Annotated in this window: 39 protein-coding genes; 22 read left to right on the top strand and 17 right to left on the bottom strand. The window is 67.4% G+C overall.

The annotated features are described in order from the left end of the window. A partial coding sequence (locus tag AC2FNJ_RS14445) for an MFS transporter (RefSeq protein WP_496765177.1) occupies positions 1-596 on the bottom strand: 596 nt, incomplete at its 3' end. 139 nt (positions 597-735) lie between these two features. On the opposite strand from AC2FNJ_RS14445, the gene AC2FNJ_RS14440 reads away from it, so the two are divergent. From AC2FNJ_RS14440 to yaaA, 3 genes are all read left to right on the top strand, one after another. Further along, complete coding sequence (locus tag AC2FNJ_RS14440; RefSeq protein WP_496765175.1) at positions 736-1,023, top strand: YggT family protein; 288 nt, start codon at positions 736-738, stop codon at positions 1,021-1,023. Between the two features lie 108 nt (positions 1,024-1,131). Next, positions 1,132-3,171: a DNA helicase RecQ gene (gene recQ, locus AC2FNJ_RS14435; protein ID WP_496765173.1), complete on the top strand. Its 2,040-nt coding sequence runs from the start codon at positions 1,132-1,134 to the stop codon at positions 3,169-3,171. 32 nt (positions 3,172-3,203) lie between these two features. Continuing rightward, a complete protein-coding gene (gene yaaA, locus AC2FNJ_RS14430; protein WP_496765171.1) occupies positions 3,204-3,998 on the top strand; it encodes a peroxide stress protein YaaA in 795 nt (264 codons plus the stop codon). Positions 3,999-4,050: 52 nt separating this feature from the next. On the opposite strand, the gene AC2FNJ_RS14425 is transcribed toward yaaA, so the two are convergent. After that, the gene (locus tag AC2FNJ_RS14425; protein WP_496765169.1) at positions 4,051-6,276 is read right to left on the bottom strand and encodes a response regulator; all 2,226 of its coding nucleotides are present in this window, start codon (positions 6,274-6,276) and stop codon (positions 4,051-4,053) included. Positions 6,277-6,415: 139 nt separating this feature from the next. Between AC2FNJ_RS14425 and AC2FNJ_RS14420 the strand changes: the two genes are divergently transcribed. The 3 genes from AC2FNJ_RS14420 to pbpC are packed head-to-tail and all read left to right on the top strand — an operon-like array spanning position 6,416 to position 14,431. Continuing rightward, positions 6,416-11,842 (top strand): alpha-2-macroglobulin family protein, encoded by a 5,427-nt coding sequence (locus AC2FNJ_RS14420; protein ID WP_496765167.1) that lies wholly within the window; start codon positions 6,416-6,418, stop codon positions 11,840-11,842. Continuing rightward, on the top strand, positions 11,839-12,402 hold the full coding sequence (locus tag AC2FNJ_RS14415) for a putative glycolipid-binding domain-containing protein (protein WP_496765165.1): 564 nt from the start codon (positions 11,839-11,841) through the stop codon (positions 12,400-12,402). The genes AC2FNJ_RS14420 and AC2FNJ_RS14415 overlap by 4 nt, the downstream gene beginning before the upstream one ends. Next, complete coding sequence (gene pbpC, locus AC2FNJ_RS14410) at positions 12,395-14,431, top strand: penicillin-binding protein 1C (RefSeq protein ID WP_496765164.1); 2,037 nt, start codon at positions 12,395-12,397, stop codon at positions 14,429-14,431. The genes AC2FNJ_RS14415 and pbpC overlap by 8 nt, the downstream gene beginning before the upstream one ends. A 48-nt stretch (positions 14,432-14,479) precedes the next feature. Here the strand turns inward: pbpC and AC2FNJ_RS14405 are convergent, their stop codons facing one another. From AC2FNJ_RS14405 to AC2FNJ_RS14390, 4 genes are read right to left on the bottom strand one after another with little or no spacing between them, the layout of a single operon-like run. Further along, positions 14,480-16,522, bottom strand: a complete 2,043-nt coding sequence (locus tag AC2FNJ_RS14405; protein ID WP_496765162.1) for a hypothetical protein — start codon at positions 16,520-16,522, stop codon at positions 14,480-14,482. Then, complete coding sequence (locus tag AC2FNJ_RS14400; protein ID WP_496765160.1) at positions 16,519-19,281, bottom strand: DUF4159 domain-containing protein; 2,763 nt, start codon at positions 19,279-19,281, stop codon at positions 16,519-16,521. Before AC2FNJ_RS14400 ends, AC2FNJ_RS14405 begins: the two co-directional genes overlap by 4 nt. Further along, complete coding sequence (locus tag AC2FNJ_RS14395) at positions 19,278-20,153, bottom strand: DUF58 domain-containing protein (protein ID WP_496765159.1); 876 nt, start codon at positions 20,151-20,153, stop codon at positions 19,278-19,280. Before AC2FNJ_RS14395 ends, AC2FNJ_RS14400 begins: the two co-directional genes overlap by 4 nt. Then, positions 20,150-21,157 carry an AAA family ATPase gene (locus tag AC2FNJ_RS14390; RefSeq protein ID WP_496765157.1) on the bottom strand — a complete coding sequence of 336 codons (1,008 nt, stop codon included), beginning with the start codon at positions 21,155-21,157 and terminating at the stop codon, positions 20,150-20,152. Before AC2FNJ_RS14390 ends, AC2FNJ_RS14395 begins: the two co-directional genes overlap by 4 nt. A gap of 64 nt (positions 21,158-21,221) precedes the next feature. Between AC2FNJ_RS14390 and AC2FNJ_RS14385 the strand changes: the two genes are divergently transcribed. Together AC2FNJ_RS14385 and AC2FNJ_RS14380 are read left to right on the top strand one after the other, a co-directional pair. Continuing rightward, entirely contained in the window at positions 21,222-21,803 is a 582-nt protein-coding gene (locus AC2FNJ_RS14385; RefSeq protein WP_496765156.1) for a DUF1285 domain-containing protein, read from the top strand. Between the two features lie 294 nt (positions 21,804-22,097). After that, entirely contained in the window at positions 22,098-22,328 is a 231-nt protein-coding gene (locus AC2FNJ_RS14380) for a DUF2798 domain-containing protein (RefSeq protein WP_496765155.1), read from the top strand. A gap of 45 nt (positions 22,329-22,373) precedes the next feature. On the opposite strand, the gene polA is transcribed toward AC2FNJ_RS14380, so the two are convergent. Both polA and AC2FNJ_RS14370 read right to left on the bottom strand, forming a co-directional pair. After that, positions 22,374-25,172: a DNA polymerase I gene (polA, locus tag AC2FNJ_RS14375; protein WP_496765154.1), complete on the bottom strand. Its 2,799-nt coding sequence runs from the start codon at positions 25,170-25,172 to the stop codon at positions 22,374-22,376. A gap of 117 nt (positions 25,173-25,289) precedes the next feature. Next, the gene (locus AC2FNJ_RS14370; protein WP_496765152.1) at positions 25,290-25,469 is read right to left on the bottom strand and encodes a zinc-finger domain-containing protein; all 180 of its coding nucleotides are present in this window, start codon (positions 25,467-25,469) and stop codon (positions 25,290-25,292) included. Positions 25,470-25,558: 89 nt separating this feature from the next. Between AC2FNJ_RS14370 and AC2FNJ_RS14365 the strand changes: the two genes are divergently transcribed. Beyond that, positions 25,559-26,551, top strand: coding sequence for an ABC transporter ATP-binding protein (locus AC2FNJ_RS14365; protein ID WP_496765151.1), 993 nt, complete (start codon positions 25,559-25,561; stop codon positions 26,549-26,551). Here AC2FNJ_RS14365 and AC2FNJ_RS14360 read toward each other — a convergent pair. Then, on the bottom strand, positions 26,541-27,011 hold the full coding sequence (locus tag AC2FNJ_RS14360) for a DUF1203 domain-containing protein (protein ID WP_496765149.1): 471 nt from the start codon (positions 27,009-27,011) through the stop codon (positions 26,541-26,543). The genes AC2FNJ_RS14365 and AC2FNJ_RS14360 overlap by 11 nt on opposite strands. 312 nt (positions 27,012-27,323) lie before the next feature. Here AC2FNJ_RS14360 and AC2FNJ_RS14355 point away from each other — a divergent pair, with 312 nt between their 5' ends. The 5 genes from AC2FNJ_RS14355 to AC2FNJ_RS14335 all read left to right on the top strand — a co-directional run bounded on the left by AC2FNJ_RS14355 (position 27,324) and on the right by AC2FNJ_RS14335 (position 33,031). Beyond that, positions 27,324-27,740 carry a VOC family protein gene (locus AC2FNJ_RS14355; RefSeq protein WP_496765148.1) on the top strand — a complete coding sequence of 139 codons (417 nt, stop codon included), beginning with the start codon at positions 27,324-27,326 and terminating at the stop codon, positions 27,738-27,740. A 117-nt stretch (positions 27,741-27,857) separates the two neighbouring features. After that, positions 27,858-30,752, top strand: a complete 2,895-nt coding sequence (locus tag AC2FNJ_RS14350; protein ID WP_496765146.1) for an error-prone DNA polymerase — start codon at positions 27,858-27,860, stop codon at positions 30,750-30,752. 303 nt (positions 30,753-31,055) lie between these two features. Then, on the top strand, positions 31,056-31,445 hold the full coding sequence (locus AC2FNJ_RS14345; RefSeq protein WP_496765145.1) for a cupin domain-containing protein: 390 nt from the start codon (positions 31,056-31,058) through the stop codon (positions 31,443-31,445). A gap of 90 nt (positions 31,446-31,535) precedes the next feature. Further along, positions 31,536-32,531: a DUF2332 domain-containing protein gene (locus AC2FNJ_RS14340; RefSeq protein WP_496765144.1), complete on the top strand. Its 996-nt coding sequence runs from the start codon at positions 31,536-31,538 to the stop codon at positions 32,529-32,531. Positions 32,532-32,611: 80 nt separating this feature from the next. Continuing rightward, entirely contained in the window at positions 32,612-33,031 is a 420-nt protein-coding gene (locus tag AC2FNJ_RS14335; protein WP_496765143.1) for a YybH family protein, read from the top strand. Positions 33,032-33,071: 40 nt separating this feature from the next. Here the strand turns inward: AC2FNJ_RS14335 and AC2FNJ_RS14330 are convergent, their stop codons facing one another. Beyond that, on the bottom strand, positions 33,072-33,719 hold the full coding sequence (locus tag AC2FNJ_RS14330) for a MarC family protein (protein WP_496765142.1): 648 nt from the start codon (positions 33,717-33,719) through the stop codon (positions 33,072-33,074). 400 nt (positions 33,720-34,119) lie between these two features. Between AC2FNJ_RS14330 and gpmI the strand changes: the two genes are divergently transcribed. The 3 genes from gpmI to AC2FNJ_RS14315 are packed head-to-tail and all read left to right on the top strand — an operon-like array spanning position 34,120 to position 38,108. Beyond that, the gene (gene gpmI / locus AC2FNJ_RS14325) at positions 34,120-35,637 is read left to right on the top strand and encodes a 2,3-bisphosphoglycerate-independent phosphoglycerate mutase (RefSeq protein ID WP_496765140.1); all 1,518 of its coding nucleotides are present in this window, start codon (positions 34,120-34,122) and stop codon (positions 35,635-35,637) included. Continuing rightward, the gene (locus tag AC2FNJ_RS14320) at positions 35,634-36,767 is read left to right on the top strand and encodes a murein hydrolase activator EnvC family protein (RefSeq protein ID WP_496765139.1); all 1,134 of its coding nucleotides are present in this window, start codon (positions 35,634-35,636) and stop codon (positions 36,765-36,767) included. The genes gpmI and AC2FNJ_RS14320 overlap by 4 nt, the downstream gene beginning before the upstream one ends. A 6-nt stretch (positions 36,768-36,773) precedes the next feature. Beyond that, the gene (locus AC2FNJ_RS14315) at positions 36,774-38,108 is read left to right on the top strand and encodes a S41 family peptidase (RefSeq protein ID WP_496765138.1); all 1,335 of its coding nucleotides are present in this window, start codon (positions 36,774-36,776) and stop codon (positions 38,106-38,108) included. Between the two features lie 68 nt (positions 38,109-38,176). Here AC2FNJ_RS14315 and AC2FNJ_RS14310 read toward each other — a convergent pair whose 3' ends face one another. The 3 genes from AC2FNJ_RS14310 to AC2FNJ_RS14300 form a co-directional block, all read right to left on the bottom strand. Beyond that, positions 38,177-39,703 (bottom strand): MFS transporter, encoded by a 1,527-nt coding sequence (locus AC2FNJ_RS14310; RefSeq protein WP_496765137.1) that lies wholly within the window; start codon positions 39,701-39,703, stop codon positions 38,177-38,179. Positions 39,704-39,808: 105 nt separating this feature from the next. Continuing rightward, entirely contained in the window at positions 39,809-40,183 is a 375-nt protein-coding gene (locus tag AC2FNJ_RS14305) for a hypothetical protein (protein ID WP_496765136.1), read from the bottom strand. Between the two features lie 13 nt (positions 40,184-40,196). Continuing rightward, entirely contained in the window at positions 40,197-40,958 is a 762-nt protein-coding gene (locus tag AC2FNJ_RS14300) for a DUF6478 family protein (RefSeq protein WP_496765135.1), read from the bottom strand. Positions 40,959-41,216: 258 nt separating this feature from the next. On the opposite strand from AC2FNJ_RS14300, the gene AC2FNJ_RS14295 reads away from it, so the two are divergent. The 4 genes from AC2FNJ_RS14295 to AC2FNJ_RS14280 are packed head-to-tail and all read left to right on the top strand — an operon-like array spanning position 41,217 to position 47,478. Beyond that, the gene (locus AC2FNJ_RS14295) at positions 41,217-44,324 is read left to right on the top strand and encodes an ABC transporter transmembrane domain-containing protein (protein ID WP_496765134.1); all 3,108 of its coding nucleotides are present in this window, start codon (positions 41,217-41,219) and stop codon (positions 44,322-44,324) included. Then, positions 44,314-45,213, top strand: coding sequence for a CPBP family intramembrane glutamic endopeptidase (locus AC2FNJ_RS14290; RefSeq protein WP_496765133.1), 900 nt, complete (start codon positions 44,314-44,316; stop codon positions 45,211-45,213). Before AC2FNJ_RS14295 ends, AC2FNJ_RS14290 begins: the two co-directional genes overlap by 11 nt. Positions 45,214-45,271: 58 nt before the next feature. Beyond that, positions 45,272-46,207 carry an acetyl-CoA carboxylase, carboxyltransferase subunit beta gene (accD, locus tag AC2FNJ_RS14285; protein ID WP_496765132.1) on the top strand — a complete coding sequence of 312 codons (936 nt, stop codon included), beginning with the start codon at positions 45,272-45,274 and terminating at the stop codon, positions 46,205-46,207. Further along, positions 46,204-47,478 carry a bifunctional folylpolyglutamate synthase/dihydrofolate synthase gene (locus AC2FNJ_RS14280; protein WP_496765131.1) on the top strand — a complete coding sequence of 425 codons (1,275 nt, stop codon included), beginning with the start codon at positions 46,204-46,206 and terminating at the stop codon, positions 47,476-47,478. Before accD ends, AC2FNJ_RS14280 begins: the two co-directional genes overlap by 4 nt. Positions 47,479-47,540: 62 nt before the next feature. Here the strand turns inward: AC2FNJ_RS14280 and zapE are convergent, their stop codons facing one another. Next, the gene (zapE, locus tag AC2FNJ_RS14275; RefSeq protein ID WP_496765130.1) at positions 47,541-48,599 is read right to left on the bottom strand and encodes a cell division protein ZapE; all 1,059 of its coding nucleotides are present in this window, start codon (positions 48,597-48,599) and stop codon (positions 47,541-47,543) included. Between the two features lie 148 nt (positions 48,600-48,747). Between zapE and AC2FNJ_RS14270 the strand changes: the two genes are divergently transcribed. After that, the gene (locus AC2FNJ_RS14270; RefSeq protein WP_496765129.1) at positions 48,748-49,989 is read left to right on the top strand and encodes an MFS transporter; all 1,242 of its coding nucleotides are present in this window, start codon (positions 48,748-48,750) and stop codon (positions 49,987-49,989) included. Here the strand turns inward: AC2FNJ_RS14270 and AC2FNJ_RS14265 are convergent, their stop codons facing one another. From AC2FNJ_RS14265 to AC2FNJ_RS14255, 3 genes are all read right to left on the bottom strand, one after another. After that, a complete protein-coding gene (locus tag AC2FNJ_RS14265) occupies positions 49,990-50,898 on the bottom strand; it encodes an ornithine cyclodeaminase family protein (protein WP_496765128.1) in 909 nt (302 codons plus the stop codon). Beyond that, on the bottom strand, positions 50,895-51,515 hold the full coding sequence (locus tag AC2FNJ_RS14260; protein WP_496765127.1) for an HAD-IA family hydrolase: 621 nt from the start codon (positions 51,513-51,515) through the stop codon (positions 50,895-50,897). Before AC2FNJ_RS14260 ends, AC2FNJ_RS14265 begins: the two co-directional genes overlap by 4 nt. 91 nt (positions 51,516-51,606) lie before the next feature. After that, a partial coding sequence (locus AC2FNJ_RS14255) for a DUF188 domain-containing protein (protein WP_496765126.1) occupies positions 51,607-51,856 on the bottom strand: 250 nt, incomplete at its 5' end.

Raw genomic sequence — 51,856 nt, 5'->3', positions numbered from 1 at the left:
GCCGCGTCAAGGCCGAACACCGGATCCATCCCGATCAGCGTCTTGCCGTTGGGCTGTTCGACGAACAGCGCCAGCATGATCGCCAGCGACACCAGCCCGCCGACGTAGCCAAAGGCAAAGCCCGAACCGGAAATCGCGCCCACTTCGCGCTCGTCGCCCAGATCGGGCAGCTGCGAATTGATGAAGATCAGCGCATATTCCGCCCCAACGAAGCCGAGGCCAAAGGCCGACAGCATCAGCCACATGTTCGACCCGTCCGGCATCGTGTACCACAGCGCCGCCGAGCCGACGGCGTACATGACCGAGAAACCGAAGATCCAGGGAATGCGCCGGCCCGACACATCGGCCAGCGCACCCAGCAGCGGCGCACCGAAGGCGATGATCAGCCCGGTGATGGTCAGACAGCGCGCCCAGACGCTCTGCGCCTGTGCGGCGGCGGCCTGGGTATCCAGCCCGGCATTGGCATAGTATTCGGCGGCCACTCCGGCGAAATACGGGCCAAAGACGAAAGTCACCAAAAGCGTGTGATAGGGCTGACTGGCCCAGTCGAAGAACCACCAGCCCCAGATACGCCTGCGCTTGGAAATCACTGCCATGCCCGCCTCTCGGTCTTGTTGCCCTCATATGACGGGCCTTTGCGCCCTTGCGCAAGCGTTCAGTTGGGACGGAAACAAGCAGGGTTGCTCTTTGCGCCGGCGCTGCTTAGGTCTGAGCAAGTCTGAACACGGAGTGCCCATGCTGTCGCTGATCCAAATCGTGCTGCTGATCCTTGACGTGGTCTGGTTCTTCATCCTGGCCCATGTGATCATGAGCTGGCTGATCAACTTCCAGGTGCTGAACCTGCAACAGCAGTTCGTGGCGCAGATCTGGTATGGGCTGAACCGGATACTCGAACCGCTCTACGGCCCCGTGCGCCGGATCATCCCGCCGATGGGCGGCATCGACCTCGCGCCGCTGGTGGTCCTGATCGGCGTCTATGCCCTTCGGATCATCATCCTCAACAACGTGGCCTATTTCTACTGACCGGTGGGCGGCCGAAATCGGCACCGGCCTCTTGTTCACGGATTCTTAGTGTGTGACACTGCCCTCTGAGAGCAGACACACAACACTTCGAACAGGGCCGCCCCGCACATGCTCGACTCCGCGCCGCTGCTGCGAGATGTCTTTGGATTCGACGCCTTCCGCCCCGGACAGGAGGAAATCGTCGATGCCGTGACCGCGGGCGAGAACGTCCTGGCGATCATGCCCACGGGCGGCGGCAAATCCCTGTGTTATCAACTGCCTGCGCTGCAGCGCGACGGGGTGACGGTGGTGATCTCGCCCCTGATCGCCCTGATGCGCGATCAGGTCCGCGCGCTGCAGGAGGCCGGGGTCGAGGCGGGCGCGCTGACCTCGGGCAACACGCCCGAGGAAACCGACGCCGTGTGGGAGGCGCTCGAGGCCGGCCGGCTGAAACTGCTCTACATGGCGCCCGAGCGCCTGGGCGCGGGATCGGCGCTGGGCATGTTGCGGCGGATCGGCGTCGGCCTGATCGCCGTGGACGAGGCGCATTGCGTCAGCCAATGGGGTCACGATTTCCGCCCCGACTATCTGCGGATCGGGGAATTGCGCCGCGCGCTGGGCGTGCCGCTGGCCGCCTTCACTGCCACCGCCGATGCCGAAACCCGGGCCGAGATCGTCGAAAAGTTGTTCGACGGCACGCCGCCGCGCACGTTCCTGCGGGGGTTCGACCGGCCCAACATCCATCTCGCCTTTGCCGCCAAGGACAGCCCGCGCAAGCAGATCCTCGAATTCGCCGACGCTCGGCGCGGCCAGTCGGGCATCGTCTATTGCGGCACCCGCAGCAAGACCGAGGTGCTGGCCCAGGCCCTGCGCGAACAGGGCCACAGCGCCTGCCACTATCACGGCGGCATGGAGGCCGAGGACCGCCGCATCGTCGAAACCCGCTTCGCGCGTGAGGACGGGCTGATCGTGGTCGCCACCGTGGCCTTCGGCATGGGCATCGACAAGCCCGACATCCGCTGGGTCGCCCATGCCGACCTGCCCAAATCCATCGAGGCCTACTATCAGGAAATCGGCCGCGCCGGGCGCGACGGTGCCCCGGCCGAAACCCTGACGCTCTACGGCCCCGACGACATCCGGCTGCGCCGCACCCAGATCGACGAGGGTCTGGCCCCGCCCGAACGCCGCGCCGCCGATCACGCGCGGCTCAACGCGCTGCTCGGGCTGGCCGAGGCGCTGGACTGCCGCCGCAAGACCCTGCTCGGCTATTTCGGCGAAGACGCCGACGCCTGCGGCAAATGCGACCTGTGCGACACCCCGGCCGAGGTGTTCGACGGCACCACGCCCGTGCGCATGGCGCTGTCGGCGATCCTGCGGACCGAGGAATGGTTCGGCGCCGGGCACCTGATCGACATTCTGACCGGCTCCGAGACCGACAAGATCCGCGCCCGGCGCCACGATGGCCTGCCGACCTTCGGCGTCGGCAAGGACTGGTCCAAGACCCAGTGGCAGGCGATCTTCCGGCAGATGATGGGCCATGACCTGATCCGCCCCGATCCCGACCGCCATGGCGCGCTGCGGATGACCGAGGCGGCGAAACCGATCCTCAAGGGCGACGCCACGATCCGCCTGCGCAAGGACACGATCCGCAAGGCGGCGCGCCGTCCCGCCGTCCGCATGATGGTGTCCGAGGAGGACGCGCCGCTCCTGTCCGCGCTCAAGGCCCGACGCCGCGCCCTGGCCGAAGCGGCCCGCGTTCCCGCCTATGTCATCTTTCCCGACCGGACCCTGATCGAGATGGCGGAAAAACGCCCCGCCTCGCTGGACGACATGGCCCGGATCGGCGGCGTCGGCGCGAAGAAGCTGGAGCGCTACGGCGCCACGTTCCTCGAAGTGATCGCGGGCGAGGCGGCGGCCCTGCACCCGGCGCGGCGCAAACTGGCCGGGCGCGCGACCGGCGATGTCTATGACCAACTTCTGGCCGTGCAGGCCGAACTGACCCGTGGACCCGAGGGCATCGACAAGCCGCTGACCTGCTCGGCCTCGCAGCTGGCGCGGGTGGCGCAACTGCGCCCGGACGATACGCGCGCGCTCGAACAGGTGCTGGGCGGCCGGCGGGCCGAACGGTTCGGCGCCGCATTTCTGGACGTGCTGCGCAGGGCGGGCTAGATGTCGCGCCAAGGCAGGACAAGGGGGCGGGCATGCTGGTGGTGATCTCTCCGGCCAAGCGGCTGGACTGGGCAGAACGCGATGTGGCGGCGACCGAGCCCGCCTTTCAGGCCGACGCCGTCCGGCTGGCGAGAACCGCGCGCAACCTGACGCTGGCGGATCTGAAAAAGCTCATGCACCTCAGCGACGATCTGGCCCGGCTGAACCGGGACCGGTTCCGCGATTTTTCCGACGCCCCGGACGATGCCGTGACGCGCCCCGCCGCCCTGGCCTTTGCCGGCGACACCTATCTGGGTCTCGAAGCGGCGTCGCTGGACGCCGACGAGATGGACTGGGCGCAGCGGCATCTTCGGATTCTCTCGGGCCTTTACGGCATCCTGCGCCCGCTCGACGCGATACAACCCTATCGGCTGGAAATGGGCAGCCGGCTCAGGACGCGGCGCGGCAAGACCCTGTACGACTACTGGCGCGACGGGATCAGCAAGGCGCTGAACGCGCAGGCCGAGGCGGTCGGAACCGGCATCCTCGTCAACTGCGCCAGCCAGGAGTACTTCGGCGCGGTCGATCCCGCCGCGCTCCGGCTGCGCGTGGTCACGCCGGTGTTCATGGAGGACAAGGGCGACACGCCCCGGATCGTCAGCTTTTTCGCCAAGCGCGCCCGCGGCGCGATGGCGCGCTACATCATCCAGCGCCGCCTGACTGATCCCCAGGGCCTGTGCGATTTCGACGTTGGCGGTTATGCCTACCGGCCTGACCTGTCCGAGCCGGACAGGCCGGTTTTCGTGCGTCCCTACGGGGCCGCGCCCGCCGGCGGCGACGGGCCGTAGGCGACAGGCGCGGCACCCGATCTCGTCAGGTCGTGGCCGAAACCGGACCGGTTCAGGGTGGCGGGCATGCCGGTGGCCCGACCGGACGGGCGTCCGGCGGCTGGTATTCCGCGATCCTGGCATGCAGCAGCGCCTTTTGCAGGGGTTTGGTCATGTAGTGGTCCAGCCCCGCCGCCAATATGCCGTCGCAATCGCCGGTCATCGCGTGGGCGGTCAGCGCCACGATGGGAACATGCCGGCCGGTGCCGGCCTCGATCCGGCGGATCGCACCGGTTGCCTCCTTGCCGTCCATCTTCGGCATCGAGATGTCCATGAAGATCAGGTCGGGCACGAACTCGGAATAGACGGCCACCGCCTCGATCCCGTTGCCGGCGAACCGCAACTCGATATCCAGATCCTTCAACATCTTGCTCAGAACCAGTTGGTTGGTCCGGTTGTCCTCGGCGGCAAGGATGCGCATGGCGCGCGCGGCGGTCCGGCTCTGCGTCGCCGCGGGCGCCGGCCGCTCGGCGGCATCCGGACCCGCAGTCGCCGCGCCGCGCTCAAACAGCGAGGCGCCCAGGGCATTGAGCCGCGCAAAGAGCTCGGCCCGCGGAATCGGTTTCTGCATCACGCCCTGGATCAGGTGGCGGTCCGCATCCGCGTGCAGCGCGCCGGGATTCGAGGTCAGCATGACGATCGGCACTGCGTCCCATCCCCCGTCGCGCACCGCGCGGGCAAAGGCCAGCCCGCCGAGATCCGGCAAGTCGTGATCGCAAAGCACCAGATCCACGCTGCCGTCCAGGCGATCCAGCGCCTCGCCCGCTGACCGGCAGGCGGTGACTTGCGCGCCCAGCCGGCCCAGCTGCTTTTCCAGTATGGCCCGGTTGACCGCCAGATCGTCCACGACCATGACGTGATGCAGGCGATCCTCCAGGCTGGGCGGTACCGGCTGCGGGCCTTCGGCCGTCGGCAGGTCGATGCGAAATCCGAAGCACGATCCGCGCCCTTCCTCGCTTTCGACCCAGATCGCGCCGCCCATCATCTCGATCAGCCGCCGCGAGATCGCCAGCCCCAACCCGGTGCCCTCGAACTGGCGGTTGCGCTCGTCCTCGACCTGATTGAACTCGCCGAAGATGTGATCGATCTTCTCGCGCGCGATGCCGATGCCGGTATCCTCGATCGCGACGTGAATGCCGCATCGCTGCCGCTCGGGTTCCGGCACGCCCGTGATCCGGATCAGGACATGCCCCGCGGCCGTGAACTTGACGGCATTGCCGACGAGGTTGGTCAGAACCTGTCGGACCCGGCCGGGATCGCCGACGAACAGGGTGGGCAGGAACAGGTCGTAGTCCACCAGCAGACGCAGCCCCTTGTCGCGCACCGTCGGCTGCAGCAGCATGGCGATTTCGTGGATGCAGCGTTCCAGATCGAAGACCTCGGAATGCAGCACCAGCTTGTCGGCCTCGATCTTGGAATAGTCCAGCACGTCGTTGATGATGACCAACAGCGCCTCGCCCGAATTGCGGATGGTGTTGACATAGACCTGCTGCTCCTCGTCCAGCGCGGTTTCCGTCAGCAGCTCGGACATGCCGACGATGCCGTTCATCGGCGTCCGGATCTCGTGGCTCATGTTGGCCAGAAAGGCGGATTTCGCGCGGTTGGCCGCCTCGGCCCGTTCCCGCGCGGCCCGCAGCTCGGCCTCGTGGCGCACGGTCGAGGTGATGTTCAGCGCCAGGCTCACGATGTCGCCGCCGCGCCCGTGCTGGTCGATCAGCTTGATGTACTGCCGGTTCCAGAGCCGGATGACGATGGGGGCGGGATTGGCCGACAGCCAGCGGTCGCGCATCATCGCGCGCCACGCCTCGGCCGGCTCGCTGCCGATGTCCACGATGCCCTCATCCGTCAGGATTTCGAGGATGCGCATGTACGAGATGCCCGGCGCAACCTCGTCCAGCCCGTCGAACACGCTCAGATAGGCCGTGTTCGCAGCGATCAGCTTGTGGTCGGCGTCGAAAAAGGCAAACCCGTCCTGGATGGCCTGAATGGAATGCCACAGGCGGCGCTCGGCGACCTCGATCTTGGCATGGGCCATGTGGAGGTCGGATTTGACCTTTTCGTTCTCGTCGCGAACGGTCGCCACCTCGGCCTGGGTCTCGCCGATCCGCTTGGTCAGCGCCAGCGCGTGCCGGCCCAGTTTGCGGTTGGCGGCCGAAAGCTCGGCCTGCTTGAGTTCCAGCATGCGCTCCGCCGCAAGACGCGCGCGGCGTTCCTCGGCCAGCTTTTCGGCAAGGCTCATCTCGTCGGCTCCCGGACTGTCGTGCGGGCAGCATCGAAGGAGTCGGTGAAAATCTGTTTAAGTCGCGCCCCGGTTGCGGCCTCAGCCGTTGCAATGCGGCGATCGCTCGTGCCACCCTGCGATCAAACGGGAGATCGCCATGCGCCGCATTCCATTTACCTCAATTTCCTTGTTTTTCCTTGCCTTGACCGGGGCCACCGCGCTGCAGGCGCAAACCGCCACGCCCGAGTTCCGCTATCTCGCGACGCGCGACGCCGATTTCTACGGCGCCGACCTCGATGCGCTGTTCGATACCGATCTGCCGTCCTGTGTCCGGGCCTGCTCGGCCAATCCCGCCTGCGCCGCGTTCACCTACAACACCCGTTCGCGCGCCTGCTTCCCCAAAAGCGGCGTCAACCGGCAGGAAACCTACGAAGGTGCGCTGTCGGCGCAAAAGATCGCCACCGGCGCGGGCGTTCTGGCGCTGGCGGAAACCCGGTCCGCCGAGCTGGCGTTTCTGGACGACGACGACCGGACCGGCGCCCGCCTGCAGGCCCGCGACCTCGGCTTGCGTCATCCGGGCGGCGGGCTGGCGCTGGAGTCCGTTCTGGATGCGGCCCGGGCCGCGCCGACGCCCCTGCAGGCGATGGGCTGGACCGGGGTCGCGGTGTCGATCAGCGACCGCGCCGATCTGTGGGTGGACTACGCGCGTCTGCTGCTGGACATCCCGACCGAGGACTGGAACCGCAAGCGCGACTATGCCCGCCGGGCGCTGGGCGCCGCCGCCAACGGCTACCTGCGGGCGGAAACGCCCGGCGCGCAGGTCGGCGCGCTGGTGGTGCTGGCCGAGGCGCTGGAACGCAACGACCGGGGCCGCGACATGGTATCGGCGCTGCGTCTCGCCGCCGACATCCAGCCGCGCGAGGACGTGCTGGCCGCGCTGGACGCCGCCGTGGCGAAATACGGCTTCCGCATCACCGGCAGTTCGGTCGAAAGCGATGCCGCCCAGCCGCGCATCTGCGCCGAGTTCTCGGAACCGCTGGTCAAGGCCGGTGTCGATTACGAACCCTTCGTGCAATTGCCGGAGCCGCAACTGGTGGTTCAGGCGGAGGATCGCCAGCTTTGCGTCGATGGCGTCGAGCATGGCAAACGCTATCGCCTGACATTCCGGCAGGGGCTGCCCTCCGCCTCGGGCGAGACCCTGCTCAAGGACGTGGACCTGACCCATTACGTGCGCGACCGTTCGCCGGCGGTCCGGTTTCCGGGCCGCAGCTATGTCCTGCCCAGGGCCGCCGACGCGGCGCTGCCGGTCGAAACCGTCAACGTGGCACAGCTGGAGCTCCGGCTGCGCCGGGTCAGCGACCGCAACCTGCTGCGCGCGTTGCAGGACGGGTTCTTTGGCCGCCCGCTCAGCCAATGGCAGGACCGGCAGTTCTCGGACCAGATCGCCGAGGAGGTGTGGACCGGCACCGCCGAGGTTCCCTCGGACCTCAACCGCGACATGACCGCCCGTCTGCCGATGGGCGATGCCATCGCCGGCCAGCCCGCCGGGATCTACGCCCTGACCGCCCGCGTTCCGGGGGCCGACCCCTATGACGATCCGGGGGCGACGCAGTGGTTCGTGCTGACCGACCTGGGCATTGCCACGATGTCGGGCACGGACGGGCTGCACGTGGGCATTCGCGGTCTGGGCGACGCCCTGCCGCGCGCGGGCATCCAGGTCTCGCTGATCTCGCAGGCCAATGCCGTCATCGCGACCGCTGAAACCGATGCCGACGGGTACGCCCGGTTCGATGCCGGCCTGACGCGGGGCCGGGGGGCTGCCGCGCCCGCTCTGGTCCTCGCCGCCGACGGCGACCGCGATTTCAGCTTTCTTGCGCTCACCGATCCGGCCTTCGACCTTTCGGATCGTGGCGTCGAGGGGCGTGCACCCGCCGGGCCGGTCGATGTGTTCCTGACCACCGACCGCGGCGCCTATCGCGCCGGCGAAACCATCCACGTCACCGCCCTGACGCGCGACGGCCGGGCCCAGGCGGTCGAGTCGCTGCCCCTGATCGCCACGCTCAGCCGGCCCGACGGGGTGGAATACCGCCGTCGCGTGTCGGATGGCGGCGTCGCGGGTGGCCACGTCTTCGCCCTGCCGGTCGCGCCGGACGCGCCGCGCGGTACCTGGCGCATCGAGCTGCGGACCGACCCCAATGGCACCGCCCTGGCCAGCCAGACCGTGCTGGTCGAGGATTTCCTGCCCGAGCGCATCGATTTCGAGATGTCCCTGCCCGAGGCGCCCCTGCGCCCCGGCGACAGCCCGCCGCTGACCATCGCGGCGCGTTATCTCTTTGGGGCGCCCGGCTCCGACCTCGGCATCGACGGGCAGGTGGTTCTGCGCCCGGCCGAGACCGTGCCGGGCTACGAAGACTATCGGTTCGGCCGCTACGACGAACCGGCCTCGGCCCAGAGCAGCCAGTTCGGCGGCGACCGCACCGACGCGCAGGGGCGCGCGACCGTCGCGGTCGAGATCCCGGCGTTCGAGGCCGCCGGCAAACCGCTGGAGGCCACCGTGATCGCCCGCCTCGCGGACGGTTCGGGCCGCCCGGTCGAGCGCCGCCTGACCGCGCCGGTCCTGCCGTCCACCCCGGTCATCGGGATCAGGCCGATGTTCGCGGAGGTGGTGCCCGAAGGGACCGAGGCCGCGTTCCGCATCGTCGCGCTGTCCCCTGATCTGGCCCCGACGCCGATGCGCGTGCGCTGGACCCTGAACCGGCTCGAAACGCGGTACCAGTGGTATCAGCTCTACGGCAACTGGAACTGGGAGCCGACGACCCGCCGCACCCGCATCGCCACGGGCGAGGCCGATCTGGGCACGGACCCGCTGCGCCTCAGCCAGCCGGTCGGGTGGGGCCGGTACGAGCTTGTGATCGAGCGGGTGGACGGCGACTATGCCGCCGCCGCGCTCGACTTCTTCGCAGGGTGGTATCAGGCGGCGGATGCCTCGGCCACGCCCGACCGGCTGGAGCTGTCGCTCGACCGCGACAGCTATCGCCCCGGCGACACCGCCCGGCTGCGGATCGTGCCGCGCATGGCGGGGGTCGCGCAGATCGCGGTGCTGTCGGACAGCGTGATCTCCCGCCAGATGGTCGAGGTGCCCGCAGGCGAAACCGTTATCCCGATCCCCGTGACCGAGGATTGGGGCGCGGGGGCCTATGTGACGGCCACCGTGATCCGCCCGATGGATGTCGCGGCGGGCCAGAACCCGGCCCGCGCGCTGGGCGTGGCCCATGCCGCCGTGGAACCCGTGGGGCGGCGTCTTGCCGTGACCATCGACGCGCCCGACGTGGCCGAGCCGCGCCAGACCCGGCAGGTCCGCCTCCGCGCCGACGGGGCCGCGGCGGGCGAACAGGTCTGGGTGACGCTGGCGGCGGTCGATGTAGGCATCCTGAACCTGACCGGATTCACCAGCCCCGATCCCGACGGCCACTATTTCGGCCAGCGCCGGCTGGGCGTCGAACTGCGCGACGTCTATGGCCGCCTGATCGACGGCATGAACGGCGCCTTGGGCACCGTGCGCTCGGGCGGAGACAGCGGCGCCGGAATGCGGATGCAGTCGCCGCCGCCGACCCAGGATCTGATGGCGGTGTTCACCGGCCCGGTGCAGCTCGACGCCGCGGGCGAAGCGGTGATCGACTTGCCGCTGCCTGCCTTCAACGGCACGGTGCGCCTGATGGCGGTGGCCTGGTCCGCCCGCGCCGTCGGCCAGGCCGAGGCCGAAATGATCGTCCGCGATCCGGTGGTCGTGACCGCCAGCGTCCCGCGCTTTCTTGCCCCCGGCGACGACAGCCGCCTGCGGCTCGAAATCGTGCATGCCGATGGCCCGGCGGGCGAGGTGGCCCTGAACCTCACCGCCCCGCCCGCGCTGCAACTGGGCGAGGCCCCGGCCACCTTCGTGCTGGACGCGGGCGGAAAGGCCGTCTTTGACATCCCGGTGCGCGCCGTGGCGCTCGGCGATCCCGGGATCGGCGTGACCGTCACCACGCCGGACGGCAAACCGCTGATGCAGACGCTGACCCTGCCGGTGCGGGCCAACGACCCGCCGGTGTCGCGGACGCGGCGCTTTGCGCTGGGCGCGGGGGACAGTTTCCTGTTCTCCGCCGACGTGTTCACCGGCCTGCGCCCCGGTTCGGGCAAGGCGCTCCTGTCCGCCGGACCGCTGGCCAGGTTCGACGCGCCCGGCCTCTTGGATGCGCTCGACCGCTACCCCTATGGCTGCACCGAGCAGATCACCAGCCAGGCGCTGCCGCTGCTCTACCTGTCCTCGGTGGCGCAGGCGTCGGGCCTGGGCGACGGCCCGGCGGTGGCCGAGCGCATCGACAAGGCGATTGAAAGCGTGCTGACCCGGCAGACCGGAAACGGCTCGTTCGGACTGTGGCGCGCCGAAAGCGGCGATTTCTGGCTCGACGCCTATGTCAGCGATTTCCTGTCGCGCGCGCGGGCGCAGGGCCATGCCATCCCCGACCGCGCCTTCGCGCAGGCGATGGACAACCTGCGCAACCGCGTCAACTATGCCCCGGACTTCGATCAGGGCGGCGAGGACATCGCCTATGCCCTGATGGTTCTGGCCCGCGAAGGCGCGGCGGCGATGGGCGACCTGCGCTACTATGCCGATGTCAAGGGCGATGCCTTCGCCACGCCGCTGGCGGCGGCCCAGCTGGGGGCGGCGCTCGCGGCCTATGGCGACCAGACCCGCGCCGACGCCATGTTCGCCCGCGCCGCGCGCCTGCTGGCCGACCGCCCCGCGCGCGAGGCGCCGCTGTGGCGCGCGGATTACGGCACCCCGCTGCGCGATGCCGCCGGGCTTCTGACGCTGGCGGCCGAGGCGGGCAGCGCGGTGATCGACCGCGATGCACTGGTTGCCCGGATCGGCAGCGACACCGCAACGCTGTCGACGCAGGAGGCCGCCTGGTCCCTGCTCGCCGCCCACGCCCTGATCGCGACGCCCGAACGATCCGGGCTGCGCGTCAACGGCGCCCCGGTGGCCGGCCCCTTCGTGCAGGTGCTCGAAGACGATGCCGACACGGTTCTGAACGTCACCGCCGCCGATGGCCGGACCACCGACATCACGCTCACCGTGACCGGCGTGCCCGAGGCCGCGCCCCAGCCCGGCGGCACCGGCTATGCGATCACCCGGCGGCATTACTCGATGGAGGGGGCGCCCCTCGACTCCAACACCTTCGCGGTGGGCGAACGCTTCGTCACGGTTCTGACCGTGACCCCGTTCGAGGACGGCGGCGCGCGGCTGATGGTCGACGATCCGCTCCCGGCCGGGATCGAGATCGACAATCCCAACCTGCTGCGGTCCGGTGACGTGCGGGCGCTGAACTGGCTGGACCTGTCCGAGGCGGCCCATGCCGAGTTCCGCTCCGACCGGTTCCTGGCGGCGGTGGACCGGTTCGGCATCGGGCCGGTGACGCTGGCCTATGTCGCCCGCGCGGTCAGCCCCGGCCGGTTCCACCACCCGGCCGCCTCGGTCGAGGACATGTACCGCCCCCGCAACCGCGCCTGGACCGCAACCGGTCAGGTCATCGTCCGATGACCGGCCGTGTCGCCGTCGCCACCGCCCATTGGCGGCGGCTGGACATGGAGGGCACCGACCGCTGCACGCTGTCGCGCCTGGATCAGGGCTGGATGCTGGTCGGGCAGGCGATCTGGCACGATGACGGTGTGGACGCCAGCCTGACCTATGACGTGCGCTGCGATCCCGACTGGTTCAGCCTGTCGGCGGCGGTGGCGGGCGAGATCGGCGGGCGCCCCGTCGCCCTGCGGCTGGAGCGCGGGGAGGGCGGCTGGCTTCTGAACGACGCGCTGCAGGACAACACCGCCGCCTGCGACGATCTCGACCTCAGCTTCACCCCCGCCACCAACCTGCTGCCGCTGCGCCGCCTGTCGCTCGACCGGGGGCAAAGCGCCCATGTCAGCGCCGCCTGGCTCAAGCCGGGCCTGGCCACCATGGCGCGTCTGGACCAGATCTATACCCGCATCGACGGCGACACATACCGCTACAGCTCGCCGAATTTCGAGGCCGAGCTCGACACCCACCGCCCGGGATTCGTCACCTCCTATCCCGGCCTGTGGGAAGGATGGGTCGATGCCTAGGCCCGCGCATCTGCTGTTCGGACTGGCGGCGGGGCTGTTCCTTGCGGCAGCCGTCCGCGACGGGCTGGACCGGTGGATCGACCGGACCGATCTGCCGCCGGTGCTGGCCGAAACCTCGGTCGAGGTGCGGGACCGGAATGGCGCTCTGCTGCGCGCCTATCCGGTCGCGAACGGGATCTGGCGGCTGCGGCCGGGGTCGGTGGATCCGGGCTATGTCGCCATGCTGATCCGATACGAGGACAAACGGTTTCACGCCCATTCCGGCGTCGATCCGCTGGCCATGATCCGCGCCGCCGGTCAGGCGCTGTGGAACCGCCGCGCGGTGTCCGGCGGATCGACCCTGACCATGCAGGTGGCGCGGCTGCTCGAGGACGGGCCGACCGGGCGCTGGCAGGGCAAGCTGCGGCAGATCCGCGTCGCGCTGGCGCTCGAACGGCGGCTGAGCAAGCCGGACATCCTGACCCTCTACCTGACCCACGCCCCCTATGGCGGCAACCTCGAAGGCGTGCGCGCGGCCACGCTCGCCTGGTTCGGCAAGGAGCCGCGCCGCCTGACCCCTGCCGAGGCGGCGCTGCTGGTCGCATTGCCGCAATCGCCGGAAACCCGCCGTCCCGACCGGCACCCCGAGGCCGCCAGAACGGCGCGCGACCGCGTCCTGCACCGCGCGGCCAGGCACGGCGCGCTGCCGGCCGCCGACGCCCGGGCCGCGCTGGCCGAGGCGGTCCCTTCCGCCCTGCGCCCCTTTCCGCAGCTTGCGGCGCATCTGGCGGATCGCGCCACCGCGCGCGCGCCGGAAACGCCGGTGCACGCACTGACGCTGGACGCGGACCTGCAAGCCCGCCTCGAACCTCTGGTCGCCCGCGCCGCAACGCGCGCCGGGCCGCGCGTGTCCGGCGCGATGGTGGTGGCCGATCACCGCACGGGCGACATCCTCGCCTCGGTCGGGTCCGCCGGCTACGGCGATGCGCGGCATGGATTCGTCGATATGACCGTGGCCCTGCGCTCGCCCGGATCGGCGCTGAAACCTCTGGTCTACGGGCTGGCCTTCGATCAGGGGATGGCGCATCCGGAAACCCTGATCCATGACGGCCCGGTCCTGTTCGGCCGCTACGCGCCGCGCAATTTCGACGGCGTGTTCCGGGGCGACGTGCGGGTGCGCGACGCCCTGCAGATGTCGCTGAACATCCCCGTCGTGCGCCTGACCCATGACCTCGGCCCCAGCCGCGTGATGGCGGCGCTGCGCCGCGCCGGAACCGGGCCGCGCCTGTCGGGCGGCGCGCCTGGGCTTGCGGTGTCTCTGGGCGGGGTCGGGATCACCCTGCGCGATCTGGTCCAGCTCTACGCCGCTCTCGCGGCGGGCGGGCAGGGGCCGGTTCTGCGCGACGGCCTCGCGGATCCGGCCCTGCGCACCGCGCGCGTCCTGTCCGACACCGCCGCCTGGCAGGTGGGTGACATTCTGGCGGGCCTCACCCCGCCGCCCGGCGCTCCGGCGGGGGTGCTGGCCTACAAGACCGGCACCTCCTATGGCCACCGCGATGCCTGGGCCATCGGCTTTGACGGACGGCATGTGGTCGGCGTCTGGCTGGGCCGGGCGGACGGCACCCCGGTGCCCGGCGCCTTCGGCGGCGATCTGGCCGCGCCGGTGCTGTTCGAGGCGTTCGGCCGCCTGAAACCGCGGTTCCAGCCGCTGCCCCCGCCGCCGCCCTCGACCCTGGTCGTCGGCGCCGCCGACCTGCCGCAGCCCCTGCAACGCTTCCGCCCGCGATCCGCCGCGTTCGCGGCGCAGGCGGACGCGCCGCAACTGCTGTTCCCGCCCGACGGCGCGCGGCTCGCGACCGGCGGCGCGGGCCTGACCGTCAAGCTGCGCGGCGGCCAGGGGCCGTTCGCGCTGCTCGCCGATGGCCGCCCCGTCGCAACCGGCATACGACAGCGCGAGTTCGAAATCCCAAATCCGGGCCGCGGCCACGCATCGCTTGTCCTGGTGGATGCCAACGGACGCTCCGACCGCGTCCGTGTCGAGATCGAGTGACGCCGCAGCCAACGGCCGGTCCCGCACCTGCGGCGCGGGTGACGCGGCTCAGTGCCGCCCTTCGCGCAGCCAGCCGGCCACGAGGAATCCGGCGGCCAGCAGCAGAACCAGCCACGGCGGCAGCAGCCCCGCCTGCGTCACGTCCCGGGTCTCATAGGCGCCGCGCGGCGTGAGCCCGATCCAGCCGCGCCCTGCGGCGGGCCGCCCCTCGCGCACTGACCGGATCGCGGGCAGGCCATCCTCCAGCCGAATCACCCCGCCGCGCAGGCCCGCCAGCACCGGTTCGAGGATCTCGCCGGTGGCGATGGTGCGCTCGAACTCCTTCGGCGCCGCGGGCCCCAGCCCGATCACCGCCTCGCGCTCGCCTTCGCGCAACCGGTAAAGCCCGATCTCGGGTCCGAAGTATTCGGCTTCGTAGCGGCCGGGCGACACCTCTTCCAGCGTCAGTTCCACGGTCTCGCCATTGGGGCGGGTCACGGTCAGCGGTCCGACCTCATCCTCCAGCGTGCGGCGGATGATGCGCATGTTCTGGCCGTTGGCCTCGGCCCACAGCGCCTCCTCTTCCAGCTCCGGTTCCTTCATCATCCAATGCGCGAGCCGGCGGAGCAGTTCCAGCTGCGGCCCGCCGCCTTCATAACCCCGGCTCCACAGCCAGGCATGATCTGACGCCAGCAGCGCCACGCGGCCTTCGCCGACCCGGTCCAGCACCAGCAGCGGGCGCTCGTCGATGCCGGTCATCAGCACATCGCCCGACCGGTGCCTGACCTCGATCTGCCGCAGCCACGCGCCCCAGTCGCCTGCATCGCCCAGATCGGCCGTGACCGGATGACGTTGACCCAGATCGGTCACTTCGGGCAGGTAGCGGTCCTCGATGACGCGCGCCGTCGGCTGCGCCGGAAGCACCGGCGCCAGCGGCGAGCGGAAGATGCTGTCGGCGGTGGCGAAATCCGGTCCGGCGGCGATCAGCACCGCGCCGCCCGCATTGACGTAGTTGGTGACGTTGTCGAGATAGATCGCCGGCAGGATGCCGCGCCGCTTGTAGCGGTCGAAGATGATCAGGTCGAAATCGTCGATCTTTTCCAGGAACAGCTCGCGGGTCGGAAAGGCGATCAGGCTCAGCTCGTCCACCGGCACCCCGTCCTGCTTCTCGGGCGGGCGCAGGATGGTGAAATGCACCAGATCCACGGAACTGTCCGACTTCAGCAGGTTGCGCCAGGTGCGCCCGCCCGGATGCGGCTCGCCCGAGACCAGCAGCACCCGCAGCCGGTCGCGCACCCCGTTCATCTGGATCAGCGCGGTGTTGTTGCGGTCGGTCAGCTCGCCTTCGGACGGGGGCACCGAGAACTGGATCACGTTGCGCCCGCCATGGGGCAGGGTGATCGGCACCTCGATATCCTGGCCGATCGGCAGGTCGAACCGCTGCGGATCGCCGCCATCCACCGACAGTTCCAGCGGCGCGATTCCCCGGCCCGCCGGCGCGGCGCCGCTGTCCTCGATCCGCAGCGTCAGGGTGACGGGTTCGCCGATGATCGCAAAGGCGGGGGCGTTGCGGACGATCAGGCGCCGGTCCCAGTCATCGGAATGGCCGGTCATCAGCAGATGCATCGGCGCGGGCAGGTCCGGGGCCTGGTCGGCGTCGTGCACCAGCCCGTCCGACAGGGCGATGATCCCGGCGATGCGCGCCCGCGGCTCCTCGGCCAGCGCCTCGGTCAGCGCCGCCATCAGCCGCGTGCCCTCGTCGCCCTCGCCGTCGCCGACGCGGATGCGGCGCAGCTCGGTGTTTTCCCGCGCCTCGATCTCGGCGGCCAGCCGTTCGGCGGCACCGGCGGTCTGCTCGGCCCGGTCCGACAGGCGCTGGCTGGCGCTGTCATCCTCGATCATCAGCACGATGTCGGTCAGCGGCGCGCGATCCTCGATCTGATAGACCGGCCCGGCCAGCGCCGCGATCAGGATCAGCGCCGCCAGCCCGCGCAGCGCCCAGCCCGACAGCCCGCGCCACAGCGCCAGCACGATGCCCGCGACGGCCAGCGCGGCGACGGCGGCCAGCACCGGCCACGGGATCAGCGGATCGAATATGACGGTTCCGGTCATTGTCCCAGCCTGTCCAGCAGCGCAGGCACGTGGACCTGATCCGATTTGTAATTGCCGGTGAGCACGTGCATCACCAGATTGACGCCGAACCGGTGCGCCAGTTCGCGCTGCCGCTCGCCGGCATAGCCGCGCCCGATCGGCAACAGGGCCTGGCCGTTGCGGTCCACGGCCCAGGCGCTGGCCCAGTCGTTGCCGCCGATCACCACCGGCGTGACCCCGTCATTGAGGTTGCGGAACGGCATCCCCTCGATCTGCTCGGCGTCGGGCGGCGCGGCTTCGACCCAGACATCGACGCCGGCATAGCGTCCCGGAAAGTCCTGCAGCAGGTAGAAGGCGCGGGTCAGCACATGATCGCGCGGCACCGGCTCCAGCGGCGGAATGTCCAGCGGCGCGGCCAGATCCTGCAGCTTGCGGCCATTCGGGCTGGCGGCGCCGTAGCGCGCGATGTCCGCGTCCCGCGTGTCGAACAGGATCATGCCGCCCGACCGCAGATAGGCGTTCAGCTTGGCATAGGCTTCGGCCGAGGGCGTCGGCTGTCCCGGCGTGATCGGCCAGTAGAGCAGCGGAAAGAACGCCAGCTCATCGCGCTCCAGATCCACCCCGATCGGCTCGGCCGGCTCGACCGAGGTGCGGAAGAACAGCGTGTCCGACAGCCCCCGCAGCCCGGCCAGCGCGATGTCGTCCACCTGCGGGTCGCCGGTCAGGACATGCGCCAGAACCAGCTCGTTGGTCGAGGCGAGCGCGAAATCGGTGTCCTCGGCGCCTTGCGCCTGCGCCTGCGGCGCCGCCATCAGCACGCCGAGCACCAGCGCCGCCGCGCGGGCCAGCCCCAACCGCCCCGACAGCGCCAGCGAGGCCACCACGTCCACCGTCAGCATCAACAGCGCGAGACTCAGCAAAAGCCCGCCCAGCGGGACTTCGCGGTTCACCTCCTGCCCCCTGACCGGAACATCGGCGGGCCAGACCGCCGGGCGCAGCTCGGTCTCCGCCGACAGCACGTTCAGGGCCAGCCGCTGCTTGTCGTTCAGGTAGATGCCGGGGCGCAGGTCCGGCCCGGGCACACCTTCGACCAGATCAGCGCCATCGACCCCGGGCAGGTTGCCCGCATCCGACAGCGTGCCGAACCCGTCCAGAACCTGCGCCGGTGCCCAGACCGTGCCTTCCAGCAACTCCACCTGCTGCGCCTTGGCGGCCGAGGCGACCGCCAGCCGGTCGAGCATCTCGACGAACAGGCCTGACAGCGGCAGGCTCGACCATTCCGCATCCGCGGTCACGTGAAACAGCACCACCTGGCCCAGACCCAGCGGCTTGCGGGTGACAAGCGGCGTGCCGTCATTCAGCGACGCGATCACCCGATCCGCCAGGTTCGGGTCCGGTTGGGCCATGACCTGCGTGGTCACGGTCACATCCTCGGGAATCGACAGACCGTGGAACGGCGAGTTCTCGGCAAACGGCGCCAGCCCCTTGGCCTCGCCCCAGCTCATCGCGCCGCCGACCGACCGCCCGCCGCTGCGCAGGCGCACCGGCAACAGCACGTCCTCTTCGTCCCGCCCTAGATCGCTGGCCGCCATGCGCGGCCCCGCAAAGCGCAGCAACAGGCCGCCCTTTTCGATCCAGGCGACCAATTCGCCTTCTTCCTTCTCGGACAGGGTCGCCACATCCGCCAGAACGATCACGTCCGGATTGGCGGGCAAGACCTCCAGCAACGATCCGTCCACGAATTCGGCGGTCGGCACCAACACTTGCGTCAGGTAATGCAGCGGCGACAGCAGCTCCAGCCCCTCGCGGTTGCGCTTTCCGGCGATCAGGGCGACCTCGCGCCGGCGCAGGCTGTCATCGGTCAGGGTCACGGCCCCGGCCGATCTCTGGCCCTGAATCTCGAACCGGGTGATCCGCGCCCGCAGTTCCGACGGCAGGGCCAGCGCCGTCTGCGCCTCGGTATCGCCATCGGCGAACTCCGCCGTCGCCGTCTGCAGCGCCCGCATCGTGCCCGCCGGATCGCGCCCCTGCGCCACCAGCGTCAGCTGCTGCGCCGGTCCGGGCTCCGACCGCACCGCGGTCAGCTGGATCAGGCCATCCTCGAACCCTGCCGGCCGCAGCGCAACAGCGCCCGCCGCCGCGCGATAGACGGTGACGCCGCCGCGCGACTGCAGCGCGGCCAGCACCGTATCGCGCCCGTCATAGTCGAGCGCATCGCTGAACCACAGCGTGTCGAATGCCCCGTCCAGCCCGTCAATCGCGGCCAAAGAAGCGTCGATCTGGCCCGCCTCCGGCTGCCACGGCATCGGCACCAGCCCCGGCAACCGGCTGCGCCAGGTTTCGGCCGCCTGAAACACTGGCTGTTCCGGATCGGTCAGCCGCAGGATCGCCACCGGCCGCCCGGCCCGGCCGGCCTCGGTCAACTGGGCGTCGATCTGATTCAGCGTCGCCGGCCAGCGCGCCGCCCCGGCCCAACTCCCGTCCAGCACCATCAGCAGCGGCCCGCTGCCCGCCTCGTCGCGCGACGGGTTCAGAACCGGCCCGGCCAGCCCGATGATGATCGCCGCCGCCGCCAGCATCCTCAGCAGCAACAGCCACCACGGCGTGCGGTCCGACACGCTCTCGTCGTCCTTCAGACCCAGAAGCAGCGTCACCGCCGGAAACAGACGCCGGATCGGAGCCGGCGGCACCGCGCGCAGGATCAGCCACAGCACCGGCAACGCCAGCAGCCCCAGCAGCAACCAGGGCGCGGTAAAGCCGATGCCTGCCAGAACGGTCATCGGGTGCCTCCGTCCAAGGCGCGGTACAGCCACAACAAGGCCGCCTGCGCGCTGTCTCCCGTGTGATGCTGCCCGAGTTGCCAGCCGGTCGCACGGCACAACTGATATAAGGCGTCCTTGCGCTGGGCCAACCGCTCCAGATACCGCCCGCGTAGATCGCCCGCCTTGAGCGTTTCGTGGCGCAGGGTCTTGCCGACGCTCTCAAAGATCGTGCGCCCGCGATAGGGAAAGGTCTCCTCCCCCGGATCCAGCACCTGCAGCAGGACACCGCGCACGCCCCGGTCGGCGGCCTTGGTCAGGGCCAGCTCGACCTCGGACAGGTCGCCCAGGAAATCCGAGATGAACACCGCCCGCGAATACGGGATCATCGCCCGGTGCTCGGGCGGGGCGTAATCGGCCTCGGCATCCTGCGACCAGGCCTGGGCCAGCCGGATGATCTGCCCGTTGCCCCGCCGCGGCGGCAGGGCGGTGCCGGTCAGGCCCACCCGCTCGCCCCCGCGCACCAGCAGGATCGCGATCGACAGCCCCAGCAGCCGCGCGCGGTCGATCTTGGGCGGCAGGGTCTTGTCCGAGGCGAACCGCATCGACGCGCCCTGATCGACCCACAACATCACCGATTGCGCGATCTGCCATTCCCGCTCGCGCACATATTGCTGATCCCCGCGCGCCGAGCGCCGGTGGTCGATCATCCGCTTGCTGTCGCCGGTCTGGGCCGGCCGGTACTGCCAGAAATCGTCGCCCAGCCCGGCGCGGCGGCGGCCGTGATCGCCCAGCAGCACCGTGCCCGCCAGATGCTCGGCCCGCGCCAGAAGCGGCGGCAGCCGTGACGCCTCGGCCTCGGATCTTTCGCGAAGGGTCAGCGCGGCGCTCACGCCGCGGCCTCGCCGCGGGTCAGACCGGCCGCGGTTGATTCGATCAGGTCGGCCAGGCTGTCACCGCGGGCGCGGGCGGCAAAGTTCAGCGCCATCCGGTGGCTCAGAACCGGCCGCGCCATGTCCAGCACGTCCTCGGCATTGGGGGCCAGCCGGCCCTGCAGCATCGCCCGCGCTCGCACCGTCATCATCAGCGCCTGCGCGGCGCGCGGCCCCGGACCCCAGGCCACGGTCTCGCGTACCCGCTCGGACACGCCCGGCTCGTCGGGACGGAACGCCCGCACCAGATCCAGAATCAATTCGACCACCGACTCGCCGACCGGCATCCGGCGCAGCAGCACCTGCGCGGCCAGCAGTTCCTCCTTGGTGAAGATCTGCGCGGCCTCTTCCTCTTCGACCCCGGTCGTCGCGATCAGGATATCGCGTTCGGTCCGGCGGTCGGGATAGTCCACATCGACCTGCACCAGGAACCGGTCCAGCTGTGCCTCGGGCAGCGGATAGGTGCCCTCCTGCTCGATCGGGTTCTGGGTGGCCAGAACGTGGAACGGCTCGCCCAGCGACCGGTCCTCGCCCGCCACCGTCACCGTGCGCTCCTGCATCGCCTGCAGCAGCGCCGACTGCGTGCGCGGGCTGGCGCGGTTGATCTCGTCCGCCATCAGCAACTGGCAAAAGATCGGCCCGGAGATGAACCGGAAATGGCGGCTGCCATCCTCGGCGGTGTCGAGCACTTCCGAGCCCAGAATGTCGGCGGGCATCAGATCGGGCGTGAACTGGATGCGGTTGCCATGCAGGCCCATGACGGTGCTCAGCGTCTCGACCAGCCGCGTCTTGCCAAGACCCGGCAGCCCGATCAGCAACGCATGCCCGCCGCACAGCAGCGCGGTCAGCGTCAGATCGACGACCCGCTCCTGCCCGATGAACCTGCGGGTGATCGAGGATTTGGCCTGCTGCAGCTTTTCTTCCAGGGCTTCGATCTCGGCGACGAGCTCGGCAGGTTCGGACATGACATTCCCTTCCGTGAAGATATATGGTGGAAGTGTATCGCGCTGCGAGGAAATGGCAAAAACAATGAGCGCACAAAAATCCGTGACGCCCTCGGCGGACAGCCTTGCCGCGTCGGTCAAGGCCGCAAAACCAAAGGGTTTGCCCCCGGTCCACCTGTGGAATCCGCCGTTTTGCGGCGATCTGGACATGCGCATCGCCCGTGACGGCACCTGGTACTACCAAGGCACTCCGATCAACCGCCCCGAAATGGTCCGGCTGTTTTCCTCGATCCTGAAAAGGGAGAATGGCCGCTATTTCCTCGTCACTCCGGTGGAAAAGGTGGGAATCACCGTCGAGGACGCACCGTTCGTGGCCGTCGATGTCGATGCGTCGGGCATTGACGAAGCCCAGATCCTGGAATTCACCACCCATGTCGGCGACACCGCCGCCGCCGGCCCAGATCACCCCATTCGCGTGAGTCGCGACCCCGAAACCGACGAACCCGCGCCCTACATCCTCATCCGCGCCGATCTGGAGGCGCTGATCGACCGCAAGAGCTTCTATCGCCTGGTCGAATACGGAACCCACCACGACGGCTGGTTCGGTGTCTGGTCCGGCGGCACGTTCTTTCCGATCGTTCCGTCGGACGAACTGGAAACGGCATAAGGCGACATGCCCCTTTCCGCGTCCGGACTCGTGCGCCTTCGGCGCGCTCTTCTTGTTTTTTGTTGAGGGACGCTGTCCCTCAAACTCCCTGGGGTATTTTCAACCAGAAAGAAGCCATAATCCTCGCTTCTTTCTGGTCCGAAATACCCCGGGGTGAATTGCCCGCAGGGCAAGAGGGGCAGCGCCCCTTGCAGCAACCGGCTGTGTCGCGTGCGGCAATGATGCACATTGGCGCAGCCGGATACACATACAAAAATAAGAATGTAAGTACAGAGCAGATCGAGGAAGTCCCATATGTTGCCCGCCCGCTTTGCGCCCGCCCTGTTCTGCCTCATCATGTCCGGGGTGATGTCCTGCATCGTCACCTGCGTCGCCACGCTCAAGGCGGCCGGCTTCGGCTCGGAAGCGATGCGCGACTGGATGGCGGCCTGGGCCTTCAGTTGGCCCATCGCCTTTGCGGTCATCCTGATCCTCGGCCCTGCCGTCCGGCGTCTGGTCGGGCAGATGGTCAGGCCCGGGGCCTGACCCGCCGCGAAGAGGGCCCGCCGGGCCTGATGAGCGGCGATCCGGTCAATGCGCCTCGGCCCAGTTGGCGCCGGCCCCGGCATCGACGGTCAGCTTCACGTCCAGCTTCACCGCCGGGTCCGCCGCGCCCTCCATCACCGCACGGGCCGCGGTGACGGTGTCATCGACCGCACCCTCGGCAACCTCGAACAGCAACTCGTCGTGCACCTGCAGCAGCATCTTGGCCGGCAGGCCGTCGATCGCCTCGGGCATCCGCACCATCGCCCGACGGATCACATCCGCCGCGGTGCCCTGGATCGGCGCGTTGATCGCCGCGCGGCGGGCAAACCCGGCATGCGGACCCTTGGCGTTGATCTCGGGCGTGTGGATCTTGCGCCCGAACAGCGTCTGCACATGGCCATGTTCCTTGGCAAAGGCGATGGTGTCGTCCATGTAGCGCCGGATGCCCGGGAAGCGCTCGAAATAGCGGTCGATGAAGCCCTGCGCCTCGGCCCGCGGAATGCGCAGGTTGCGCGCCAGGCCGAATCCTGAAATGCCATAGATCACCCCGAAATTGATCGCCTTGGCCTTGCGGCGGATCTCGGGCGTCATCTCGTCCAGCGGAACATCGAACATTTCCGACGCGGTCATGGCGTGAATGTCCAGCCCATCGGCAAAGGCCTGTTTCAAGGCCGGAATGTCGGCGATATGTGCCAGAATACGCAGCTCGATCTGTGAGTAGTCGAGCGATACCAGCACGTTGCCCGGTTCGGCGATGAAGGCCTCGCGGATGCGGCGGCCCTCCTCGGTGCGCACCGGGATGTTCTGCAGGTTCGGGTCGGTCGAGGCCAGCCGCCCCGTGTTCGCCCCGGTGATGGCATAAGACGTATGCACCCGCCCCGTGTCGGGGTTGATATGGGTCTGCAGTGCGTCGGTATAGGTCGATTTCAGCTTGCTGAGTTGCCGCCAATCCAACACCCGGCGCGGCAGTTCATGCTCCGTCGCCAGATCTTCCAGCACATCGGCGCCGGTCGAATACTTGCCGGTCTTGCCCTTCTTGCCGCCCTCCAGCCCCATCTTGTCGAACAGGATCTCGCCCAGCTGCGCCGGCGAGCCGACATTGAAGGTTTCCCCGGCCAGCTCGTGGATTTCAGCCTCCAACCCGGCCATCTTCTGGGCAAAGGCGTTCGACATCCGGCTCAGCACGTCGCGGTCGACCTTGATGCCATGCATCTCCATCTCGGCCAGAACCGGAACCAGCGGGCGCTCCAAGGTTTCATAGACCGTCGTCACCCGCGCCCGGTGCAACTGCGGCTTGAACAGCTGCCACAGGCGCAGGGTGATGTCGGCATCCTCGGCGGCATAGGCGGTGGCCTCGTCGATCGGCACCTTGTCGAAGGTGATCGCCGATTTGCCTGCGCCCAGCAGCGGCTTGATCGGGATCGGCGTATGCGCCAGATAGCGTTCGCTCAGCGTATCCATGCCATGCCCATGTTCACCGCCATGCATCGCATAGGACATCAGCATCGTGTCGTCGATGGGCGCGACCTGAATGCCGTGCCGGGCAAGGATCTTGGCGTCATATTTGATGTTCTGGCCGATCTTCAGAACCGACGGGTCTTCGAGCAGCGGTTTCAGCAGCGTCAGAGCCTCATCCAGCGGCATCTGCCCCTCGGCCAGCGCGTCCGAGCCGAACAGGTCGTCGCTCGCCCCGTCGCGGTGGGTCAGCGGGATGTAGCAGGCCGTTCCTGGCTCGACGCACAGTGAAACCCCCACCAGATCCGCGATCATCTCGTTCAGCCCGGTGGTCTCGGTATCCACCGCCACCCAACCGCGCTCAAGGGCCTGATCGATCCATTTTTGCAGTGCCCCCGCGTCGCGCACGCATTCGTATTGCGCCGCGTCGAACGGCACCTCTTCGGCCTGCGGCTCCTCGGCCGCCGGTGCAGGCGCATCGACGATCACCGGCGGTTCGACCCCCAGCTTGTCGGCGATCCGCCTGGACAAGGTGCGGAACTCCATCTCGGCCAGAAACGCCATCAGCCGTTCCGGCTCGACATCGCGGATTTCCAGGTCGTCCAGCGTGAAGTCCAGAGGCGTCGCGGTATCCAGCGCAACCAGCCGCTTGGACAGCTCGATCTGGTCCCGCATCTCGATCAGGGTCTGCCGCCGCTTGGGCTGCTTGATCTCCCCGGCTCGGTCCAGCAGGGTTTCCAGATCGCCGAATTCGTTGATCAACAGCGCCGCGGTCTTGACCCCGATCCCTGGCGCGCCCGGCACGTTGTCCACGCTGTCGCCGGCCAACGCCTGCACGTCCACCACCCGCTCGGGGTATACCCCGAACTTCTCGAACACCCCCTCGCGGTCGATGCGCCGGTTCTTCATCGCATCCAGCATCTCGACACCGTCACCCACCAGCTGCATCAGATCCTTGTCCGAACTGACGATGGTCACCCGCCCGCCCGCGTCGCGGGCCTGGCAGGCCAGGGTGGCGATGATGTCGTCGGCCTCATAGCCCTCGATCTCCTTGCAGGCGATGTTGAAGGCCTCGGTCGCCCGCCGCGTCAGCGGGATCTGCGGGCGCAGGTCTTCGGGCATCGCCTCGCGATTGGCCTTGTAGGCGTCGTAAAGATCGTTGCGGAACGTGTGGCTGCCCTTGTCGAAGATCACCGCCAGATGGGTCGGCGCGTCCGGGCCGTGATCGCCGTCCACATAGCGCTGCAGCATGTTGCAGAACCCCGAAACGGCGCCAATCGGCAATCCGTCAGACTTGCGCGTCAGCGGCGGAAGGGCGTGATAGGCGCGAAAGATGAAGGCCGACCCGTCGATCAGATGCAGGTGACAGCCTTTGCCGAACGTGGTCATCGCGCGCCCTTTCCCGTTGATTGCGGCATCACTAATGGCACGGCCCCGGTCGCAGCGCCACACCCCACCTCTTCATCTTGCCGAAAATACTCACGGCCCGGCGCGGGCCACGGGCGCTCAGGCCGACGGGTCGCGCCCCTTCAGCACAAATCTGCAGTCGCAATACGGGCACTCGACCCAGCCGGTGTCCTCGGGGATCTGCAACCAGACACGGGGATGGCCCAATGCGCCTTCGCCGCCGTCACAGGCGACGCGGCGGGTCTCGACGATCCTGGTTTCCGGCGCTTCGATACTCATCGCTGGCGATCCTTCCTGAGTTGTCGGCCTCGCGGGCATGCATTAGGTGCGTTTATGAGCGATGACAAAAGCAGGGGCAAGAGCCACCGATGACCGAAGCGGCAATCCGGATCGAAGGGCTGCGCAAGACCTATCGCGGCGGGCGGGGCCAGCCCGAGAAACAGGCGCTGAAGGGCATCGACCTGACGGTGCCGCGCGGGTCGGTCTTTGGCCTGCTGGGGCCGAACGGGGCCGGCAAATCGACCCTGATCAACATCCTGGCGGGGCTGGTGATCAAGACCGCCGGCAAGGTCACGATCTGGGGGCACGATCAGGACCGACATCCGCGCCAGTCCCGCGCCGCGATCGGCGTGATGCCGCAGGAGCTGAACCTCGACCCGTTCTTCACGCCCCGCGGCGCGCTCGAGGTGCAGGCCGGGCTCTACGGGGTGCCGAAATCCCGGCGCCGCAGCGACGAGATCCTTGAACTGGTCGGCCTCAGCGACAAGGCCGAGGCCTATGCCCGCACCCTCTCCGGCGGAATGCGCCGGCGGCTCTTGCTGGCCAAGGCGCTGGTGCACCACCCCAGGGTGCTGGTGCTGGACGAACCCACCGCCGGCGTGGACATCGAGCTGCGCCGGATGCTCTGGGCCAACGTGCGCCGGCTGAACGAACAGGGCATGACCATCATCCTGACCACCCACTACCTGGAAGAGGCGCAGGAGATGTGCGACGAAATCGCCATCATCAACCAGGGCGAAAAGGTCGCGCAGGACAGCACCGCCAACCTGCTGGGGCGGCTCGACAGCCGGACCATGGTGATCGTGCCCGACGGCCCGGTGCCGCAGCTGCCGCAGGCCGAGGGCGTGCAGGCGGCGCTGCGCGCGGAGGGCGATCTGGTGCTGCAGTACCAAAGCGCCCGGACCAGCGCCGAACAGGTTCTGGAAGCGGTCCGGCAGGCCGGCATCCGCATCCGCGACGTGCGCACCGAAGAGGCGGATCTCGAGGACGTGTTCCTGGCCCTCACCTCCAGCCGCGCAGACGACCCCCCGGCCGACGACGCGGACCGGCCGCGCCGCGGGATGCACCGGGTCAAGCTCTGACCCGGTCGATCCGCGCCTGGTAGCAGTTGTTCCGGGCCGAGCGCACATGGACATAGGCCACGTCCGCGCGCGCCAGGATCGCCTCCGCCGCAGCCCGCAACCGGTCGGTCGGCGTCACCGCCCCGGTGCCATAGACGATCCGGTCGTCCGGCCCGTATCCCTTGATCAGGTAGTCGGGCGACGAGGTCAGCACCTCCGGCAGATCGGCGCCGACATACCGCTCGCAGGGCTGGGCGCACAGAAAGATCGGCCCGGTTTCGGCATAGGGATGTGTCTCTGCAAAAGGCCGATGGGCCAGGATGAGCATCTCTTCGCCTTCGGGAACGTGGCGCAGGCAGTGGCGGCACGGGTTGCCAGTGCCGGTGGAAATCGCGCGCTCGGGCGCGTGGCCATAGGCGTCGGGCGCCCCGGCCTGAAGGGCGCGGACCTCGGCGGTGGGCAGGGCGGTGATCGTGAACATGGGCATCTCCTTCCTTTGCCCGATCCTGCCCGCCGGCCCGCGCCCGGGCGACCCGTTTCCTGCGCAATGACGGGACCGACCGGGCGCACCGGGTCAACCTCCGACCGCGCCCTGCTGCGGCCTTCCCTTCGCCGCGCCTGCGGCACGGCGAAATCCAGACGCGATGTTCCTGACCTGACGCTCGCCCGATCCCTGCGACAAAGCCTGTGTGCCAGCGACAAAGGGCCGTGGTTCGAGCCGACTTTCGTGCAGGCTTGCAACGATGCAGCATTCGCGTTTGAATGACCGGACTGCCGGAAAGAAGAACGAAGCATGATTTCCTATGTCACGGTCGGCGCGGATGACATCGCGCGCGCGAAAGGGTTCTATTCCGCGTTCCTGCCAGCCCTCGGCTACGAACTCGAGGAGGGGCCCGAGGGCCTGAGTTACGTCCTGCCCGCAGACCCGGGGCGGTTTCCCGTTCCGCCGGATTTCTACGTCAAACCCCCCTTCGACGGAGGCCCCGCATCCGCCGGCAACGGGTCCATGGTCGCATTCGAGGCGCGCAGTCAGCGCCAGGTTCGCGACCTGCACGCCGCCGCGCTTGCCGCAGGCGGGTCCGACGAGGGCCAGCCGGGCTTTCGCGCCTCGTATGGACCGCACTTCTATGTCGGCTACCTTCGCGATCCCCAAGGCAACAAGATCGCGCTGTTCTCCAGCGATCCCAACGAACCGGGACGCGACGGTTAGCGCGAGTCGTGGGAGCGGCGGAACCATTCGCCGCGCTCGGCCCGACGGCCCGTTTCCCGCGCAATGACGCGAAGGACTCGAAACAGGAACAAAACGTGAATATACTGCCGACTCGCCATGTATGCCGAGCTGTCGATCACCTCGAACTTCACCTTCCTCACCGGGGCCTCCCACCCCGAGGAGTACATGGAGCGCGCCGTCACCCTGGGCCTGCCCGCCATCGCCATCGCCGATGACAACTCGGTGGCCGGCATCGTCCGCGCCCATACCCGCGGACGCGAGATCGCCCGCAAGGTGCGCGAACGCCGCGACTGGGAACGGCACAACACGCCCATCGGCCCGCCCCGCCCCGATCACATCCCGAAACCGCCTTCATTCCCGGTGCATGCGGTGCCGCGGCTGATCCCGGCGGCGAAACTGATCTTCACCGACGCCCCGCCCGTCACCGCCCTGCCGCTCGACCGGCAGGGCTGGGCCAGCCTGTGCCGCATCCTCTCCACCGGACGGCTGCGCGCCGAAAAGGGCGACTGCATCCTGCACCTGTCCGACCTGCTGGACTTTCCCGACGGTCTCCACCTGCTGCTCTGGCCACAGGCGGGCCGGTCCGCGGGCGGCGCGGCCCCGTGGGTGCCACAGGCGCAACGGATGGCGCGCCGCTTTGCCGGGCGGATGCACCTGCTGCTCACTCCCCGCTATGACGGGGCGGATGCCGCGCGTTTTGCCGCGTTAGAGACGGAATCGCGCCGGATCGGCATTCCCACCCTCGCCAGCGCCGCGCCGCTGATGCATCACGGCCGCCGCCGCAGGCTGGCCGATGTGCTGACCGCGATCCGCCTGCGCCGCAAGGTGGACGAGCTGGGCCGCCACGCGCTCGCCAATGGCGAACAGCGCCTGCGTTCGGAAGCCGAGATGCTGCGCATCTTCAAGGACTTTGAGGGCGCCGTGGCCCGCGCCCATGCGCTCAGCCAGCAGCTTACCTTCTCGCTGGACGAGCTGCGCTATGAATATCCCAGCGAGGTCAGCGGCTCAGAGACCCCCGCCCAGCGCCTGCACCGTCTGGCGCACGAGGGGCTGGCCTGGCGCTACCCCGCCGGCGCGCCCGAAAAGGTGCAGGCCATGCTGGCGCATGAACTGGCGCTGATCGGCAAGCTGAAATACGAGCCCTATTTCCTCACCGTCCGCGACGTGGTGCATTTCGCCCGCTCCCGCCACATCCTCTGCCAGGGCCGCGGCTCGGCGGCCAATTCGGTGGTCTGCTACTGCCTCGGCATCACCTCGGTCAGCCCGGAAATGGGCACCATGGTGTTCGAACGCTTCGTCTCCGAGGCGCGCGACGAGCCGCCCGACATCGACGTGGATTTCGAACACGAACGCCGCGAAGAGGTGATCCAGCACATCTACGACCGCTATGGCCGCCACCGCGCCGGCCTCTGCGCCACGGTGGTGCATTACCGCGGCAAGCGCGCCATCCGCGAGGTCGGCCGCGCCATGGGCCTGACCGAAGACACCATCAGCGCGCTGTCCTCGCAGCTGTGGGGCTTCTTCTCGACCGCGGGGCTGGAGGCCGAACGGATGCGCGAGATCGGCCTCGACCCCGAGGATCGCCGCCTGAAACAGACCCTGATGCTGGTGCATGAGATCAACGGCTTCCCCCGCCACCTCAGCCAGCATGTGGGCGGCTTCGTCATCACCGAGGGGCGGCTGGACGAACTCGTGCCCATCGAGAATGCCACGATGGAGGACCGCACCGTCATCTGCTGGGACAAGGACGACATCGACAGTCTGGGCATCCTCAAGGTCGATGTCCTCAGCCTCGGGATGCTGACCTGCATCCGCAAGGCGTTCGACCTGATCGCCCAGCACCACCAGACCGACTATACGCTGGCCACCCTGCCGCCCGAGGATCCGGCGGTCTACGACATGCTCTGCCGTGCGGATTCGGTCGGCGTCTTCCAGGTGGAAAGCCGGGCGCAGATGAACTTCCTCCCCCGGATGCGGCCGCGCAATTTCTACGATCTGGTGATCGAGGTCGCCATCATCCGCCCCGGCCCCATCCAGGGCGACATGGTGCATCCCTATATCCGGCGGCGGAACGGCGAGGAGGCGGTCGAGTTTCCCTCGGACGCGCTGGGCGAGGTGCTGGGCAAGACGCTGGGCGTGCCGCTGTTTCAGGAACAGGCGATGCAGATCGCCATCGTCGGCGCGGGCTTCACCCCGGAACAGGCCGACCGGCTGCGCCGCTCGCTGGCGACTTTCAAGAAGCACGGCAATGTCAGCGAATTCCGCACCCTGTTCCTGCGCGGCATGCAGCGCAACGGCTATGACGCCGAATTTGCCGAGCGCTGTTTCTCGCAGATCGAGGGCTTCGGCTCCTACGGCTTCCCCGAAAGCCACGCGGCCAGCTTTGCGCTGCTGGTCTATGCCAGCGCCTGGATCAAGTGCCACCATCCCGGCATCTTCGCCTGCGCGCTGCTGAACTCGCAGCCGATGGGGTTCTACGCGCCCGCCCAGATCGTGCGCGATGCGCGCGAACACGGGGTTGAGGTGCGCCCGGTCTGCATCAATGCCAGCTACTGGGACAACGTGATGGAACCCGACGGGCGCGGCGGGCTGGCCCTGCGGCTGGGCTTCCGCCAGATCAAGGGCCTGCGCGAAGAGGACGCCAGCTGGCTCACCGCCGCGCGCGGCAACGGCTACCACGAGGTCGAGGATGTCTGGCGCCGCGCGGGCCTTGGTCCTTCGGTGATCGAACGGCTGGCCGAGGCCGACGCCTTCGCCGCCTGCGGCCTCAGCCGGCGCGAGGCGCTCTGGGCCGCCAAGGCCATCGCCACCGCCAAACCCCTGCCGCTCTTCGCGCAGGATCTGGAGGGCGAGGCGCTGGCCGAACCCGTCGCCCTGCTGCCCCGGATGAGCCTGGGCGAGGAAGTGGTCGAGGACTACGTCGCCCTGCGCCTCAGCCTCAAGGCCCACCCCGTCGCGCTGCTCAGGCCCCTGCTGACGCCGGGGATCTAACGCAGGGCGCGCGCCACCCGCGCTGCCGCCGCGCCCGCTTGTTTCCCGAGCCCTTGCGTCGTGCACGAAATGCACCGTCCTTCACCGCCCGTCCTGTCCGCATCGGACCATGCGGACCGGGTTCGGACGGTCGAGCAGACCCTTGTCCGGCCAGGAAATGCTCCGACGGCGCGGATGACAGATCGCAGGCCGCAATGGACAGGGAAACCGCGTTGCGAATACCCTGCCGGGCAAGGATCCGGCCTCCCTGCCATCGGGAACCTCCGGGTTCGGCAACGGCCGTTGCCGGGAAGGACCAAGACCGTGAGCAAGGCAACGCCCAGCTTCCACTATGCCAGCCTGCGCGCCGACGACCGGGGCGAAACCCGCTTTGAGGCGTGCGAAATCGCCCTCGACATTCGACGCTATGCCGAGTCCGCGCCGCCGGTCGCGATGTCGGTGCTCGAAGCCGCAAACCGGCTGGCCGTTCTGGTCCTGCCCGCCGGCCTGGTGGCCGACAGATTCCATGCGGCGCCGCATCCGCAATGGGTGGTCGTGCTGTCGGGGGATCTCGAGATCACGGCGGGCTCCGGTGAGCGCAGACGCTTTCGACCCGGCTCCGTGCTGCATGTCCGCGATACCGGCACCGGCGGCCACCTGACCCGCGTCGTCGGCGATGCCGACGCCGTCCTGCTGGTTGCCGAACTGGACTGAGGGGATCCCCCTGGCGCAGGCCCGGCCGGCAGGTTGCGCCGGCCGGACAAGCCTGCGACTGTTCGGGCGCGGCCATGGAAAGAACGCCCGATGACGCAAAGGATAGCAGATCGCTACGACCGGTTCGCGCGGGTCGAGGCCGCCGGACAATCGCCGCTCTATGAAGGGCTGGCGCGGCACGTCGCCCGGTCCCGGGTCGCGCTCGACTTCCTGTCGGGCCTGCCGCGCGACCGGCAGCAGCCGAACCTCCTGTTCGCGGCCTTGCGCCATGTCGCGGGCAAGGTCGTCGCGCCGCAGGAACTCGACGCAACGATCCGGCAGCGCGCCGAGGAGATCGCCGCCGTCATGCTGGCGCGCACCACCCAAACCAACGAACCGGGACGCTGCGCGGCGCTGCTGCCGGTGCTGGCGCGGATCGAGGGGCCGCTCGCCCTGATCGAAGTCGGCGCCTCGGCCGGTCTGTGCCTCCTGCCGGACGCCTATGGATACGACTGGGGCCGGCACCGGCTGGCCCCGCCGCCGCGCCCGGGAACGCCGGCGCCCGTTTTTCCCTGCCGGGCGTCAAATGACGTGCCCTTGCCATCGCGACATCCGGAAATCGTCTGGCGGGCCGGCCTAGACCTGAACCCGCTCGATGTCTCGGACGAGCAGGACATCGCATGGCTCGAAGCCCTGATTTGGCCCGAGCACCATGCGAGGCGCACGCGCCTGCGGGCCACCCTGTCGGTCGCCCGCGACTCACCGCCCCGCGTCGAAACCGGCGATCTCCTGCGGGATCTGCCCGCGCTGATGGCCGAAGCGCCTGCGGACGCCACGGTCGTCGTCTTTCACACCGCCGTCCTGAACTATGTGGAACCGCCGGCCGACCGGGCAGCGTTTGCCGGCAGCATGATCGGCTCCGGCGCCGAATGGATCAGCAACGAAAGCCCGTCGGTCTTTCCGCAGTTCGCGCCCCGGTTCCAACCTGTTCGCGAGGACATGTTTCTGTTGTCCAGAAACGGACATCCCGTGGCGTGGACGGGACCGCACGGCCAAGCGATCGACTGGATCGCGGCGGACCGAGGACAGGAGATCGGCGCCACCTGACCGTCAGGACCGCCGCCGCGCCCTTTCGATCCCGGGTTTATCCTGTAGGATGGTCCGAACGGTCTCTTCGGGCCGGGCAGATGACGACAACCCATGAGGTGGACATGACGGAAGGAACCTTGTCGCAGCAGGAGGTTGACGCGATCGATCAGGTCGTGCGGCAGACGCTGGTGAACATCACCGACCATGACCCGCAAGCCTGGCTTGCGCATTGGACGCCCGATGCGCGCCTGATGCCGCCGGGGATGCAGACCGTGACCGGCCACGCGGAACTTGCCGCCTGGATCAGGGACTGGCCACCGGTCAAGCGGTTCGAGGTTCAGGCGATGACCATCGAAGGCGCCGGCGATCTCGCCGTCGCGATCTGCGACTTCGAAAGGGTCATCGCGACGCCCGAGGGCCAGGACCAGCACCAGCCGGCGCGGCAAATGCTGAAACTTCGACGCCAGCGGGACGGAACCTGGCGCATCGCCGCGGCCATCTTCAACGCGCGCTCCTGACAGGGTTGCGGGCCGGGCCGGTTGCCGCTCGAACCGGGCGTCAATCCACCGTGAAGTTCGAATGAACGAATTCGCTGACGCCGGACAGCACCAGCTCCACCGAAACCGCGGCCAGGAGGATGCCCAGCATGTTGGTGCCGATGCGAATGGTCGTTTCGTTGATGAACCGGGCGGCGGCGGCCGCAAAGACCATCGAAATCCAGTACAGAAAGACGATGACGGTCGCGACCGCGCCAAGCGCGGCGAAGTCGGCGAAAGTCGTCAGGCGGCTGCTGAAGATGATCGCCGTGGTGAACATGCCCGGACCGGCCAGCAGAGGGATCGTGAGAGGGTAGACGCCGATGTTCCTGTTCGTGGCGGCGGTCTTTTCTCGGGCCGCCGGAATCTTCTCTTCGACCTTGGTCTTGTCGACAAAGAGCATCTGGAACGCGAGAACCAGAATGATCAGACCGCCCGCGATCTTGAAGGACGGGACGTTGATGCCCAGAACCAGCAGGATCTGATCGCCGACGATGGCCGTCAGGACCAAGGCGCAGAACATCGTCACCGCCGCCGTCGCCGAGGTGCGCCGAAGCTCGGCGGAACTGAACCCCTGAGTCATGCCGAGAAAGACCGGCACGGTGTAGAGCGGATTCACGAAAGCGAACAGAGCCAGCAGAAAGTCCACGAACAGATTGTGATTGAACATGCGCCCCACCCCCCAAGTCGGTCAACCGTGGAACCCCGGTTCCTGCCCGCACGAGAATAGCACGAAAGCGGCCCTTTATGGGTCCACCGCTGACGATGCTCTAATTCCCCCGCCGCAGAGTGACGGACAGGGCGCGCTGTTTTCGGGACGTGCGCTTCTTCCTCCGGCATGATCGCCACGGGCTTTCGCATTCCTCCGGACGGTTCGGTGATCCCATCGGAGCGCGCGTCGGCCTGCGCCGATCAGCCAAGCCCGAGCAACCCGAAACCTTGCCCGAACCTTGACGGGAAATTTCGTACAAAACGGAAGAGACCCCCCTGAAACGTGTTACAAAAAAGAAGGTTCACCCCCGCGCGGGCACAAGGTAGAAGACGCCCAGAGCAGTTTCCGGAGACCGATCATGCCCGCGCCCAAGCCCGTTGTCCTGTGCATCCTCGACGGCTGGGGCCTGTCCGACGACACCACGGCGAACGCTCCCTACCTCGCCCACACCCCCACCTTCGACTCCCTCATGTCCAAAGGCCCCCACGCGCGGCTGATCACCCACGGCCCCGATGTTGGCCTGCCCAGCGGGCAGATGGGCAATTCCGAGGTCGGGCACACCAATATCGGCGCCGGCCGGGTGGTGGCGATGGACCTCGGACAGATCGACCTGGCGATCGAGGACGGGTCGTTCTTCGACAACGCCGCACTTCGGGATTTCATAGCAAAAACAAAGGCTAGCGGCGGAACGGCCCACCTGATGGGCCTGGTGTCGGACGGCGGGGTGCACGGGCATCTCAACCACATCGTCGCTGCGGCGCAGGCGATCACGGGGGCCGGCGTTCCGGTGGCGCTGCACGCCATCACCGACGGCCGCGACGTGGCGCCGAAATCGGCCTACGGCTATCTGGCCGAGCTTGAGGAGCGTCTGCCGGAAGGTGCCCGGATCGTCACCGTCTGCGGGCGCTACTTCGCCATGGACCGCGACAATCGCTGGGAACGCATCGGCGAAGCCTACGAGGCCATCGTCCAAGGCAAGGGCCGCACCGTCACCACCGCCCACTCGGCCGTCGATCACGCCTACAACCAGTCGGAAACCGACGAATTCATCGCCCCCACGGTGCTCTCCGGATACCAGGGACTCAAGGACGGAGACAGCTTTTTCTGCCTGAATTTCCGCGCCGACCGGGCCCGCGAGATCCTGCGCGCGATCGGCGAGCCGGACTTTGCGGAATTCGACACCGGCCCCCGGCCGAAACTCGCGGCGCTGCTGGGCATGGTCGAGTATTCCGACGGCCACAACGCCTATATGACCACGGTCTTTCCCAAGCGCGACATCGTCAACACGCTCGGCGCCTGGGTCGCCAGGCAGGGCCTGCGCCAGTTCCGTCTGGCCGAGACCGAGAAATATCCGCACGTGACCTTCTTTCTCAACGGCGGCAAGGAAGACCCGGAGCCGGGCGAGGACCGCTACATGCCCAACTCGCCCAAGGTCGCCACCTATGATCTTCAGCCCGAAATGTCGGCCGCCGAAGTCACCGAGAAATTCGTCGAGGCCATCGGCGCGGGCTATGACCTGATCGTGACCAACTATGCCAATCCCGACATGGTCGGGCATACCGGCGACCTGAAGGCGGCAATCAAGGCCTGCGAGGCGGTCGATCAGGGTCTGACACAGGTGATTTCGGCTCTGGAACAGGCCGGAGGCGCGATGATCGTCACCGCCGATCACGGCAATTGCGAGGTGATGATCGATCCGGAAACCGGCGGTCCGCACACCGCGCATACGCTGAACCCGGTCCCGGTTGCGCTGGTTGGCGGACCCGAGGGCGCAACGCTGCGCGACGGACGTTTGTCCGATCTGGCCCCCACGTTGCTGGAGCTGATGGGCCTGCCCGTGCCGCCCGAGATGACGGGCAAGAGCCTGCTGGCATGAGGCGATGGCTCGCAGTATCGGCCGCGCTGCTCTGGGCGCCCGTCGCCACTGCCCAGACAGACGCCGCCAGCGCCGCCCTTGCGGCGGCTGAACTGCTGGAACAGGCGTCGGTTTCGCTGAACGAGGCGGAAAGCGCGCGCGACCGAGTCCGCGCCCTGACCGAGACGATTCAGGCTTACGAGGCCGGCCTGGCCGCGATGCGGCAGGGCCTGCGCAGGGCCGCGACCCGCGAGGCGCAGCTGACTGCCGAACTGCGCGCGCGCGAACGGGAAATCTCCGACCTTCTGGGGATTCTGCAAACCATCGAAACCACGCCTCCCCCGGTCCTGACGCTGCATCCCTCCGGGCCGCTGGGCGCCGCACGGTCCGCCATGATCATGGCCGAAGTCACCCCGGCGCTGCAGACGCGCGTCCAGGCGCTGAACGCCGATCTTGACGAGGTCCGAACCCTCCGGAACCTGCAGCAGAACGCGGCTGACACCCTGGCCGAAGGGCTGTCTGGCGTTCAGCAGGCGCGTGTCGATCTGAGCAAGGCGGTGTCCGAACGCACCGACCTGCCCCGCCGCTTCGTCGAAGACCCGGTGCGCACGGCGATCCTGATCTCGTCGACCGAAACGCTCGAGGGTTTTGCCAGCGGCTTGTCCGAGATCGCGGCCGGCCCGATCGCGGCCACCGAGGCCGACATCGAAGCGCAGAAGGGCCGGATCGACCTGCCGGTGAGGGGGGTCGTCCTGCGCCGCGCGGGCGAGGCGGATGCGGCCGGCGTCGCGCGGCCGGGTCTGATCGTCGCGACCAGGCCGCGGGCGCTGGTGGTGTCGCCGACCGCCGCGACGATCCGCTATCGCGGGCCGTTGCTGGACCTCGGAAACGTCGTCATCCTCGAACCCCAACCTGATCTTCTGTTCGTCTTCTCCGGCCTGCAGGAGGTTTTCGGCGATCCCGGACAGGTCGTTCCGGCCGGCAGCCCGGTCGGTCTGATGGCGGGCGCGGCGCCGGAAATCGGCGCAATTTTGTCAACAAGCGGTGATGGCACTGGAACTGAACGCCCGGAAACGCTCTATATAGAGGTACGGAAGGGTGGAAACCCCGTGGACCCCGAGGCGTGGTTCCGAACGGACAAGGATGGATAGACTCTTATGAAGAAATTCGTGATGGCCGGTCTGGCCGGGACTCTGGCGGGCGTGATCGCCACGACCCAGGTTGCCGGTCCGCTTTTGGCGCAGGAAGAAAAGAACAACGCCAGTGTGTACGAGCAGCTGGACCTTTTCGGAGACATATTCGAGCGCATTCGCGCGCAATATGTCGAAGAGGTCGAAGCCGACGAACTGATCGAAGCGGCCATCGACGGGATGCTGACCTCGCTCGATCCGCATTCCAGTTATCTTTCCCCGGACGATGCCGAGCAGATGCGGGTGCAGACGCGCGGCGAATTCGGCGGTCTGGGCATCGAGGTCACGCAGGAAGAGGGCTTCGTCAAGGTGGTCTCGCCGATCGACGGCACCCCGGCGGACGAGGCCGGGATCGAGGCGGGCGATTTCATCACCCATGTGGACGGCGAAAGCGTGCTGGGGCTGACACTCGACAAGGCCGTGGACCTGATGCGCGGGCCGGTCGGGTCCGAGATCGTGATCACCGTGGTTCGCGAGGGCGAGACCGAACCCTTTGATGTCAGCATCATCCGCGACACCATCAAGCTGACGGCCGTGCGAGCACGGACCGAAGGCACCAGCGTGGTTCTGCGGATCACGACCTTCAACGACCAGACCTTCCCCAATCTCAAGGAAGGGCTGGAAAAGCAGATCGAAGAGGCCGGCGGCATCGACAAGATCAACGGCGTCGTACTGGACCTGCGCAACAATCCCGGCGGTTTGCTGACCCAGGCGATCAAGGTCACGGACGCGTTCCTGGAAAAGGGCGAGATCGTTTCGACGCGCGGACGCAACCCGGAAGACGGCGAACGGTTCAACGCCTCGGCCGGGGATCTGGTCAAGGGCAAACCGATCGTCGTGCTGATCAACAGCGGTTCCGCTTCGGCCTCGGAAATCGTTGCCGGCGCGTTGCAGGATCATCGCAGGGCCATCGTGGTCGGCACCAAGAGTTTCGGCAAGGGTTCGGTCCAGACGGTGATGCCGCTGCGCGGGGACGGGGCCATGCGCCTGACCACCGCGCGCTACTACACGCCGTCGGGGCGTTCGATCCAGGCGCTGGGCGTGAGCCCGGACATCGTGGTGGAACAGCCGCGCCGCCGCCCGGAAGCCGAAGAGGATGAGGACGCATCGCCCAACACCCGCTCCGAAGCCGATCTGCGCGGGCGTCTGAACAATGACAGCCTCAGCGAGGATGAAGTCCGTCAGATCGAAGAGGACCGGGCCAAGGCCGAAGCCGCGGCGGAACTGCGCGAGCAGGACTATCAGCTTGCCTATGCCATTGACATCCTGAAAGGTCTGTCGGCCTTCGGTTCCGAGAACTGAGACCATCGGCACCCGTTCGAAAGGGCCGCTTTCGGGCGGCCCTTTTTTCGTCTGGCGGTGTTGGGTGCTCAGGCCTCGACCTTGTGCAGCTTTTCCTCGTCCAGCAACGCGGACAGGATGATTCCGACGGAGGCGGACAGAAAGGCGACGAAGAAGGCGACCTGCATACCGCTGTCAAAGCCCGCGATCGAGGCGCTGCGGATCTGTTCGACCTTCTCCGGGTCGAATTTCGCCAGAACGGCCTGGGCGGATTGGGTGGAAAGCGTTCCGGCGTTCAGAACCTTTTCTTCGGCCGCCGTCAGGTCGATATGCGCCGCGGCAAGGTGCTTACGCATCTCGAACAGGCCGACCGTGTAAACGATCGCCGTCGCCACGGCGACCGCGACCGCGCCACAGACCAGGTGCACCATGAAACTCAGCCCGCCGACCAGCCCGGCGCGTTCCGGCTTGACGGCGCATACCGCGGCTGTGCCGGACGGCCCCACCGTCAAGGTCGCGCCGAGGCCGATGAGGAACAGGCCGGGCAGGATGTGGAAGTAACCCAGATCGCTGGGCATCAAGACAACGCTGAGCGGCCCGACCGTCGCCACGACATAACCGAACAGCAGCAGCCGCTTCGGTCCGAAATCGTTGTAGAGCGTACCGGACAGGACAGAGCCAATGGCCAGAAACACCGTCAGGGGGGCCAGCCCCAGGGCGGATTCGAACGGCGACCAGCCCAGCGATTTCTGCATGAACTGCGGAAAATAGAGCAAGGCAATGAATACGCCAGGAACGTTCACGCCGTTCAGGGCCAGCGCGATCTTGAACTCGCGGTTCTGCATCAGCTGCGGCATCAGAAGCGGTTCGAGCACCCGTTTTTCGACCCGCGGAAACACCGTGAACAGCACGGCGCTGATCGCAAACAGCATCAGGATCGGCGCCGATGTCCAGCCCCAGTCGGCGCCGACATCCAGCGCGTAGAGCAGGCAGAGGATCGCGACGGACAACACGGCGATACCGGCATAGTCCACGTGCTCGCCCTGTTTGTGATCCTTTTCGCGGGCCATCAGTTTCCGGATCGTCACCATCGAAACGATGGCGAAGAACACATTGGCCCCGAAGAACAGCCGCCAATCCCCCAGATTCACGGCCGCGCCGCTGATCATGGGACCAAAGACATTGCCGCTGGTCGCGCCGGCAAGGATCAGGCCCATCACCAGGGCGCGGTGTTCCGGTTTCGCGACCTTCGTCGCACCGAAGGCCAGGGTGCAGGGCCAGATGCAGCCGGCGCCGATGCCCTGCAGCGCCCGCGCGCCGATCAGTACCGGAAGGTTCGGCGCCAACAGGCAGATCACGGACGAGACAAGAAAGATCATCAGGCCGATCATCAGAACCCGCCGGTGTCCGTACATGTCCCCGAACCGGCCCCCCGCGACCATCGTCATGGCGAAGAACAGGGCGTAGATGTTCAGAACCCACTGGCTGCTGGTGATGTCGGCGTCAAAGGCGACCTCGATCGCAGGCACCAGCATCAGCGCGCCGGTGAAATCGATTCCGATGCCGAAGGCTGTCACCATCAGGGCGACGATCTTGAAAATGCTGGTGCGATCCATTCGGGCATTCCATGCTGTGCCGACACCATTGGTGCCCGATCACGGCCCAAAAGGACAGAAAATTAGGAAAATTTCTTGTGCGCACAGGCGACAGCGCGGCGCGGACTAGGCCTGGCTGTCCCGAGCCAGGCGCCGAAACGCCCGTTTCAGCAGGTCGAGTTCGGCCCGCAGCAACTCGACTTCGGCTCGCAGATCCTCGGCGGCCGGATCGCCCGCGATCAGGGTGATGCCGCCCAGTTTGCTCTGGCTGTCCTCGTCCTGGATCAGGATGCAATGCACGCCCTCGGACAAGGCGCCGGCCGGAATCGGAATCCGCACCCGCCACCCGTCGGCGTCCCTCTCCACCTCGATGCCCATGACAGGCTCGTTCTGGTGATGAGCCGAGATCCTGGGGGGATGATCTCCGGCCGGGCCACCGCTCAGATGGCCTTCCCAGATGCCGCTCTCGAACCGGGTCTTCGTCAGGACAGGTTGGCTCATACCCTCGCCTCGCTCACAGATCGGCCCGGTGATAGCGGCTCAGCGTCAGATCGCGCAGAACGATCCGGTTCCAGCCGGGATCCTGCAGGAACACGTCCAGCCAGATTTTTTCGACCCGGCGTTCGTTCATGTCCGCATAGGCCAGGTCGAATTCGGCGCTGCCGCCCTGCGTGACCGAGCTCAGATCGCGCGTCATCTGGTCCGTGTTGGGACCGTGCTGCACGTTCAGGCGCGCCATGATGGCGGCCGGCCGCTCGGCTTCGGCGGCCAGATCCGCGCGGATCACGTGCGACCGGGTCAGCATCCGGGTTGCTTCCGGGGGCAGGTCGATCGCGAGCGCCAGAAAGGAGCCCTGAAAACCGAAAACCTCGACGCACAGCCCGTAGGGCGCCAGATCTTCGTCGCGGGTGTTGCGCAATTGGCGCAGGGCGACTTCGGACAGGGGACAATCGTGGAAAACCGACGCTTCGCCATTGATCCGCGCGCCGTTCCCGGCAGGCGCAAGGCCGGGCTGCGGCAGCGGACCGCGCCACAAAGCCGGCCGCCAGGCCCAATCCGCACCCTGCGGGCGGGGAAACTGTTGCGTGCCGATGCGGGGCCGGGCCAAACGCCCGTCCGCGACGTGGATCACCTCGTCCAGGTTGCGCCGCAGTTCACGTGCGCGCGTGCCTAACAGGCGCAACCGCGCCAGATCCGCGTCCGCGCAGCCGCGGGCGGCGGTGCGCCAGCGTTGCAACGCTCTTTTGTGCAGAAACCGGTCGAGCAGGCTGTCCATGACCTTTCCGTTTGCGCCCGTGCGCGTTGATCCCTGTTTAGCCAGAGAAGGCCGCAAAGATAAAGGCGGCACGATGAAGAGACCCCTAAAAACCTCCACCCCGCGCGTTCCGTCATCGGCGCAGATTGCCGGGCGCTGCGCCGAATGGTCCCTGCATTCTTGTAATCGCGCCGGTCAGTGCTTACCGTAAGTGTCCCGGTGGCAGTGGGTTTTCCGCGTCGTGCCGCGGATCGCTCCAGCAAAGTCAGGGACCGGGCAATGGAACCGAGCTTGTTTTCGTTCATCTGGAAGTATTCCAAACGGCAACAGTTCGTTCTGCTGTTTCTGACGGTCCTCTCGTTCCCGTTCCTTTACGCCTCGCTGGAACTGCCCAAACGGATCATCAACGATGCCATCGGTGCGCCCACGGCGAATATCGACCTGTGGGGCATGACCCTGACGCAGGTGCAGTACCTGCTGGTCCTGTGTTTCGCCTTTCTGGCGACCGTGCTGATCGGCGGCGTCATGAAGATGCGGATCAACACGATGAAAGGCGTGCTGTCCGAGCGCATGCTGCGGCGGTTGCGCTATACGCTCATCAGCCGGATGATGCGGTTCCCCAGGCCCTATTTCGCCACCACCAGCCAGGGCGAACTGGTTTCGATGATCACCTCCGAAGCCGAGCCGATGGGTGGCCTGATGGGGGATGCCATCGCGCAGCCGGTGTTCCAGGCCGGTCAGATGCTGACCATCGTGACCTTCCTGTTCATGCAAAGCGTGTGGTTCGGCCTGGCCTCGATCGCGCTCATTCCCCTGCAGGCATGGCTGATCCCCATGCTGCAGCGTCAGATCAACCTGCTGAACAAGGACCGCATCCAAGAGGTGCGCAGGCTCAGCTCGGAAATCGGCGAAAGCGCGGCCGGCATCAGCGACCTGCGCGCGAACGGTGGCTGGCGCTTTCGGCTGGCGCAGTTCACCGACCGGCTGGGCCGCCTGTTCGAGATCAGGTTCAGGATCTACCAGAAGAAATTCTTCATGAAGTTCCTCAACAACCTGATCACCCAGATGACCCCGTTCCTGTTCTATTCGGTCGGCGGGTACCTGGCGATCCAGGGACAGATCACGGTGGGGGCCCTGGTGGCGGCGCTGGCGGCCTACAAGGATCTGTCCAATCCCTGGAAGGAGCTCTTGTTCTATTACAACCAGGTGCAGGACATGTCCCTGCGCTGGCAGATCGTGACCGAGCGTTTCGCGCCGCGCGACATGATTCCGGAGCATCTGTTCGAGGGTCGCCCCGAGGACATCCCGCATCTGCGCGGCCAGATCGAGTTGCGGGACGTGACCGTGCAGGACCAGGACGGCAACGTCATTCTCGAGGATATCGACCTGACCATTCCGCCCGGCGCCCGCGTGGCGATCCAGTCGTCCCGCGCATCCGAACGGCAGGCCATCGCCCAGTTGCTGACCCGCGAAGTGCTGCCGACGCGCGGCGAGGTGGTGATCGCGCGCCACAAACTCAACGATCTGCATCAGGCGGTGATCGCCGCCCGCGTGGGATACGCCCATTCCCGCCCCTACCTGTTCGATGGAACATTGGGGGACAACCTGCTGATGCCGCTGCGCACCCATCCTCGCGCTTCGGCGGACATGTCGCGCACGCCCGACCGCTGGCAGACCGAAGCCGAACGGGCGGGCAACAGCACCGATTCGCTCACCGAGGACTGGACCGACCCCAGCCTTGCCGGGTTCGAGGACGAAGAGCAGGTGCGCGACTGGTGGTTCAACCTGGTCGAGGCGATGGGCATCGACGAGTTCATGTTCCGCCGCACCCTTCGGTCGCGGTTCGATCCCGCGCGGCATCCGAACTTGGCCCGCGCCATCGTCGATCTGCGGCCGACCGTGGCCGAGCGCATCGCCGCCAAGGGGCTGGACGAATTCGTGTACCGGTTCGAACCCGACCGCTTCAATCCCGCCGTACCGCTGGGCGGCAACCTGCTCTATGCCGCGCCGACCCGCGACATATCGCCGGAATCCCTGGCCAGCGATCAGGGCTTCATCCGGATGCTGCACGGTCAAGACCTGGCAAACGAAGCGCGCGACATCGCGCTGGGCGTCGTCGAAACGCTCAAACAGACCTTTGGCCGGGATGACACCGATCACCCGCTGTTCCGGAGGCTTGGGATGAAACCGGAAATGTACCACCGGTTGATCGACATCGCCGAGCGGCGCGCGGCGCGCGGTGATCGCGCGCTGAGCGAACAAGACCGTGCCCTGCTGCTGACCATACCCTTCCTGCTGACCGCCGAGCAGATCGGTCCGAGCTTTCCCGAGGAATACAAGGAAAAGATCCTCGCCATCCGCCGGAGCCAGTCCGAAACGCTGCGCGACATGCTGGGAAGCATGTTCGTTCCGGTCGCGCCGGATCAATACGTTCCGCGTCTGACCGTGATGGAGAACGCGCTTTTCGGCCGCGTTTCGATGATGGCGGGCGCGCGTCAGGACGAAATCGAGGATGTGGTGGCGGATGTGCTGAACGACGCCGGGCTGCGCCGCCGCATCGCCGCCATCGTCTATGATCTGCCGTCGGGGCTGGGCGGAACGAACCTGCCCACGGTGTTCCAGGAACGCGCCGCCTTTTCGCGGGCCGCGATCAAGAAGCCCGACATCCTGATCCTCGACAAGGCGCTGGCCAGCCACGACTCGCAAAGCCGGCTTCGCACGCGGCAGAAACTGCGCGCATTGCTGCCCGATTCGATCATGATCTTCATGGAGGATTCGTTTGCCCACCCCGAGGCTTACGATCTCTTCATCGAAATCAAGGATGGCCGGATCGACGGCGTATCCCGGTCTCAGCTCGAACTGGGCGAGGGCGCGGCGGCCGATCTCAGCCGCAAGCTCAACGTGATCGCCGCCACCGAACTGTTCAGCCAGCTCGACGCGCGCAACCAGCGCCTGCTCGCCTTCACCGCGCAATGGTACGAGGTCGCGGCCGGTCAGGTCGTGTTTTCCCGCGGGCAGGCAGCGGACGCGGTCTATTTGTGCTTTGAAGGCCGGGCCGAGTTGCGGCTGCCGATCGACGGCCGCGAGGCGCGCCCGATCTCGGTGGTCGAACCCGGCCGCCTGATCGGCGATCTTTCGGTCATCACCGGCGCGCCGCGCCAGTTCGACTTGGTGGCCCAGGTCAAGAGCAAGTTCCTGCGGATCGGGGCAGAGGAATTTCGTGCGGTGGTGGAAAACGACGCGACGGTTGCGGTGCAGTTGCTCGAAACCGTGGCCGGCTATCTGGTGGACGTTTCCGACAGGCTGCGGGATGCGCGCATCAAGCTGGACGACCTGATCGACACCGAGACCGAAGCGGCGAAAATGGATCACATGCATGGGCGGTGAATTCGGACCTTCCGCATATGCCGCGCATGAGCAGCTTGTCGCCCCGGCGCGTCCTCGGCGCGAGATCTGGCGGCTGCTGACCGGGCTGGCCGTCGTCGCGGCGGTGGTGTTCGCGATGAACGCCGTTCTGCTCGCGATCGTCAGCGGGCTGGGGTCGGAAATCCGCGTCATGGAGTTCCTGGCGGGCACCGCGCCGCTGGGCATGCTGGTTCTGCTGGCCAGTTTCGGTTTCGTCACTCTGGGTGTCGCGGTCGCGGCCCGGCAACTTCAGAAGCGGTCGCTGGAATCGGTCATCGGCCCCTTTGCGCAGACGGCGCGGCAGTTCTGGCGCGTGCTGCGGATGCTGATGCTGCTGGGCGCCGTCGTCCTCGTGCTGCCGCCCTACGACATGGGGGCGCCACTGGAACGCAATCTGCCCTTCGCGACCTGGCTGGTGCTGCTGCCGTTTTCGATCCTGGCGGTGCTGATCCAGACGAGCGCCGAGGAAATCCTGTTTCGCGGCTATCTCCAACAAAGCCTCGCGGCCCGCTTTCGTTCGCCCCTGGTCTGGATGATCCTGCCCTCGGTCCTGTTCGGAATGGGGCACTACCTGCCCAGCGAGGCGGGCGAGAACGCGCTGCTGATCGCAGTGTGGTCGGGGGCGTTCGGCATTCTCATGGCCGACCTGACCGCCCGCGCGGGTACGCTGGGGCCGGCCATCGCGCTGCATCTGTTCAACAACATGATCGCCCTGCTGTTCATCGCGCTGCCCGGCAGTCTGGACGGTCTGGCCCTGTTCCTGATCCCCTATGACATGTCGGACACCGAGTATCTGCGCGCATGGCTGATCGTCGATTTCGCCATGATGATCGTGGCCTGGCTGGTGGCGCGCATTGCGATCATGCGCTGATTGCATTTCCTGACGCAGGGTCTTATTTGACCTGAACGCCGCACAACAGGGTTCTGTCATGAACTGGATCACCAACTACGTCCGCCCCCGGATCAATTCGATCTTTTCCCGGCGGGAGATGCCGGAAAACCTCTGGCAGAAATGCGACGAATGCGGAACGATGCTGTTCCACCGCGAACTTGCGGAAAACCTCAACGTCTGCACGCATTGCGACCACCACATGGCGATCACGCCGCGCGAGCGGTTCAAGGCGTTGTTCGACGGAGGCATTTTCACCGAGGTGGCCGTTCCCGCGCCGGTGGCGGACCCGCTGCATTTCCGCGATCAGAAGAAATATCCCGACCGGATGAAGGCGGCGCAGAAGAAGACCGGCGAGAAAGAGGCGATGCTGGTCGCCTCGGGCGAAATCGGACGCACCCCGATCGTGGCCGCGGCGCAGGATTTCTCGTTCATGGGCGGCTCGATGGGCATGTATGTCGGCAACGCCATCATCGCGGCGGCGCAGGAGGCGGTGAAGCTCAAGCGCCCGCTGATCCTGTTCTCGGCCGCCGGCGGCGCCCGGATGCAGGAGGGGATCCTGAGCCTGATGCAGATGCCCCGCACCACCGTCGCGGTGCAGATGCTGAAAGAGGCCGGGCTGCCCTATATCGTCGTGCTCACGCATCCCACCACCGGGGGCGTGACCGCCTCCTACGCGATGCTGGGCGACGTGCACATCTCCGAACCCAATGCGCTGATCTGCTTCGCCGGGCCGCGGGTGATCGAACAGACCATCCGCGAAAAGCTGCCCGAAGGGTTCCAGCGCGCGGAATACCTGCTGGATCACGGCATGCTCGACCGCGTGACAAAACGGACCGAGTTGCGCGACGAACTGATCTCGATCACGCGGATGCTGCTGGGATTGCCGCCGGCGGTTTCCGGCGATCTGCCGGCGCCCGACGCCGAGGCGCCGAAGGTCAAGGAAACGGCTGCCGCGGATCCGGGCAAGAAATGACCGCGCCCACATCCGACATCATCCTGGACCGGATGATGTCGCTGCACCCCAAGATCATCGATCTGACTCTGGATCGGGTCTGGCGCCTGCTCGGGGCGCTGGACAACCCGCAGGACAGACTGCCGCCGGTCATCCACATCGCCGGCACCAACGGCAAGGGTTCGACCCAGGCGATGATCCGCGCCGGGCTCGAAGGCGCGGGTCTGACCGCGCATGCCTACACCTCGCCGCATCTGGCCCGGTTTCACGAGCGCATCCGCGTCGCGGGCGAGCTGATCTCCGAATCCGACCTCGCGGCGGTACTGGACGAGTGCTATTCCGCCAATGGCGGCGAGACCATCACCTATTTCGAGATCACCACCTGCGCCGCGCTGCTGGCCTTTGCCCGCACGCCGGCCGACTATGCCCTGCTCGAAGTCGGCCTGGGCGGTCGGTTGGATGCCACGAACGTGATCGCCAGGCCGGCGGTCACCGTGATCACGCCGATTTCGATGGACCACCAGCAATTCCTCGGCGACACGCTGGCCAAGATCGCCGCCGAAAAGGCCGGGATCATCAAGCGCGGCGTGCCTTGCGTGGTCGGTCCGCAGCCGGACGAGGCGATGGATGTGATCGAGGCGACGGCCGCGCGCCTGGGCGCTCCCCTGCTGGCGCATGGGCAGCACTGGCACGTCTACGAAGAACGCGGGCGCCTGATCTATCAGGACGAAACCGGCCTGCGTGACCTGCCGTTGCCCAATCTGATGGGCGCGCATCAGGTCCAGAATGCCGGCGCCGCCCTGGCGGTTCTGCGGCATCTGGACCTGGGCGATGACGCCTGCGAGGCCGCCGTGACCAACGCGTTCTGGCCCGCCCGGATGCAGCGTCTGAATTCCGGGCCGCTGGTCGAGGCCGCCCCACAGGCCGAGCTCTGGTTGGACGGTGGCCACAACCCCGCGGCAGGTCAGGCGTTGGCCGATCTTCTGGCCAGGCTTCCGCAACGCCCCACGCATCTCATCTGCGGAATGCTCAACACCAAGGACGTGACCGGCTATCTGCGGCCCCTCGCGGCGCGGGCGCAAAGCCTGACCGCGGTCTCGATTCCGGGAGAGGCCAATACGCTGAGCGCCGAAGACACCGCCGCCGCGGCCAATGAGGTGAACCTGCCCGCCGCCACCGCCGACAGCGTGGCCGCCGCCCTGTCCGCGATCACCGCGAAAGACCCGCAGGCGCGAGTTCTGATCTGCGGTTCGCTCTATCTGGCCGGAAACATCCTGCGCGACAACGGCTGAGGCTTCATCTGGCCGAAAATATCCCGGGGGAGTCGCGCGCAGCGCGGCGGGGGCAGAGCCCCCTATTTTCCCCAGTCCTTGTCCTGCATCTCGCGCAGGCGCGATGCGGTGCGCTCGAACTCGAAGGTGCCTTCGCCTTCGACATAAAGCATCTCGGGCTCGGCCGCCGCCGAACAGATCAGCCGCACCCTGGCCTCGTAGAGCGCATCGATCAGGGTCACGAAGCGCTTGGCTTCGTTGAAATTGTTGCGTGACAGGCGCGGGATGTCTTCCAGCACCAGCACCTTTACCTCATCGGCGATGGCCAGGTAGTCCGCCGGCCCCAGCATCCGCCCGCACAGGTCATAGAACGAAGCCCGCGCAACGCCGTTGCGAAAGGCCGGCAGCACGACTTCGCGGCCCTTCACGTGCAGGGTCAGCGGCTCGGCCGGCCCGCCCGACAGATCGCGCCAGACCGCGCGAATGCCCTCCCGCGCCTCGGGGCCGATCGGGGTGAAATAGACCTGAGAGCCCGCCAGCCGGTTCTGCCGGTAGTCGGTGGGCGAGACCAGTTCCCAGACCACCAGCCGTTCCTTGATCAGCTTGATGAAGGGCAGAAAGAGCTGCCGGTTCAGGCCGTCCTTGTACAGATCGTCCGGCACCCGGTTCGATGTCGTCACCACGACCACGCCGGCCTCGAACAGGAACTCGAACAGCCGCCCGACGATCATCGCGTCGGTGATGTCGGTGATCTGCATCTCGTCGAAGGCCAGAACCTTGACTGATTTCACCACTTCCGCCGCTACCGGGGCCAACGTATCGGTGACGCCGCGCTGGCGCGCTTCGTGCATCTGGCCGTGGATCTCCTGCATGAAGGCGTGAAAATGCACGCGCCGCACCGGCACATCGGCCAGGGTCTCCACGAACAGATCCATCAGCATGGATTTGCCGCGTCCGACACCGCCCCAAAGATACAGCCCCTTGGGCGGCGGCGGCGGCTTGCGGAACAGGCTGCGCCTGACCGGTCTCGACAGGTCCGCGCGGATGCGCTCGAACTCGGGCAGCACCGCTTCCTGCGCGGGATCGGCGCTGAGCGCGCCCTCGGCCACCCGGTTTTGATACACGGAAATGAGATCACCCATGCCCGAGCCATAGCGGTTGCCTTGGCCGTTGGAAAGCAGCCGCCGCGCCGGCCCGCATCAAATTTCCTTAACGGTGTGACCAAAATTCCTGAATTGACCCGACCCTCATTCCAACTAACGTTGGCGAGCCAGTTTTCCGGAGGATCGCATGGACCGCTCGGCCCGCCTCATGACCCCCGTCCTGATCGTCGGCTGCATCATCATCATGGTCAGCTTTGCCGTGCGCGCGTCCTTTGGCGTGTTCCAGATCCCGGTCGCGGACGAGTTCGGGTGGTTGCGCGCGGATTTCTCGATGGCCATCGCGATCCAGAACCTCGCCTGGGGGATCGGCCAGCCGATCTTCGGCGCGATCGCGGAAAAGATCGGAGATCGCAAGGCCATCGTTCTGGGCGCCCTGACCTATGTGGCGGGCATGCTGCTGACCGCGTGGTCGGTCACGCCGCTGGAAATGCAGCTCTATGCCTGGCTCGTGGGATTCGGCATCGCCGGCACCGGCTTCGGCGTGATCCTGGCGGTTGTCGGACGCGCCTCGTCCGATGCCAACCGCTCCATGTCGCTGGCCATCGCCACCGCGGCCGGCAGCGCCGGGCAGGTCATCGGCGCACCTCTGGCCGAATGGCTTCTCGTCTACTTCCCCTGGCAGCAGGTCTTCGTGATCTTTGCGGCGCTGATCCTCGCGCTGGTTCTGACGCTGCCATTCATGCGCGCGCCCGCACCGGCCAGCAAGCAGGAGCTCGAGGCCAGCATGGGCCACATCCTGCTGAAGGCGTTCCGCGACCCCTCCTATGCGATGATCTTTCTGGGTTTCTTCAGCTGCGGCTATCAACTGGCGTTCATCACCGCGCATTTCCCGGCCTTCGTGACCGAGATGTGCGGGCCGATCCAGCCGGGGGGCGTGTTGCACACGATGGGGATCACCACCACTTCGGCGCTCGGGGCCGTGGCGATCGCGCTGATCGGGCTGGCCAATATCGCGGGCACGCTGGCGGCCGGTTGGGCCGGCAACCACTTTCCCAAGAAATACCTGCTGGCGGGCATCTATACCGGGCGCACCATCGCCGCGGCCCTGTTCATTCTCTTGCCGATCACGCCGGCCTCGGTCATCGTGTTCTCCGTCGTCATGGGCGCACTTTGGCTTGCCACGGTGCCGCTGACCTCGGGGCTGGTCGCGCATCTCTATGGTCTGCGCTACATGGGCACGCTGTATGGAATCGTGTTCCTCAGCCACCAGATCGGCGGCTTTCTGGGCGTCTGGCTGGGCGGACGGATGTACGACCTTTACGGCGACTACACCATGGTCTGGTGGGTGGGCGTCGGCGTCGGCGCGTTCAGCGCCATCGTGCACCTGCCGATCCGCGAGAACCGCCCGGTCACGCCGCAACTCGCCTGATCATCGCTGCCATTTGTCGAGGATGTAGCGGCTGGTCATCAGATCCAGATGCGCCCCGCCACCATTCTTGAACAACGAGATCGTGCCCGGCTCGAACGCGAACGCATCGAGGTCGTAGAAATCCGCCAGCAGGTCGGACCGGGCGATGGTGCCCTCGGCCAGCGGCGTCTTGATCTCGCCGATATGGTCCACCGTGGTGTCGAAACTGTCGACAAAGATCCGCGCCCGCTTGAGGGCCGTGTCATCCGCTTCGCGCATGTCCGGCCGATAGGCCCCGATCAGGTTCAGATGCTGCCCGGGACGCAGCCATTCGCCCCGGATCAGCGGTTCGGTGGACATGGTGGCCGTCACGACGATATCCGCCCGGTTCACCGCCTCGGCCAGATCGTCGGCAACATCGACGCCGGTCAGAGAGCTTGCCAACGCCTCGGCCTTGGCCCTGGTCCGGTTCCACAGGCGCAGCCGGGCTTTCGGAAACCCGGCCGAGAACGCTTCGCAGAGCGAAACGCCGACCGTACCCGCGCCCACGATCAGAATCTCGCGGCTGTCCGGGTCGGCCAGCCGGAGGGCGCCCAGCAGGCTGTCGCCGGCCGTCTTCCACTTGGTCACCAGATGGAAATCGACGAGCGCCGACAAGGTGCCGTCCCGGTCGCTGAACAGGCTGACCGCCCCGTTGATCATCGGGGCGCCGCGGTCCGGATTGCCGGGAAAGATGGTCGCGGTCTTGACCGCCAGCCCCAGCCCGTCGATCCAGGCCGCCCGTGACAGCAATGTGTCGGGATCGCGATACAGGAACGTGTCGCCGATTTCGGCCTTGGGCAGGGCGTGGCCGTCGGCCAGCGCCCCGGCCAGTTCGAGCCAGTCGAGGTTTTCCTCGCCTGCGTCAAAGGGGATCTGGATGATGCTCATGCGGCCTCGCTTTCGGTCAAGAGCCCCTCGGCCACCAGCCGGTCGGCCCAGCACTGCGGGGTTCGGAAGTGATGTGTCTGCCAGCCGCGGGTGCGCGCAGTTTCGATGTTGTCGATGCGATCATCCGCAAACAGCAGGCGTTCGGGCGGCAGACCGCAGTCCTTTTCGACCATCTCATAGATCGGTGCGTGCGGTTTCACGGCCTTCATGAGGCCCGACACGTACTGGCGGTCGAATTCGTTCAGAAACGGATAGACGCCGCAGGCATAGTCGAAATTCTGCACCCCGAAATTGGTGAGCGCAAAGACCGGAACGCCCTTGGCCCTGAGCGCACGCTGCAGGCGGATCGAATGCGGGATTTCGGGCGAGGCAAGCTCGATCCACCGGTCGTGCCACATGCGGATTTCGTCGCGCCATTCGGGATGTTTCTCGGCCCAGGCATAGATCGTGTCGGTGAAATGGTGGCCCTGGTCGACCAGATCGTTCATGCCGTGCAGATCGACCTCGGTGAACATCCGGCGGCGCCGGTCTTCGCCGATCACCCGGTCGTAATACCGCTCCGGCTGCCATTGGATCAGGACGTTGCCGATGTCGAAGATCACGGCGTCGATGGGCATCGGGCGCTCCGGTTCGCGGTTGCGGGTCAAGGCTGACTGAACCAAGCCTCGCGCCGATGATCAAGGCCGAACCGGTTTCGGGCGGCGCCTGTCACGCGGCCCGCGCCGCCCGGATCGCCCGCTCCAGCGCATCGAGAAAGCGGGCGCGGTCGGCCCTGGCAAAGGCCTTGCCGCCGCCGGCACTGCCCAGAGGGTTGGCCGCGCGCAGATCGGCCATCAGATCGCGCATCGCCAGTTGCTGTCCGATATTGGCGCGTGTGATCGCGTCGCCGTTCGGGCGCAGAACCGCCGCCCCGGCCTCGATGCATTTCGCCGCCAGCGGAATGTCCGACGTGACGACC

It is taken from the genome of Ruegeria sp. BHSB196 (assembly GCF_059613135.1).
The sequence above is the reverse complement of the archived record's forward strand: the minus strand, read 5'-3'. Positions and strand labels throughout refer to the sequence as shown.

What these genes read in the sequence shown, in the direction of transcription:
- AC2FNJ_RS14330 (WP_496765142.1), bottom strand. Translation starts at nt 33,719, where the DNA reads ATGTTCAATCACAATCTGTTCGTGGACTTTCTGCTGGCTCTGTTCGCT.
- AC2FNJ_RS14335 (WP_496765143.1), top strand. Translation starts at nt 32,612, where the DNA reads ATGACGACAACCCATGAGGTGGACATGACGGAAGGAACCTTGTCGCAG.
- AC2FNJ_RS14290 (WP_496765133.1), top strand. Translation starts at nt 44,314, where the DNA reads ATGGGCGGTGAATTCGGACCTTCCGCATATGCCGCGCATGAGCAGCTT.
- AC2FNJ_RS14400 (WP_496765160.1), bottom strand. Translation starts at nt 19,281, where the DNA reads ATGACCGTTCTGGCAGGCATCGGCTTTACCGCGCCCTGGTTGCTGCTG.
- recQ (WP_496765173.1), top strand. Translation starts at nt 1,132, where the DNA reads ATGCTCGACTCCGCGCCGCTGCTGCGAGATGTCTTTGGATTCGACGCC.
- AC2FNJ_RS14305 (WP_496765136.1), bottom strand. Translation starts at nt 40,183, where the DNA reads ATGAGCCAACCTGTCCTGACGAAGACCCGGTTCGAGAGCGGCATCTGG.
- AC2FNJ_RS14390 (WP_496765157.1), bottom strand. Translation starts at nt 21,157, where the DNA reads ATGTCCGAACCTGCCGAGCTCGTCGCCGAGATCGAAGCCCTGGAAGAA.
- zapE (WP_496765130.1), bottom strand. Translation starts at nt 48,599, where the DNA reads ATGGGTGATCTCATTTCCGTGTATCAAAACCGGGTGGCCGAGGGCGCG.
- AC2FNJ_RS14425 (WP_496765169.1), bottom strand. Translation starts at nt 6,276, where the DNA reads ATGAGCCTTGCCGAAAAGCTGGCCGAGGAACGCCGCGCGCGTCTTGCG.
- AC2FNJ_RS14355 (WP_496765148.1), top strand. Translation starts at nt 27,324, where the DNA reads ATGATTTCCTATGTCACGGTCGGCGCGGATGACATCGCGCGCGCGAAA.
- yaaA (WP_496765171.1), top strand. Translation starts at nt 3,204, where the DNA reads ATGCTGGTGGTGATCTCTCCGGCCAAGCGGCTGGACTGGGCAGAACGC.
- AC2FNJ_RS14270 (WP_496765129.1), top strand. Translation starts at nt 48,748, where the DNA reads ATGGACCGCTCGGCCCGCCTCATGACCCCCGTCCTGATCGTCGGCTGC.
- polA (WP_496765154.1), bottom strand. Translation starts at nt 25,172, where the DNA reads ATGACCACGTTCGGCAAAGGCTGTCACCTGCATCTGATCGACGGGTCG.
- AC2FNJ_RS14300 (WP_496765135.1), bottom strand. Translation starts at nt 40,958, where the DNA reads ATGGACAGCCTGCTCGACCGGTTTCTGCACAAAAGAGCGTTGCAACGC.
- AC2FNJ_RS14340 (WP_496765144.1), top strand. Translation starts at nt 31,536, where the DNA reads ATGACGCAAAGGATAGCAGATCGCTACGACCGGTTCGCGCGGGTCGAG.
- AC2FNJ_RS14405 (WP_496765162.1), bottom strand. Translation starts at nt 16,522, where the DNA reads ATGACCGGAACCGTCATATTCGATCCGCTGATCCCGTGGCCGGTGCTG.
- AC2FNJ_RS14350 (WP_496765146.1), top strand. Translation starts at nt 27,858, where the DNA reads ATGTATGCCGAGCTGTCGATCACCTCGAACTTCACCTTCCTCACCGGG.
- AC2FNJ_RS14380 (WP_496765155.1), top strand. Translation starts at nt 22,098, where the DNA reads ATGTTGCCCGCCCGCTTTGCGCCCGCCCTGTTCTGCCTCATCATGTCC.
- AC2FNJ_RS14385 (WP_496765156.1), top strand. Translation starts at nt 21,222, where the DNA reads ATGAGCGCACAAAAATCCGTGACGCCCTCGGCGGACAGCCTTGCCGCG.
- gpmI (WP_496765140.1), top strand. Translation starts at nt 34,120, where the DNA reads ATGCCCGCGCCCAAGCCCGTTGTCCTGTGCATCCTCGACGGCTGGGGC.
- pbpC (WP_496765164.1), top strand. Translation starts at nt 12,395, where the DNA reads ATGCCTAGGCCCGCGCATCTGCTGTTCGGACTGGCGGCGGGGCTGTTC.
- AC2FNJ_RS14265 (WP_496765128.1), bottom strand. Translation starts at nt 50,898, where the DNA reads ATGAGCATCATCCAGATCCCCTTTGACGCAGGCGAGGAAAACCTCGAC.
- AC2FNJ_RS14320 (WP_496765139.1), top strand. Translation starts at nt 35,634, where the DNA reads ATGAGGCGATGGCTCGCAGTATCGGCCGCGCTGCTCTGGGCGCCCGTC.
- AC2FNJ_RS14420 (WP_496765167.1), top strand. Translation starts at nt 6,416, where the DNA reads ATGCGCCGCATTCCATTTACCTCAATTTCCTTGTTTTTCCTTGCCTTG.
- AC2FNJ_RS14365 (WP_496765151.1), top strand. Translation starts at nt 25,559, where the DNA reads ATGACCGAAGCGGCAATCCGGATCGAAGGGCTGCGCAAGACCTATCGC.
- AC2FNJ_RS14415 (WP_496765165.1), top strand. Translation starts at nt 11,839, where the DNA reads ATGACCGGCCGTGTCGCCGTCGCCACCGCCCATTGGCGGCGGCTGGAC.
- AC2FNJ_RS14360 (WP_496765149.1), bottom strand. Translation starts at nt 27,011, where the DNA reads ATGTTCACGATCACCGCCCTGCCCACCGCCGAGGTCCGCGCCCTTCAG.
- AC2FNJ_RS14315 (WP_496765138.1), top strand. Translation starts at nt 36,774, where the DNA reads ATGAAGAAATTCGTGATGGCCGGTCTGGCCGGGACTCTGGCGGGCGTG.
- AC2FNJ_RS14260 (WP_496765127.1), bottom strand. Translation starts at nt 51,515, where the DNA reads ATGCCCATCGACGCCGTGATCTTCGACATCGGCAACGTCCTGATCCAA.
- AC2FNJ_RS14295 (WP_496765134.1), top strand. Translation starts at nt 41,217, where the DNA reads ATGGAACCGAGCTTGTTTTCGTTCATCTGGAAGTATTCCAAACGGCAA.
- accD (WP_496765132.1), top strand. Translation starts at nt 45,272, where the DNA reads ATGAACTGGATCACCAACTACGTCCGCCCCCGGATCAATTCGATCTTT.
- AC2FNJ_RS14440 (WP_496765175.1), top strand. Translation starts at nt 736, where the DNA reads ATGCTGTCGCTGATCCAAATCGTGCTGCTGATCCTTGACGTGGTCTGG.
- AC2FNJ_RS14370 (WP_496765152.1), bottom strand. Translation starts at nt 25,469, where the DNA reads ATGAGTATCGAAGCGCCGGAAACCAGGATCGTCGAGACCCGCCGCGTC.
- AC2FNJ_RS14280 (WP_496765131.1), top strand. Translation starts at nt 46,204, where the DNA reads ATGACCGCGCCCACATCCGACATCATCCTGGACCGGATGATGTCGCTG.
- AC2FNJ_RS14310 (WP_496765137.1), bottom strand. Translation starts at nt 39,703, where the DNA reads ATGGATCGCACCAGCATTTTCAAGATCGTCGCCCTGATGGTGACAGCC.